This is a genomic window from Myroides sp. LJL119 (assembly GCF_054871605.1).
Genome location: NZ_JBTXLO010000008.1, coordinates 1 through 57,671 on the forward strand (window position 1 = coordinate 1; position 57,671 = coordinate 57,671).

General features: G+C 33.7%; 50 protein-coding genes (1 of these 50 running past the window's edge). 30 read left to right on the forward strand and 20 right to left on the reverse strand.

The features are described 5' to 3' along the window. On the forward strand, window positions 1–784 hold a 784-nt coding region (locus tag ACYSNV_RS09330; protein WP_461762305.1), incomplete at its 5' end, for an IS3 family transposase. 114 nt (window positions 785–898) lie between these two features. Here ACYSNV_RS09330 and ACYSNV_RS09335 read toward each other — a convergent pair. After that, window positions 899–1,474 carry an RsmD family RNA methyltransferase gene (locus ACYSNV_RS09335; protein ID WP_461762306.1) on the reverse strand — a complete coding sequence of 192 codons (576 nt, stop codon included), beginning with the start codon at window positions 1,472–1,474 and terminating at the stop codon, window positions 899–901. Then, window positions 1,471–2,262: a DUF3822 family protein gene (locus ACYSNV_RS09340; RefSeq protein ID WP_461762307.1), complete on the reverse strand. Its 792-nt coding sequence runs from the start codon at window positions 2,260–2,262 to the stop codon at window positions 1,471–1,473. The genes ACYSNV_RS09335 and ACYSNV_RS09340 overlap by 4 nt, the downstream gene beginning before the upstream one ends. Window positions 2,263–2,388: 126 nt before the next feature. Between ACYSNV_RS09340 and ACYSNV_RS09345 the strand changes: the two genes are divergently transcribed. Next, a complete protein-coding gene (locus ACYSNV_RS09345) occupies window positions 2,389–3,822 on the forward strand; it encodes an ATP-dependent DNA helicase (RefSeq protein ID WP_461762308.1) in 1,434 nt (477 codons plus the stop codon). A 49-nt stretch (window positions 3,823–3,871) separates the two neighbouring features. Here ACYSNV_RS09345 and ACYSNV_RS09350 read toward each other — a convergent pair whose 3' ends face one another. Both ACYSNV_RS09350 and ACYSNV_RS09355 read right to left on the reverse strand, forming a co-directional pair. Further along, window positions 3,872–4,243 carry a DUF4260 domain-containing protein gene (locus tag ACYSNV_RS09350; protein WP_461762309.1) on the reverse strand — a complete coding sequence of 124 codons (372 nt, stop codon included), beginning with the start codon at window positions 4,241–4,243 and terminating at the stop codon, window positions 3,872–3,874. Window positions 4,244–4,327: 84 nt separating this feature from the next. Beyond that, window positions 4,328–4,894, reverse strand: coding sequence for a Crp/Fnr family transcriptional regulator (locus ACYSNV_RS09355; RefSeq protein WP_461762310.1), 567 nt, complete (start codon window positions 4,892–4,894; stop codon window positions 4,328–4,330). A gap of 186 nt (window positions 4,895–5,080) precedes the next feature. Between ACYSNV_RS09355 and kdsB the strand changes: the two genes are divergently transcribed. Continuing rightward, on the forward strand, window positions 5,081–5,830 hold the full coding sequence (gene kdsB, locus ACYSNV_RS09360) for a 3-deoxy-manno-octulosonate cytidylyltransferase (protein ID WP_461762311.1): 750 nt from the start codon (window positions 5,081–5,083) through the stop codon (window positions 5,828–5,830). A gap of 52 nt (window positions 5,831–5,882) precedes the next feature. Here the strand turns inward: kdsB and ACYSNV_RS09365 are convergent, their stop codons facing one another. Both ACYSNV_RS09365 and ACYSNV_RS09370 read right to left on the reverse strand, forming a co-directional pair. Further along, window positions 5,883–6,902 carry a hypothetical protein gene (locus ACYSNV_RS09365; protein WP_461762312.1) on the reverse strand — a complete coding sequence of 340 codons (1,020 nt, stop codon included), beginning with the start codon at window positions 6,900–6,902 and terminating at the stop codon, window positions 5,883–5,885. Between the two features lie 314 nt (window positions 6,903–7,216). Further along, on the reverse strand, window positions 7,217–8,290 hold the full coding sequence (locus ACYSNV_RS09370) for a branched-chain amino acid aminotransferase (protein WP_461762313.1): 1,074 nt from the start codon (window positions 8,288–8,290) through the stop codon (window positions 7,217–7,219). A gap of 651 nt (window positions 8,291–8,941) precedes the next feature. On the opposite strand from ACYSNV_RS09370, the gene mnmC2 reads away from it, so the two are divergent. From mnmC2 to ACYSNV_RS09385, 3 genes are all read left to right on the forward strand, one after another. Further along, complete coding sequence (gene mnmC2 / locus ACYSNV_RS09375) at window positions 8,942–9,607, forward strand: tRNA (5-methylaminomethyl-2-thiouridine)(34)-methyltransferase MnmC2 (RefSeq protein ID WP_461762314.1); 666 nt, start codon at window positions 8,942–8,944, stop codon at window positions 9,605–9,607. A 149-nt stretch (window positions 9,608–9,756) separates the two neighbouring features. Next, window positions 9,757–9,957, forward strand: a complete 201-nt coding sequence (locus tag ACYSNV_RS09380; protein ID WP_461762315.1) for a hypothetical protein — start codon at window positions 9,757–9,759, stop codon at window positions 9,955–9,957. A gap of 260 nt (window positions 9,958–10,217) precedes the next feature. After that, on the forward strand, window positions 10,218–10,631 hold the full coding sequence (locus ACYSNV_RS09385) for a DUF4377 domain-containing protein (RefSeq protein WP_461762316.1): 414 nt from the start codon (window positions 10,218–10,220) through the stop codon (window positions 10,629–10,631). Window positions 10,632–10,716: 85 nt separating this feature from the next. Here ACYSNV_RS09385 and ACYSNV_RS09390 read toward each other — a convergent pair whose 3' ends face one another. Next, on the reverse strand, window positions 10,717–11,277 hold the full coding sequence (locus ACYSNV_RS09390; RefSeq protein ID WP_461762317.1) for an AraC family transcriptional regulator: 561 nt from the start codon (window positions 11,275–11,277) through the stop codon (window positions 10,717–10,719). A 73-nt stretch (window positions 11,278–11,350) separates the two neighbouring features. Continuing rightward, window positions 11,351–14,173, reverse strand: coding sequence for an FAD-binding and (Fe-S)-binding domain-containing protein (locus ACYSNV_RS09395; protein ID WP_461762318.1), 2,823 nt, complete (start codon window positions 14,171–14,173; stop codon window positions 11,351–11,353). 207 nt (window positions 14,174–14,380) lie between these two features. Here ACYSNV_RS09395 and ACYSNV_RS09400 point away from each other — a divergent pair, with 207 nt between their 5' ends. From ACYSNV_RS09400 to guaB, 4 genes are all read left to right on the forward strand, one after another. Beyond that, complete coding sequence (locus tag ACYSNV_RS09400; RefSeq protein ID WP_461762319.1) at window positions 14,381–15,403, forward strand: quinone-dependent dihydroorotate dehydrogenase; 1,023 nt, start codon at window positions 14,381–14,383, stop codon at window positions 15,401–15,403. 3 nt (window positions 15,404–15,406) lie between these two features. Further along, window positions 15,407–16,045, forward strand: a complete 639-nt coding sequence (locus ACYSNV_RS09405; protein ID WP_461762320.1) for a LysE family translocator — start codon at window positions 15,407–15,409, stop codon at window positions 16,043–16,045. 160 nt (window positions 16,046–16,205) lie between these two features. Further along, window positions 16,206–17,072 carry a hydroxymethylglutaryl-CoA lyase gene (locus ACYSNV_RS09410; protein WP_461762321.1) on the forward strand — a complete coding sequence of 289 codons (867 nt, stop codon included), beginning with the start codon at window positions 16,206–16,208 and terminating at the stop codon, window positions 17,070–17,072. A gap of 57 nt (window positions 17,073–17,129) precedes the next feature. Then, complete coding sequence (gene guaB, locus ACYSNV_RS09415; protein ID WP_461762322.1) at window positions 17,130–18,602, forward strand: IMP dehydrogenase; 1,473 nt, start codon at window positions 17,130–17,132, stop codon at window positions 18,600–18,602. Window positions 18,603–18,732: 130 nt separating this feature from the next. Here the strand turns inward: guaB and nhaC are convergent, their stop codons facing one another. The 8 genes from nhaC to ACYSNV_RS09455 form a co-directional block, all read right to left on the reverse strand. Next, window positions 18,733–20,190 (reverse strand): Na+/H+ antiporter NhaC, encoded by a 1,458-nt coding sequence (nhaC, locus tag ACYSNV_RS09420; protein WP_461762323.1) that lies wholly within the window; start codon window positions 20,188–20,190, stop codon window positions 18,733–18,735. Between the two features lie 133 nt (window positions 20,191–20,323). Continuing rightward, window positions 20,324–20,776 (reverse strand): hypothetical protein, encoded by a 453-nt coding sequence (locus ACYSNV_RS09425; protein ID WP_461762324.1) that lies wholly within the window; start codon window positions 20,774–20,776, stop codon window positions 20,324–20,326. Window positions 20,777–20,962: 186 nt separating this feature from the next. Beyond that, entirely contained in the window at window positions 20,963–21,424 is a 462-nt protein-coding gene (locus ACYSNV_RS09430; protein ID WP_461762325.1) for a hypothetical protein, read from the reverse strand. 26 nt (window positions 21,425–21,450) lie between these two features. Next, complete coding sequence (locus ACYSNV_RS09435; protein WP_461762326.1) at window positions 21,451–22,269, reverse strand: 5'-nucleotidase, lipoprotein e(P4) family; 819 nt, start codon at window positions 22,267–22,269, stop codon at window positions 21,451–21,453. A 139-nt stretch (window positions 22,270–22,408) separates the two neighbouring features. Beyond that, window positions 22,409–23,344, reverse strand: coding sequence for a cysteine synthase A (cysK, locus tag ACYSNV_RS09440; RefSeq protein ID WP_461762327.1), 936 nt, complete (start codon window positions 23,342–23,344; stop codon window positions 22,409–22,411). Between the two features lie 36 nt (window positions 23,345–23,380). After that, window positions 23,381–24,208 carry a serine O-acetyltransferase gene (locus ACYSNV_RS09445; RefSeq protein ID WP_461762412.1) on the reverse strand — a complete coding sequence of 276 codons (828 nt, stop codon included), beginning with the start codon at window positions 24,206–24,208 and terminating at the stop codon, window positions 23,381–23,383. Between the two features lie 572 nt (window positions 24,209–24,780). After that, window positions 24,781–26,592 carry a chloride channel protein gene (locus tag ACYSNV_RS09450; protein ID WP_461762328.1) on the reverse strand — a complete coding sequence of 604 codons (1,812 nt, stop codon included), beginning with the start codon at window positions 26,590–26,592 and terminating at the stop codon, window positions 24,781–24,783. Between the two features lie 35 nt (window positions 26,593–26,627). After that, complete coding sequence (locus ACYSNV_RS09455) at window positions 26,628–27,218, reverse strand: acyl carrier protein phosphodiesterase (protein WP_461762329.1); 591 nt, start codon at window positions 27,216–27,218, stop codon at window positions 26,628–26,630. Window positions 27,219–27,321: 103 nt separating this feature from the next. Here ACYSNV_RS09455 and glmM point away from each other — a divergent pair, with 103 nt between their 5' ends. Beyond that, window positions 27,322–28,710 (forward strand): phosphoglucosamine mutase, encoded by a 1,389-nt coding sequence (gene glmM, locus ACYSNV_RS09460; RefSeq protein WP_461762330.1) that lies wholly within the window; start codon window positions 27,322–27,324, stop codon window positions 28,708–28,710. A 78-nt stretch (window positions 28,711–28,788) separates the two neighbouring features. Here glmM and ACYSNV_RS09465 read toward each other — a convergent pair whose 3' ends face one another. Then, window positions 28,789–29,685: a lysophospholipid acyltransferase family protein gene (locus ACYSNV_RS09465; protein ID WP_461762331.1), complete on the reverse strand. Its 897-nt coding sequence runs from the start codon at window positions 29,683–29,685 to the stop codon at window positions 28,789–28,791. A gap of 104 nt (window positions 29,686–29,789) precedes the next feature. Here ACYSNV_RS09465 and ACYSNV_RS09470 point away from each other — a divergent pair, with 104 nt between their 5' ends. The 3 genes from ACYSNV_RS09470 (at window position 29,790) to ACYSNV_RS09480 (ending at window position 31,946) form a co-directional block, all read left to right on the forward strand. After that, the gene (locus ACYSNV_RS09470) at window positions 29,790–30,437 is read left to right on the forward strand and encodes a rhomboid family intramembrane serine protease (RefSeq protein WP_461762332.1); all 648 of its coding nucleotides are present in this window, start codon (window positions 29,790–29,792) and stop codon (window positions 30,435–30,437) included. A gap of 86 nt (window positions 30,438–30,523) precedes the next feature. After that, a complete protein-coding gene (locus ACYSNV_RS09475; protein ID WP_461762333.1) occupies window positions 30,524–31,138 on the forward strand; it encodes a DUF7691 family protein in 615 nt (204 codons plus the stop codon). A 112-nt stretch (window positions 31,139–31,250) separates the two neighbouring features. After that, on the forward strand, window positions 31,251–31,946 hold the full coding sequence (locus ACYSNV_RS09480) for an SIMPL domain-containing protein (protein WP_461762334.1): 696 nt from the start codon (window positions 31,251–31,253) through the stop codon (window positions 31,944–31,946). An 85-nt stretch (window positions 31,947–32,031) separates the two neighbouring features. Here ACYSNV_RS09480 and ACYSNV_RS09485 read toward each other — a convergent pair whose 3' ends face one another. Both ACYSNV_RS09485 and ACYSNV_RS09490 read right to left on the reverse strand, forming a co-directional pair. Beyond that, window positions 32,032–33,723, reverse strand: coding sequence for an acyl-CoA synthetase (locus ACYSNV_RS09485; protein ID WP_461762335.1), 1,692 nt, complete (start codon window positions 33,721–33,723; stop codon window positions 32,032–32,034). A 318-nt stretch (window positions 33,724–34,041) separates the two neighbouring features. Then, window positions 34,042–35,010 (reverse strand): aminodeoxychorismate synthase component I, encoded by a 969-nt coding sequence (locus ACYSNV_RS09490; protein WP_461762336.1) that lies wholly within the window; start codon window positions 35,008–35,010, stop codon window positions 34,042–34,044. Between the two features lie 42 nt (window positions 35,011–35,052). Here ACYSNV_RS09490 and ACYSNV_RS09495 point away from each other — a divergent pair, with 42 nt between their 5' ends. The 8 genes from ACYSNV_RS09495 (at window position 35,053) to ACYSNV_RS09530 (ending at window position 45,920) form a co-directional block, all read left to right on the forward strand. Then, on the forward strand, window positions 35,053–35,637 hold the full coding sequence (locus ACYSNV_RS09495; RefSeq protein ID WP_461762337.1) for an anthranilate synthase component II: 585 nt from the start codon (window positions 35,053–35,055) through the stop codon (window positions 35,635–35,637). Between the two features lie 207 nt (window positions 35,638–35,844). After that, a complete protein-coding gene (gene mdtD / locus ACYSNV_RS09500) occupies window positions 35,845–37,290 on the forward strand; it encodes a multidrug transporter subunit MdtD (protein WP_461762338.1) in 1,446 nt (481 codons plus the stop codon). A gap of 1,022 nt (window positions 37,291–38,312) precedes the next feature. Then, window positions 38,313–38,966, forward strand: a complete 654-nt coding sequence (locus ACYSNV_RS09505; RefSeq protein ID WP_461762339.1) for a succinate dehydrogenase cytochrome b subunit — start codon at window positions 38,313–38,315, stop codon at window positions 38,964–38,966. A gap of 8 nt (window positions 38,967–38,974) precedes the next feature. Then, window positions 38,975–40,894 (forward strand): fumarate reductase/succinate dehydrogenase flavoprotein subunit, encoded by a 1,920-nt coding sequence (locus tag ACYSNV_RS09510; RefSeq protein ID WP_461762340.1) that lies wholly within the window; start codon window positions 38,975–38,977, stop codon window positions 40,892–40,894. Window positions 40,895–40,904: 10 nt separating this feature from the next. Then, the gene (locus ACYSNV_RS09515; RefSeq protein ID WP_461762341.1) at window positions 40,905–41,660 is read left to right on the forward strand and encodes a succinate dehydrogenase/fumarate reductase iron-sulfur subunit; all 756 of its coding nucleotides are present in this window, start codon (window positions 40,905–40,907) and stop codon (window positions 41,658–41,660) included. Window positions 41,661–41,662: 2 nt separating this feature from the next. Further along, window positions 41,663–42,850, forward strand: a complete 1,188-nt coding sequence (locus ACYSNV_RS09520) for a porin (protein WP_461762342.1) — start codon at window positions 41,663–41,665, stop codon at window positions 42,848–42,850. An 18-nt stretch (window positions 42,851–42,868) separates the two neighbouring features. Beyond that, entirely contained in the window at window positions 42,869–44,299 is a 1,431-nt protein-coding gene (locus ACYSNV_RS09525; RefSeq protein WP_461762343.1) for an anion permease, read from the forward strand. Between the two features lie 610 nt (window positions 44,300–44,909). Continuing rightward, entirely contained in the window at window positions 44,910–45,920 is a 1,011-nt protein-coding gene (locus tag ACYSNV_RS09530) for a linear amide C-N hydrolase (RefSeq protein ID WP_461762413.1), read from the forward strand. Window positions 45,921–46,704: 784 nt separating this feature from the next. Here ACYSNV_RS09530 and ACYSNV_RS09535 read toward each other — a convergent pair. Then, complete coding sequence (locus ACYSNV_RS09535; protein WP_461762344.1) at window positions 46,705–48,186, reverse strand: catalase; 1,482 nt, start codon at window positions 48,184–48,186, stop codon at window positions 46,705–46,707. A 399-nt stretch (window positions 48,187–48,585) separates the two neighbouring features. On the opposite strand from ACYSNV_RS09535, the gene ACYSNV_RS09540 reads away from it, so the two are divergent. The 8 genes from ACYSNV_RS09540 to ACYSNV_RS09575 form a co-directional block, all read left to right on the forward strand. Next, the gene (locus ACYSNV_RS09540; RefSeq protein ID WP_461762345.1) at window positions 48,586–49,662 is read left to right on the forward strand and encodes a tyrosine-protein phosphatase; all 1,077 of its coding nucleotides are present in this window, start codon (window positions 48,586–48,588) and stop codon (window positions 49,660–49,662) included. Window positions 49,663–49,680: 18 nt separating this feature from the next. Continuing rightward, window positions 49,681–50,307 (forward strand): hypothetical protein, encoded by a 627-nt coding sequence (locus tag ACYSNV_RS09545; protein ID WP_461762346.1) that lies wholly within the window; start codon window positions 49,681–49,683, stop codon window positions 50,305–50,307. Then, on the forward strand, window positions 50,292–50,990 hold the full coding sequence (locus ACYSNV_RS09550; RefSeq protein WP_461762347.1) for a DUF4328 domain-containing protein: 699 nt from the start codon (window positions 50,292–50,294) through the stop codon (window positions 50,988–50,990). Before ACYSNV_RS09545 ends, ACYSNV_RS09550 begins: the two co-directional genes overlap by 16 nt. A gap of 136 nt (window positions 50,991–51,126) precedes the next feature. Further along, the gene (locus tag ACYSNV_RS09555) at window positions 51,127–51,453 is read left to right on the forward strand and encodes a DMT family transporter (protein WP_461762348.1); all 327 of its coding nucleotides are present in this window, start codon (window positions 51,127–51,129) and stop codon (window positions 51,451–51,453) included. Window positions 51,454–51,666: 213 nt separating this feature from the next. Continuing rightward, entirely contained in the window at window positions 51,667–52,515 is an 849-nt protein-coding gene (pdxY, locus tag ACYSNV_RS09560) for a pyridoxal kinase (RefSeq protein WP_461762349.1), read from the forward strand. A 446-nt stretch (window positions 52,516–52,961) separates the two neighbouring features. Next, complete coding sequence (locus ACYSNV_RS09565) at window positions 52,962–55,463, forward strand: hypothetical protein (protein WP_461762350.1); 2,502 nt, start codon at window positions 52,962–52,964, stop codon at window positions 55,461–55,463. Between the two features lie 211 nt (window positions 55,464–55,674). Beyond that, window positions 55,675–56,880, forward strand: a complete 1,206-nt coding sequence (locus ACYSNV_RS09570) for a gliding motility-associated C-terminal domain-containing protein (RefSeq protein WP_461762351.1) — start codon at window positions 55,675–55,677, stop codon at window positions 56,878–56,880. A 12-nt stretch (window positions 56,881–56,892) separates the two neighbouring features. Further along, window positions 56,893–57,671 carry the 5' portion of a PorP/SprF family type IX secretion system membrane protein gene (locus ACYSNV_RS09575; protein WP_461762352.1) on the forward strand. The gene runs 157 nt beyond the window's last position, so the window shows 779 of its 936 coding nt (coding positions 1–779); the start codon lies at window positions 56,893–56,895; its stop codon lies beyond the right edge, outside the window.

Below are 57,671 nucleotides of genomic sequence, written 5' to 3' on the forward strand. Positions count from 1 at the left end.
TTATCACACTAAGAGTATAAATTTTCTGGATAAACATGCTGAATTAGGTAAACATGTAACTCGTATATTCAAGAAAAACAGAGGGTTATATGGATATAGAAGAGTTACTCTGCTTCTTAGAAAAGAACTCAAGACAGCTGTAAACTTTAAAACAGTCGCAAAACTAATGAAACAATTAGGCCATAAAAGCGTAATTAGAGTTAAGAAATACAAGTCCTTTAAAGGAGATGTAGGTAAAGCAGCAGAGAATATACTAAAGCGTGATTTTAAAGCAACTAGGCCTCATCAAAAATGGGCTACAGATGTTACAGAGTTTAATTTTAAGGGCAGTAAATTATACCTATCTCCAATAATAGACTTATTTAATGGAGAGATAATTAGTTATAATTTATCCACTTCTCCAAACTATAAGCAAACTCTAGATATGCTCAGTAAAGCCTTCAAAAGAAGAAGAAAAGACAAGGCTACTAACATGGAAACTATACTTCATTCGGATCAAGGATGGCAATATAGATTACAGAGGTACCAAGATAAATTAAAGAAGAATAATACTAAACAAAGTATGTCTAGAAAAGGAAACTGCCTAGATAATGCTATAATCGAAAATTTCTTTGGAGTATTGAAATCAGAACTATTTTATCTAAAGAAATACAACTCCATACTGGAGTTGACACAGGAAATAAAACAGTACATTAAATATTATAATAACGAGCGAATACGAATTAATTTAAATGGAATGAGCCCGGTAGAATACCGAGCTCATTATATTAAAAAGATTGCATAACTTCGTCCAACTTTTTGGGGTCAGTCCATCACCTATGGTAAGCTTTTTTTTGTTTTATCTCCTAGACTAAGACTTAACTTAGAAGGAGTATATTGTAAAGGTTTTTGTTGTAATTTAATCCTCTATTTCTTGTGAATCCTCTATTTCTTCTTGGTCAAATTCAAAAAAACTGAAAACAGATCCTCCATAATTTTTTGAAAAACTAAAATGTTCTAAATGATCTAGTTTTGTGAATTTGGAGTGCTCCACTATAAGCATTCCATCGGACTGTAGCAAAGGTACACTTAATATGTCTTTGACAATCTTCTCAAATTGGTCCTGCGTAAAGTCATAAGGAGGGTCAGCAAAGACAATATCATAGCTTTGTTTGTGTTTTTGAATAAATTTAAAAACATCGGATTTAAAAGCCTCTATGTTTAAATCAAATTCTTTTGCCGTTTTTTTGATAAAATTAACGCAACCAAAATCTGCATCCACACTAACTATGTCTTGACTTCCTCTTGAGGCAAATTCGTAGCTAATGTTACCTGTACCTGCAAATAAGTCTAAGACGGTTAACTGACTTAGATTAAAATGGTGATTTAAGATGCTAAATAAGGCTTCTTTACTCATATCTGTAGTTGGTCTTACAGGCAGATTTCGTGGAGGTAATATTCTACGTCCTTTAAGTTTTCCGGAAATAATTCTCATGAATGGAACAGTATGTAATGTTGTTTAGGTACTTGATGATGTAAAGGTAGATCTGCGCTTATAAAGGCGTGATCACTAATAATGTTGGTGTTTTTAATAAACTCATAACAAAGCTTGTAAATACTATCGTTATAGTCTATTCTACCCATTAAATTTAATTGAACGTTTTGTGGATCTATTGCTAATTGCTCCAAGGTAAATAAAATATAATAAATAAAGTCTGTGGCATTGCTATAAATAAAGGAATTAAAAAAAAGTAACCCACCTTTTTGAGCTATTATTAATTCAAAACGATCTTTATTTAAAAATGAAAATGCGCAAATTTGCTCTGTATCTTGTGTTTTACAAACTAAAATATCAACTAGTTCGGTATTGATGTTTTTATAGGTAAAACTACCGAATTTATCCAAAAAGAAATTGTTTAAATTCGTATAAGGCAAATAAACATTGTGAATGTTTAAGGATTCGATGTAATCGTGATCAAAAAAATCACTTGCAAAAACTTTGGTGTTATATTGTAAATATGCACTAAGATTATCTTGGTCAAATAACTCTTGGGGCACAAAAGTGTTTAATGGGTTATCGTGATAAATTACAATCTCATTGAACTCCCAGCTCAATTGGGAATACTTTTCAAATATGCTTTGTAGTTGATCTTCAATGCTTTTTTGATTGGTGATAGCCTCCGATCCAAAATAGGTTACCTCGTGGGTCAAAATATTTTTGGTCACAAAGGAAAATTTAGAGGAAGAAACCTGCATTAAAAGTTTATAATTGCTACTTGTCATTTTAAAGTAAAAAGGATTTTTGTAATTCTTTGGCTGAACGGCAAATTTAAACAATTAAAGTTACAAAATTAGTTTGTACTTAAAAAGCTTGGTATCTTTACCCAAGGAAAAATAAAAAGGAAACATATGATAAGTGCTACAGAATTTTACATGGGAATAAAACGAAGTTTTCCTTTTGAACTCACCGTAAAACAAGATATTTTTCTACAAAAAATAGCCGAGTTTATCACTGGTGATAAATCCGATCAGTTATTTGTTTTAAAAGGGTACGCTGGTACTGGAAAAACAACGCTTATTTCCAATTTAGTAAACAATTTACAATACGCTAGATTTACCTCGGTATTATTAGCCCCCACTGGTAGGGCGGCTAAAGTAATTAGTAGTTATGCCGGTAAACAAGCCTATACCATTCATAAGAATATCTACTATCCAAAACCTAAGAGTACCTCGGGTAAAATGCAGTTCACCATGCGGGTTAATCGACATAAAAACACGGTATTTATCGTGGATGAGGCTTCTATGATTGGAGATATAAGCGCATCGGACAGTAATATGTATCCACATGGCTCTTTGCTGGATGATTTGATATACTATGTTTACTCTGGGGTTAATTGCAAACTTATTTTAATAGGAGACTCAGCACAGTTACCACCGGTTAATATGCAAAGTAGTCCAGCCTTGGATTGTGATTTACTTTCTTTACATTATCAGATGGATGTACACTCCATTGAGTTGGATCAGGTAATGCGTCAAGAAGAGAATTCAGGAATCTTGTTTAATGCCACCCAATTAAGAGAGGTTTTAAATACCTATTTTTATGATTCATTTAGTTTTGTTACACAAGGGTTTAAAGATATTGTTCGTCTAGAAGATGGTTATGATATCCAGGATGCTATTTTTGATTCCTACTCAAATTATGGAGCTCAGGAAACTGCTTTTATTGTTAGATCTAACAAAAGAGCCAATGCCTATAATCAACAAATTAGGGCTCGTATCTTGGATAAAGAAAGTGAACTTAGCACGGGGGATTTATTAATGGTGGTTAAAAATAATTATTTCTGGTTAAAAGATTCCACCATTACGGACTTTATTGCCAATGGAGACATCATGGAGGTCTTACAGATTTACAAGACCGTTGAGCTCTATGGTTTTCGCTTTGCACAGGTAAAGGTACATATGATTGATTATCCAAGTATGCCAAGTTTTGAGACCATTGTTTGTTTAGATACCCTTTTTAGTGAGTCTCCGGCTTTAACCTTTGAACAAAACAACAAGCTTTACCAGGAGGTTATGATGGATTATCAGGATGAAACTAGTAAATTTAAAATGCTTCAAAAAGTTAAAGCTAATCCTTATTTTAACGCTCTACAAGTCAAGTTTTCCTATGCTATTACCTGTCATAAGAGTCAAGGTGGACAGTGGGAGACCGTTTTTATCGAACAGCCCTACCTGGCCCAAGGAATTGACCAGGATTATATCCGCTGGCTATACACAGCTATGACAAGGGCTAAGAGCAAACTTTATCTAATTGGTTTTAAAGATGAGTTTTTTACCAGTTAAAGGTATAAAAAGCCAGACTAAATACATAAACTTGGGTTTTATACCTTGATTATTTTTGTTGTTTTTTATTGGAGTTATGAATTGGTCCAAGATGGGTGTTTTTAAAACTATTGGTATACTTTAAGCCATAGCCAAAGATGCGGTCCATGTTGGAGTGGGCAAGAAAAATAATTCCCCAAAATAAAAGTGGTTTGATTAAAAAAATACTACCTACAAGTAAAAGGATAATACCTAAAAGCTGGTGGTGAAAAAAATTATACAAATAACCGCCAAACTTGGAATTAAATAGATAACCTAACATGGATAGATCTGGTAATAATAAACAGCACCAAAAACTCCACCAAGCAAAACCTTGTTGTTTAAACAAGTATAGACAAAGAATAAATAAACCAAGACTCTCTAGTTTTAAGATGTTTTTCATTTTTAAAAATTAAGGTTAAAATTAATTTTGTAAAAATCAGCAATACCTTTTGTATAAATCTTGATTTAAATCAAGGTTTTGTTTCTAGTCTTGGTTTGCCCGGATTCGACTCAAGGTCTCTGGTGTCATAGCTAGGATAGAGGCTATATAATGTAAGGGAACTTGATTAAATAAGGATTTATATTCTTTAAAATAAGCTTGGTATCGCTGACTTGCACTTAAGGCTAAATGAGAAAAAACACGATTTTCCATGGTTGCAAAACACTTAGTAATAAATTCAGATTCAAATTCCTGCCAAATCGGGAGCTCTTGTTTTAATAAGTGATAATTTTTCTTTGTGATACACAACAATACAACTTCATTAAATGCCTGTATGTTATAAAAGCAAGGTTGGTTGAAAAAAAAACTTTTAAAGTCAGTTACAAAGCTATTGGCCGTACATAGCCATTGGGTAATCTGCCTGGATTGATAATCTGCGAAAACTCTTAAAATACCTTGTTGCACAATACCAAGGGTGTTACAATACTTATTGGATTGGGAGAAAAAGTCATTTTTTTTTATTTTTTGTAACTCAAAGTATTTTGCTATTACTTCCAGTTGTTCTTTAGATGCATTTGGAAAGTATGGATATAAGATTTTTTGGATTTCCATTGTAACTATTTGTTTAAAGTAAGTAAATATACGCAATTTGATTGGCTGGATTGTCTTTGTAAATAACCCCCCATTAAAAGGGTGTTTACAAAAAGGTCAATAAAATCAACTCGTTGATTTAATAGCTAAATACTAGGTAAATTCACAAGGAGATTACTATCTTTGATAATCTAATTTAAAACACAAATGAAGATTATTGCAGTTATACCGGCTCGTTATGCCTCAACTCGTTTTCCAGGGAAATTAATGAAGGATTTAGCTGGTAAAACTATTATTAGAACAACCTATGAAGCAACGGTAAAAACCGGACTTTTTGATGATGTTTTTGTGGTTACGGATTCCGAAGTTATTTTAAATGAAATTCAAAACAATAACGGTAAGGCTGTAATGAGTAAAAAACAACATGAGAGTGGAAGTGATCGCATTGCAGAGGCTGTAGCTGATATACAAGCCGATGTGATTATTAATGTACAAGGGGATGAACCTTTTGTTAATAAAGATAATCTAATTAAGTTAATTGATATTTTTAAAAACGATCCCCAACAAAAAGTCGATTTGGCCTCTTTGATGACTCCTATAGACCAGTGGTCAGATATTGAGAACCCGAATAATGTGAAAGTAGTGGTGGATAATAACCAAACTGCTTTGTATTTTTCACGAGCCGTAATTCCATACCCAAGAGAGAAAAATGTTGGTGTGGTGTATTATCAACATATCGGAATTTATGCCTTTAGAAAATCTGCTTTATTGGAATTTACAACTTTGCCAGTAGGGGTTTTAGAGGCAAGTGAAAAACTAGAACAATTACGTTATTTAGAAAATGGCAAGCGCATTAAAATGGCGCTGACCAAACACATCGGAATAGGTATTGATACCTTGGAAGATTTACAAAAAGCCCAGAGAATGGTTTTAGAGAATCCGCAACTTCTAGAATAAAAAAAATATATCCTAGCCAGACAAGCACAAGCACTGGGGTCTTGTTTTTAAACTAAGAATTAGAATCTACAGGGGTTTGATTTGACAAAGTTTCAGACTCAAGTGGAATTTTAATACTGGTTTTCCAAGATCCTGGAAGCGGGCTTTGTAAAACTGACTCCTGTAAAAAAATTAGGATATCTTTATTTGCCTCTAGGTTGGTATTGGCCTTTTTTACTAAAGATTTGTAATCAACTAACTTGGTAGGTAGATGCGTGTAATATCCCTTTAAATCATTTTGTAAATAATGCCCTTTATTTATTAAACCACTGAAAAATATATCATCGGGATTTAAAAATATCTCATCTTGAATAACAAGGCCAACGGTGTAAGAAATTTTATCGTTTTGAATCTTGTTGACAATTAAAAAAGGACTTTTATCTACTTGGATTCTATTGGATGAGGTAAATTCCATTAAAGAGGAAATGGATTTGTTTAAATCTTTATCCAAAGAAAAATAAGTTGACTCTTGTGTTGGCAAACCAATATATCTTAATTCAGGTTGTTCAACAATGCCTATGGAGTCCCAGCGGTGCTCTTGGTATTGCTTAATAAAGTAAACCATTAAAGCATTGGTGTTTTTCTCCAGTTCGTGGGTGGCAATTTTTGTGGGGGAGCCACTAAAAAAAGTAAGTAGTTTTGTTTTAAGATCTAAAGAGCTAGAGAATTCAAAATCCACTAAAGTGGCTAAAGAATCCGCTGTGGACTTAAATGCCCATTTTATATTTGAAATTTTATCGTCCTTTAAAATATCTTGACTTAGACTATCATAAGGATATTGGTATTCGGGTTGAATCTCATAGGAGCCTAATTTGTTGATATCTAAAATATAGTTCCCTTGGTCTAATTTTTTGGTAGAAATCCAATTAGACCATGTGTTAAGATCGGCAATGTACTGATATACTATGTTCTTTGGAGCCTGTAATACGAATTGCCTTTGTACTGTAAAGTTTGGGTTTTGCGTAAGTACAAAAACAACTAAAGATACCGCGCTTAGTAGAATTAATAGTAAAAAATACTGCAGAATTTTCATACAAATACCAAATGTGATTAATTTAAGATTTTAAAAGATTTTTTACAATAAATAAACTACCAATAAAGGCTAAAAAAGCAAGTAAAATCCAAAGTCTATTTTTATAGTAAATTCGGTGGAGTTTTAAATCCTTTCTATATACGATAATCAGTATGATGGTAAAGATTACAACGAAAAAAATCGCAAACTTTATTTGACCTGGTGAAAACATATTTTATAATTTTAGCAAAAGTAAGTAAAACCTTTAATATGGGGTAAAAAAAACGGCAGAAAAGCTCTGCCGTTTATTAGTTTATGTAAAAAACAATCTTTAATTAAATTGTTTCGGTCCAACCGAAAGTATCTTCGATGTGTTTTTGTTGGATTCCCTGTAGAATTGTTTTTAATTTTACTGCATAAGAATCTTGGTCTGCGATCTCTGGTAAAGCATAATATTTATCTTGAAATGCAAAACCTTCGATTTGTCCAATGGTAACGGCAGTTCCAGCTCCAAAAATTTCTTTTAATTCTCCTTTTGCATGTGCGTCTAGTAAATCTTGAACAACAATAGAGCTAACCTCTACGTTGATTCCTTGACTTTTAGCAATATCTATTAAACTTTTTCGAGTAACGCCATCTAAAATTCTCTCTGAAGTAGGTGCTGTGTAAATAGTGTCACCTATACGGAAGAAAACATTCATTGTTCCAGCTTCTTCTAATTTAGTGTGCGTTGCATCATCCGTCCAAATTACCTGTTGGTACCCAGCTTCTTGTGCTAATTTAGTAGGGTAGAATTGACCTGCATAATTTCCAGCACATTTAGTAGAACCAACTCCTCCGTTTGCTGCTCTTGAGTAATGTTCTGCGATTTGAACCTTTACCTTACCTGAGTAATACGTGCGAACAGGAGATAATATGATACAAAACATAAACTCAGAGGATGGTCCCGCTACAACCCCAGGGTGTGTACCAACCATAAAAGGGCGAATATACAAAGCATTTCCTTCTCCTTTTTGAACCCATTGTTGATCTAATTGCAATAAGGCTTTTAATCCATCGACAAATCTAGTCTCGTCAATCTGTGGCATAGCTAAACGCTCTGCTGATTTATTGAAGCGTTTCCAGTTTTCTCTTGGACGGAATAACCAAACTTTATCTTGTTGATCTTTATAGGCTTTCATTCCTTCAAAGATAGCTTGTCCGTAATGGAAAACGTTAATAGAAGGCTCAAAAGACATTGGTCCATAAGGTTTGATTTCCACCTGTCCCCATTTACCATCTTTATAATGACAAACAAGCATATGGTCTGTGAAGGTATTTCCGAAACTAACATTAGCGAAATCAACGCTAGCTATTTTTGATGTTTCAGCTCTTTGGATAGAGAAATCTGCGGCAGTTTCTTTACTCATTTTATATAATGTTTTTAATTTTCAAATTTTAGTAATGCAATGTATTGCTTTAATCAGAATATTGCAAATTTATCAAAAAAAGCACTTAAACAAGACAAGGGGTTATACTTTGTTTAATTACCCGTGTGTTTTGTTGTTTATTTGTAGTTATATACACCTTTTTATTACATTGCCATTTCTGTGATACACAATTAATAAGACCCTAAATACCCCTAGGGTAACAAAGGTTTTATTTAAAGGCTAAAATTAATTATTTTTTCTTAGTAAAGCCCGCTCAAAAACTAAAAATCTAGCCATAAAGGTGTTAATGTATTTATAATGCGAAAAAAAAATCTAACAGAGTAAAAAAAATAAAAATGAAAACAGAAAAAAAGTAATTTTATAAATAATATAAAATACCAAATTTTGTAAAAACACCATGCAGGCTATTATCATTTTTACTGTTTGTTTTTCTCAAAGATTAAATCCCATGCAGCTACTTTATTTAAAGGCTAGAAAATAAAATTAATAAATAACCATAATCCAAAAGATTGCTTTTAAAAAAAGGATTACTTTTTTATTATAACAGGGTTAATTTGTATTTTTGGGATTTACTTTATTTCAGGGAAAAATTAATTTATTTACTAGCCAAAATACTAGGCGAAAATATATATGGAAAGAAAAGTGATTATCACCCAAGATGGCTCCAGTAGTATTGAAATTCAGGGATGGGGGGAGTCTTACCACTCGGTATACGGTGCGGTCCAAGAGGCCAATCATGTTTATATACAAAACGGACTGGATCATCTATTAGATAAAACAGATATAACTTTATTGGAAATGGGATTTGGAACTGGTTTAAATGCCTTTTTAACCTATTTGGATTCCAAGCAAAAAAAACAAAACATTACCTATCATGCCATAGAGGCCTTTCCTTTGAATAAACAGGAATTGGAAGCCTTGAATTATAAAGAACTAAGTGACAAAGAATCCGATCATTTGATTTTTGATAAGATGCATGATTCAAAATGGTCCGAGTTAATAACTATAGATAGTCATTTTAAGCTTTTAAAAATGCACAATACCTTTGAACAACAGGTTTTAGAAGATCAAGTTTATGATTTGATTTACTTTGATGTGTTTGGTTATCCATACCAACCAGAATTATGGAGTGTTGAAATTTTTAAAAAGATGTACGACTCTTTAAAGCCAGGAGGAATCTTAACCACTTATGCTTGCCGAGGGGTAATAAAAAGAAATATGATGCAAGTGGGCTTCCTTGTTAAAAAGTTTGCAGGGCCTCCGGGAAAAAGGGAAATGATTGTTGCTTTTAAATAGTTGCTGTTATAAAGGGAGGTTTGTAAAAAAAAAACTCATTTTTTTTTTAAAGTTAATGTTTTTTCTACCAAATAAGTTAAAAGAGTAATTACTTGATATAGTTGTTAAAATTTCATACATTTGAGAATATCATAAATAAAAAATAAGTCATGAGAACCTCAGAAATGTTCCACTTAACAAAAACAGTATTACAAAAGGTTAGTTTTAATCCGCCATTATTTTATAAAGAGCTCCAAAAAGCAATCAATCAACTTTTGCCTTATGATTTACAGAATTTATGCTCTTGGGTTAACTCTTTTGTTAAAAACAAACCAGAATTAAAACCCACTTTAGCGCTACTTCCTAAATAAAAAGTAAATTACAAAAGGGTGTTTCATATTTTTATATAATCTTCTTTTTACCTTTTTTACACTATAAACAATCGCTAAACTCTTGATATATACCCAAGCTATTTTGTTTATCATATAGAGAAAAAAGTATTACAATTAAGTATACTAAGATGTTTTTAAAAATAATTTTAAAAAAAAATAGCTGTATATTTGAAATCTAAACCTTAGTGGTTATTCTACTGAGAGTTTTTAGTCTAAGTAAAACATTTTAAAAAATCTATATGTATAAAAGTTATCCTGCTTCATTGGTTTTTATAGTTAGTATGCTGGTTTTAATTAGCTGTAACTCTAATAAAGAAAAGCAAGAGTCTGCCTTGGTATTAACCGCTGAAGAGGTTTTGGTTAATCAACAAGAAGATCAGCCTCAGGCGCAAGAACTTGAAGATATATTTACTTTGTTTGTAGCTAGTGAATTAGTCGATTGTGTTGGGGTTAGTCCCATGAAGTGTATGCAGGTAAGACAGAGTTTAGATGAGCCATGGGAATTAATGTATAGTTCCATAGAAGGCTTTGATTATGAGCCTGGATATGAATATCAATTGGAGGTTCGTTCGGAGAATATTGCCAACCCCCCGGCTGATGCCTCTAGTATTCGCTTTATATTAGTGAGTGAGATTTCTAAGATTAAAAAGTAAATAACTATTTTACTGTATATAATCAAAATAGCCCAATTCTTTACAATAGCAATTGGGCTATTTTAATGATTAATTAAAGTGTCTGCTAGATTTTATCAATTGGTATGCGTTGATTTTTTTGAATATTTTTAAATTCAGTAGGGGTAAGACCAGTTACTTTTTTGAATTGTTTGCTTAAATGAGCTAAACTTGAATAGTTTAGTAAATAGGCTATTTCCTTTAAATTTAATTCTTGAAATAATAATAATTCCTTTACTCTTTCAATCTTTAAGTGAATAAAAAACTGCTCTATTGTATGTTGTTCTACACTAGAGAATACCCCACTTAAATACGCGTAATCTTGATTTAAATGCTTGTTAAGGTAATGCGATAGATTTTCATTTAAAAAAGCATTTTCTTTGTTAACTAAATCAATAAGCAATGACTTTATCTGTGTTGCTAATTGTTCTTTGGAGTTTTGTATTAAAGAAAACCCTGTTTTTTGTAAATGGATTTGTAATTCTTGCAATTCCTGGGTAGTTAAATCTTTTTGGACTGTAACTTGGCCAAGTTGTATTTCTATAGGTTTTATGCCCATTTGCTCAAATATTTGAGAAACTGCTTTTTTACATCGATCGCAAACCATATTTTTGATATGTATTGTCATATTTTAATGTGGCTATTATTGTTATCAAAGGTAGTAAAATAATATAAAAATAATTTTAGAGACTTTTTAATAACTAAGTTACTTGTTGAATTAAATAAAAGATGGACTTGAAATTTTGTTGGGTGTGAAAACTCAATCCGATTTCACAGGTGCGACTCGTTGAATAACACCCGTTTGTATTAGGAGTTATTTGAGATTTTAAATCCTTGGTGCCATGTTTGTTTAATTCGGGGATAAAAAAGCCTTTATCACCGCTAAAGCCACAACAGTTTGATTCCAATAGGTTTACTTTTTCACTACAGGCCTTTGCCAAATCATATAACTTGGTGGTTAAGGAGTCTTTTTTTAAAGAACAAACCGCAAAAATATCAACGCTTTTTACTTTTTTCTTAATTGGTAAATTAGGTAAAACTAACTCAACAATGCAGCTCACCGGATCGTAAATTTTTAAATTCCCTATCGATTCTTGTTCGCAAAAATGAGAGTAGCAAGGACTCATATCAAATAAAACAGGATATTGCCCGTTATTGGAATATTTCTTTAGACTCTCTTGCAGGGTTTGGGTAAATTCTTTAGCCCTTTTTTTATAACCTTTACTAGAGAAAGGCATAGAACAACACAGAGAGCTTAAATTCTCGGGTAAGATTATTTGATAACCAGCCTTGTTTAACAAGGAAATAGTTGTTTGTATTAAATCTTTGTCCTGAGGTGGTTCAAACTTGGATTTTCCCATCGCTCGATTGATACAACTTGGAAAGTAAACAATTTTATTTTCACTTTTAAAGTCTTTATAAGTGCTCTGGAAATCCTTTTTCGTTGGTCCTGGCATATAGGGGTTCCATAAGGGTAGTTTGTTGTTGGATATCTTCCTTAATCTAAGGGCACTTTTATACATAAGCTTATCGCCCATAACTCTATTAATGGTGGATAAAGCACCAAGGCTTATTCTAGCCACTTGTATTAAAGTGGCCAATGGGAAGGGTTTGTTTTCAGTGGCCTTGTTTTTACCTTTTTTAATTTTTCTAGCCCTCAGGGTTTTAACAAACATCCCTGTGTCAATACCAACGGGACAAGCCAAAGAACACAGACCATCGGTGGCGCAGGTTTGGTCCACAAAGTAGTTGCTTTTTTTTAAAAGTTCTTGCAATACTTTGGGATCTTGTTTATTTGTTTTTAAACGCTGAATTTCTCTACTAACCACAATTCTACCTCTAGGAGAAAGTGTAAAATTATGAGAAACACATTGCGATTCACAAAACCCACATTCAATGCACTTATCAATAATGGGGTGGGTTGGTTGGGTTGGTTTTAAATTCTCTAGATGAACATGAGCATTGCTATTTAAAATAACTCCTGGATTTAAAAGGTTTTTTGGATCAAATATAAATTTGATTTCTTGCATGGTTTCATAGGCCTGTTTACCCCATTCTTTTTCTACAAAAGGAGCCATATTTCTACCCGTTCCATGTTCTGCCTTTAAGGATCCATCGAATTGATTAACAACAATATCTACAATTCCGTCCATGAGTTTTGCGTATCTGGCAATTTGTTTGTCGGATTGAAAATCCTGGGAAAAAACAAGATGTAAATTTCCCTCCAAGGCATGGCCAAAGAGTACTGCATCTTTATATTCTAGCTTTGCAAAGAGTTTTTTTAAAGCAGTGGTTGCCGCGGCTAAATCTTTTACATCAAAGCCAACATCTTCAATAATACATGTGGTACCTGTTTTTCGAAGTGCTCCAACACTTGGTAAAAGTCCGTTTCTTGCCTTCCAGTTAAAAGCATAAATATCCGGATCACTTGTAAATTGAAAAGGTCTTAAAGTGGGTATATCTTTGATGGATTGTTTTATTAGATTTTCTTTGTTTTCTAAATCCTCCGGGGTTGTTCCCCGTGCCTCTATTAATAAAACACATGTTGACTCACCTAGGGTTTTAAAGTAACTAGGAGCCAAGGGTTCATTTTCTATAGATCTAATACTATTTCTGTCCATTAGCTCAACAGCCGATACCGGGGATTGTTTTAGTAAGGGAACCGCTAAACAGGCCTGGTGTATATCTTGGAATAAAACAAGGCTACATGATTTATATTTAAAGTTTTCAACCGTGTGATAAGTAATATCACTGATAAACGCTAGGGTACCTTCCGAACCAATTATCAGGTGTTTAATAATATCAAAGGGATCGGTAAAGTCTATCAATGCATTTAAACTATACCCTGTTGTGTTTTTTATTTTGTATTTCCTTGCAATGCGCTGATGCAATACGGTATTGGATTTAACTTGGCTGGCAAGGCTATTAATTTGCTTGATAAAGTGAGCATGAGATTGTAAAAAACTTTGTTTACTTAAATCATCGCCCGTATCCAAGATGGTTCCATCGCATAGTATAATGCGAATATCAGCAAGTGTGTTATAAGAGTTCTCAGAGGTACCACAGCACATACCACTGGCATTATTGGCTGCAATTCCACCAATCATCGCGGCGTTTATAGACCCAGGATCAGGGCCGATTTTTCTGTCGTATTTTCGCAATATAGCATTGGCCTTTGCCCCGGTTATACCGGGTTGAAATTTTGCCTTATAACCTTGGTCAAAAACAGTGAAATTATTCCAGCCCTTTGTAGCGATTAGTAAAATCGAGTCGCTTTGGGCTTGACCAGATAAACTCGTGCCAGCAGCCCTGAAACTCACCGGCAGATTTTTTGAGTTAGCTATATACAAGGCGCTAATGATTTGGGCCTCATTCTCTATAAAAACTACTACTTTTGGAATAAGGCGATAAAAGCTAGCATCGGCGCTATAAGCCAAACACTGCAAAGGGTCACTTATAATATTAGCCTTTGGTAAGGTTAAACTAAGCTCTTGGATATACTCTTGATACAATAAGGTATTCATATGGTCAATTTTACTTTACAATTTAAGGAAGTATTTTAGTAAATGCCAAGGATTTAGAGGCTAATTTTCTGTAACTTAAAATTATTTTTTAGTGTCTTGATTAACTAAAAAAGCAGATAATAAAAAATCCGCAATTACCATTATTTTGGCATACGGAAAAGTATTACCTTTGCCCAAATTAAAACACAACATCACAATAATAGCACAATGTACAAAAGCTTAATTCGCCCTATTCTTTTTAAATTTGATCCAGAGAGTGTTCATCATTTTACCTTCCGTAGTTTGAAGTTTTTAAATAAAATACCAGGTGTTTCTGGTTTAATTAGAGCCAATTGTCAACTAAACGATCCAAGGTTAGAAACAGAGGTTTTTGGATTAAAGTTTAAAAATCCTGTAGGACTGGCAGCTGGGTTGGATAAAGACGCAAAGCTTTATGGTGAATTAGAGAACTTTGGTTTTGGCTTTATAGAAATAGGTACTCTAACTCCAAGAGCACAAGAGGGTAATCCCAAAAAAAGATTATTTCGTTTAAAGCAAGACGCTGGATTGATTAACCGTATGGGTTTTAACAACCAAGGAGTTAAACAGGCCGTTGAGCACTTAAAGAAAAACAAAGGAACTTTAATTGGTGGAAACATAGGCAAGAATAAAACAACTCCTAATGATCAAGCCATTGAAGATTATAAAGCATGTTTTGAAGCTCTTTTTAATTACGTGGATTATTTTGTGGTAAATGTAAGTAGTCCTAATACTCCGAATCTACGTGAATTACAAGACAAAGAACCTTTAAAGGCTTTGCTTAATACTTTACAAAACGATAATAATAAAAAGAGTAAACCAAAGCCAATTTTGTTGAAAATTGCCCCGGATTTAACCGATGACCAATTATTAGATATTATAGAAATTGTTCAGGAAACAAAAATCGCGGGTGTTATCGCAACCAATACCACAATAAGTAGAGATTCTTTGATTAGTCCCCAACAAAACCAAGTTGGTGGGTTAAGTGGGAAACCGTTAACCCATAGAAGTACCCAGGTAATTCGATTCTTGTCTGAGAAAAGTAATAAAAGTTTCCCAATTATTGGAGTAGGGGGGATACACTCAGCTCAGGATGCTTTAGATAAATTAGAAGCAGGGGCTAGTTTAATACAACTTTATACTGGTTTTATTTACCAAGGACCAGAGTTAATCAAACAAATCAACAAAAGCATTTTAGCTCAAAGAAAATAGATAATGCCTTATGAAGTGTTATATGGGTTTTTCTTTACAAGTGTATTGTTAACTCTTAGCCCAGGGCCAGATGTGTTATATGTTATATCGCAAAGCGTTACCCATGGAACAAGATCTGGTTTGGCTATTATTTTTGGACTCCTTACTGGTTTAGTAGTGCATTTGAGTCTCTTTGCTTTTGGGGTTTCAAGTTTGATCATAAATTCTGAATTAGCCTTTGGAGGTATAAAAATTTTTGGAGGGAGTTATTTACTCTGGCTTGCTTATCAGATTTTCAAGCAACCTGTTGAAATAAGTCCCATTGCTATATCAAATAGCTCCAAAGAGAAAGCTAGTTTTTTAGGATTTATGCAAAAAGGATTTTGGATGAATGTTTTAAATCCTAAGGTTATGATGTTTTTTTTGGCATTGTTCCCTAGTTTTTTATCCATTAATAGTTCTTGGTCAATAAAAGATCAAGTGCTAGTTTTAGGAGTGATATTTATCCTACAAGCCTTTGTGATATTCTTTGTGATTTGTAATGTGGCAGGTTATTTTTCAAAGTTTATCCTACAAAGTGTTTTATTTAATAAAATAATTAAATGGCTACAAGTTGTAATTTTTAGTTTACTAGGAGTTTTTTTGTGGTATAGTCTTTTTTAAATAAAGACAGAAAAAATCGACTTTTTACTATTTGAAAGGTCGATTTTTTTTATTGAATTGATTCTCAGGGCTCAAATCACCTGCTTTAGAAAAAAAAATAGTCTCAAATAGTGTTTCTTTGTTTTTGATTATTGTCAGTATTTCCTTTATATTTGAAATTATGCAAGTAGATGTAAAAATTATAGAATGTCCTCGCGATGCAATGCAAGGCATTAAGATGTTCATACCGACACAAAAGAAAATACAGTATATTCAGTCTTTGCTAAGAGTTGGATTTGATACAATTGATTTTGGTAGTTTTGTATCTCCTAAGGCCATTGCACAAATGAAAGATACCCCAGAGGTTCTTCAAGGGCTGGATCTGAGTCAAACCAAAAGCAAACTACTTGCAATTATTGCCAATACAAGAGGAGCCCAACAAGCCGCTATGTATGAGCAGATACAATATTTAGGATTTCCGTTTTCTATCTCTGAGAATTTTCAAATGCGAAATACCCATAAAACTATTGCCGAATCTTTAGTAACCCTTCAAGAGATTTTGGATATTGCTAGTAAACACAACAAACAAGTGGTGGCTTATCTTTCTATGGGCTTTGGTAACCCTTACGGAGATCCTTGGAGTGTGGAAATAGTAGGTAAGTGGACCCAGGTGCTGTGCCAGATGGGAGTAAACATCATTTCGCTTTCCGATACCGTGGGCTCATCAACTCCACAGGTTATAGATTATTTATTCTCTAGTTTAATTCCAGCTTACCCTAATGTAGAATTCGGAGCTCATCTTCACACCACAAAAGATTCGTGGTTTGAGAAAGTAGACGCAGCATTTAAATCCGGATGTAGACGTTTTGACGGGGCTATAATGGGCTTTGGAGGATGTCCAATGGCTAAGGATGACCTAACAGGTAATATGCCAACGGAGAAGCTGTTGAGTTATTTTACTGCAAATAAGGTAACTACCAATTTAAGTGCAATGTCTTTTGAGAGTTCTTATAATGAAGCGTTAAAAATATTTAATTTTTACCACTAGATTTTTTTACTTGAGTAAAAAAAGCTAAATTTGCGTGCAATTCAACTACAATTGCACATGAAAGCACACACAGCTAAAATCATCGGTCAAGGTCTTACCTACGATGACGTTCTATTAGTTCCTAACTATTCAGAAGTACTACCACGCGAGGTAAGTTTAAAAACTCAATTTTCAAGAAATATTACATTAAACGTTCCAGTTGTTTCTGCAGCTATGGATACGGTTACAGAAAGTGATATGGCTATTGCTATGGCTCGTGAGGGTGGAATAGGAGTTATTCACAAAAACATGACCACTTTAGAGCAAGCCAAAGAAGTGAGAAAGGTTAAAAGAGCCGAATCAGGTATGATCATCGATCCGGTAACCTTACCACTAACAGCCACTGTTGGAGATGCTAAACAAGCAATGGCAGAATTTAGTATAGGAGGTATTCCGATTGTGGATGACAATGGAATCTTACAAGGGATTATTACCAATAGAGATATGCGTTTTGAAAAAGATTTTTCAAGACCAATTACCCAAGTTATGACTAAAGAGAACTTAGTTACCGCCAAAGAGGGAACTACTTTAGCTCAAGCAGAGGAAATTCTTCAACAAAACAAGATTGAGAAACTACCGGTGGTTAATCCACAAAATAAACTAGTTGGTTTAATTACCTTTAGAGATATCACTAAACTTACTTTAAAACCAAACGCGAATAAAGATAAATATGGTCGTTTACGTGTTGCTGCTGCTTTAGGGGTAACTAGTGATGCTGTTGAAAGAGCTACTGCTTTAGTAAACGCAGGAGTAGATGCTTTAATTATTGATACAGCTCACGGGCATTCTCAAGGGGTTATCGGAGTTTTAAAACAAGTAAAGGCTGCATTTCCTGATATTGATGTGGTAGTTGGTAATATCGCCACGCCAGAGGCCGCTTTATTTCTTGTTGAAAATGGAGCCGATGCTGTAAAAGTTGGAATAGGTCCGGGCTCAATTTGTACAACTAGAGTTGTAGCGGGTGTTGGTTTTCCACAATTCTCAGCAGTTATGGAAGTTGCAGCGGCCTTAAAAGGTACTGGTGTTCCGGTAATTGCAGATGGAGGGTTACGTTACACTGGTGATATACCTAAAGCCATTGGTGCAGGAGCGGATTGTGTTATGCTTGGTTCTATGCTAGCTGGTACAAAAGAGTCTCCAGGGGAAACAATTATTTTTGAAGGAAGAAAGTTTAAAGCTTATCGTGGTATGGGATCTGTTGCGGCTATGAAGCAAGGTTCAAAAGATAGATACTTCCAAGATGTAGAGGATGATGTGAAAAAATTAGTACCTGAGGGAATCGAAGGACGAGTAGCCTATAAAGGAGAGTTACACGAGAGTATGCTACAGTTTATAGGAGGTTTACGCGCCGGTATGGGCTACTGCGGGGCTAAAGATATTCCAACACTTCAACAAGTGGCAAGATTTGTACAATTAACTGCTTCGGGTATTGGAGAAAGCCATCCTCACAATATTACAATTACAAAGTCAGCGCCGAACTATTCTAGATAGGTTTTGATTTTTTGGTTATAAAAAAAGCGATAATATGGATGTCTTTTAAAGGCATTAATATTATCGCTTTTTTATTTACTGCTTATTAAATACTAGCTTATATTGAATATGTTATTTTGATACTCAAAATCTAGTTTAATTCGCTTTTATTGTTAACCAGGGTTCTAATCTTAATCTTAAGTCCAACTAATAATAAACTCATAATAGGACTTATTAGATTAAAAAAAGCATAAGGTAAGTAGGCTAGGGTTTCTACCCCTAGAACCCCCGCGTGATAAGCTCCACAAGTGGTCCATGGAATAAGCACAGAGGTAACCGTACCACCATCCTCTAAAGTTCGACTTAAATTCTCTGGTGCTAGATTTCTTTTTTGATACTCTTTGGCAAACATTTTACCCGGAATAACAATAGATAAATACTGTTCGGATGCCGTTAAATTCACTACTATACAACTAGCTATAGTACTTGCAAATAAAGAAAAAACACTTTTGGCAATGTGTAAAAGAGCTTGTGTTATTTTCTTTAGTGCCCCGATGGCTTCCATGGCTCCTCCAAAAAACATGGCACATAGAATTAACCAAACCGTATTTAACATGCTTTTCATACCCCCGGCTGCAAATAAACTATTTAGGCTTTCCATGGGTGATATAATTTGTATATCTGTGGTAATGGCATTCATAATTCCTTTATATCCCGATAGGATTGTCAAGGAATCACTTCCTGCTACCATTGCTACTATCTTGCCTTGAAAAATTAGGGCAAAACAAGCTCCAAGTAAAGTGCCAAGTAATAGCGCCATTATGGGCTTAACTTTTAATAAAATACAAGCAACCACCACAACAGGTACTAAAAATAGCCAAGGAGTAATATAAAAGGTAGACTCAATGGCTTGCAGGGTCTGACTCATATCTAAGGTTGATACAGTATTACTAGTGAAACTTATCCCAATAAAAGCCAATAAAGTTACAATATAAGTGGGTACCGTGGTGTACATCATATATCGTATGTGGGTAAAAAGATCTGTACCAGCTAAAGCTGCAGCTAAGTTAGTGGTATCTGATAAAGGGGATAGTTTGTCGCCAAAATAGGCTCCCGATATGATGGCCCCCGCACTTATCGCTGGATTTATTCCCATGGTGTTTCCAATGCCTATTAAGGCTATACCTACTGTCGCTGAGGTAGTCCAAGAGCTCCCTGTGGCTAAAGAAATAATAGAGCAGATTATCACACAACAAGGCAGAAAAATATCGGGATTTAATAACTGTAGGCCATAGTAAATCATTGTGGGAATAACTCCACTTAGTAACCAAGTCCCCGAGAGACTTCCCACTAAAAGTAAAATAAATATGGCCCTAGCGGTGTCTTTTACATTTTTGGTGATTTTATTTATTATCTTTTCATACGAAACCTTGTTATATAACCCAACTAATATAGCTACCAGTCCGGCAAGTAGTAATATGAATTGGTTGCTTCCAGCCAAGGATTCAGCCTTGTAGATAAAGACGTTAAAGCCCAGTAGTGCAATTAAAAAAAGCATCGGGATCAGTGCTTGAAGTAAGGTTATTTTTTTTTGTGGTTTTGTTGGCATGTTTTAAAAAAATGAAAATATAATAACCATAGAAAGTTACATATAATTATTGTGTTTGAGTAACAAGAAAAGTATTAGTTAAAAAATATAGCCGTTTCTCTTTAGAAACGGCTATATTTTAATTACCAATATTTTATTTTTCTGGGTCTCTTGGTGGCCCTATAGTAGCATATTCAATAGAAACGTCGGTTAATTTATCATCTATAATCATTCTTGTGGCTATAGTTATATAATTACCAGAGATTTTAGTAATAATTCTTACTTGAGACAATCCACTAAGAGTTATTTGATCATAACTATAAGTTCCAAAGTAAATTTTTGGTTCTTCTTGATTTGCTGGATATTGGATTAACTCTACGGTATTGTTATCATCTGTGTAGATTTCAAGAATTTCATTTTTGCTAAATTCTTTTAACTCTTTATAAGGTTTTTTGATGAATTTAGTACCTTCTTTATAGCTAATCTCTTTGGCTTCCCATCTACCAAGGAACGAATTAATTTCAGGACTTTGATCTAAATCCGAGCTACAACTTGTTGTTAATATTAAACACAAGAACATGAAGCTTAATGTGGCTAGTTTTTTCATTTTGTTTTAAAAGGTTAATTGGGGAGCAATATAAAAAAAACAAAGCGAAAAATGGCTTAAAAAACCAGGAGAAATTTTATTTTAACATACCTTGGATTGTGGCCTAGATAAAAAAAATCTTCTACCTTAAAAAGATAGAAGATTTCTTTATATCGCAATGGATAAAAAAACTAAAGTAAAGATAGTTTATTTTTCACTAGCTCTAATTTGAGTAACCTCCACAGGTGCTTTGGTGTTAAAGAAAAACATATCGTATACTAAAGTGAATTCGAATTCATTACTTTTTGATATTTTTCTTTTTTCTATACCAGAATTAAAAACAAGGTAATTGTCTTCAAGTTTACCAACAAAAGGACCTTTTACCTCACCTTTTCCTGTGTATTGTTTTAAGATAATTTCGTTGTTTGAAACAATTTCAAAAGTCTCTTTTGTAAAGAACTCCTCACCAAACATATCGGTCATTTGTGAATATTTGTATGTACCTGAATGAATATTCGGAATATTATAGGTCAACATATCTGTTTCCCATAAACCTGGATAAAGTTGCACAGGTGTTTCAGTACGAATAACCTCGTCATCACTACTTGAACAACTCCATATTGTTAAACAAAGTGTTATGGCAAAGGCCATGGCTAAGAATTTTTTCATGATTATTGTATGTATTTATAATTAATTTAAAAACCTTTTACGCTGTTATTGTAGATTTCATCTTTTTGTTTTGGAGTTAAATCTTTTGCATACTCAAACAAAGCAGCCTCCCAATCTCCATATCCCGGATTTGGAAATACGATAAACTTTTTACCAAATAACTCTTGATTTGTTTTAACTTGTTCTAAACGCTCTGCTTGTGTTTTTTTATCAAAAACAGTTGCGAAATCCGATAGATTATCCCCTAGAAGTAAAACAATTTCGTGTGTTTGACTCAATGCTTGTCTACGAGCGTCTTTACTTGACTCTTGGTCTCTAACAATAACGTGCTGTTGGTCAGCAAAAGGGAAATTATACTTTACTAAATTTTCAATTGTAGCTGCCTTATCTTCGGTCTTACGATTGGTAATGTAGTATACTTCAACTCCTTTAGATTCGGCATATTTAAAAAACTCCAAGCTTCCAAGAACTGGTTTAGCATCTGCCTTAGCAGTCCATTTATTCCAAGATTCTTGTGAAAAAGATTTCCCTTGTCTTGCCATTTGTACTGCATAGGGGGAGTTATCTAAGAAAGTTTCATCAATATCAGTTACAATTGCAAGTGGTTTTTCGTGAGCTTGTTGTAGGATATTATCCAGCTGTAGGGTAGCAATATTAAAGGCTTGCGCACATAAAGCCTGGTATTCAGCTGCATTTTGTTGAAAAACCGCCGCATATAGCTTTCCATTTATTTCAATGTTGTTTAACTCTTGATTGCTTGAATTAGCCTGCGTTTTAGGTACCGAAGAGCACGAGGCCAAGGCTGCAAAGGCAAATGTTGCAATAAGCACGGATCTTTTTAGCATAATTGTTTGGGTGTTTGTAATTTGCTGCAAAAGTACGTATTTAAATCTAAAAATTTTGTTAGGGTTTAAATAACAACAAGAATCTACATGTTGAATTTATTGTAGATTCTTGTTTGTATACTTTATAGGCTTTATAGTTCTATTTTATTTCTGCTGCTTTTTCATCAAATAAATCTTCCACCGACCAGTATCTTTCTCCTGTGTCGTAATTAAAAGTTAATACGGTAGATCCTTTAGGTATAAATTCTAGATGTTTGGCAATCGCTGCAAGTGACCCACCGGTGGATATTCCAGCAAGTATTCCTTCTTTACTAGCAATGTCATTTGTGTATTGGTAAGCCTCTTGTTTGCCAATGGTAATAATTCCATCTAAAATATCGGTATTAATTACCTTGGGAATAAAACCAGCACCGATTCCTTGTATAGGGTGCGGGCCTGGTTTACCACCACTTAATACAGGGGAGTTCTCTGGTTCAACTCCATAAACTTTTAAATTAGGAAATTTTTGTTTTAACACCTCTGCTACCCCAGTAATATGACCTCCTGTACCGATTCCGGTGATTAAATAGTCTATTCCTTGTGGAAAATCTTGAATTATTTCCTGGGCTGTGGTTTGACGGTGAATTTGTGGATTAGCAAGGTTATTAAATTGTTGCGGAACCCATGCATTGTCCATCTCCTGGGCTAGTTCACTTGCTTTGGAAACAGAACCAGCGGTTCCAAGCTCTTTGGGTGTTAAGACAAATTTAGCTCCGTAAGCAGCCATTAATTTTCTTCTTTCCATACTCATGGATTCAGGCATAACAAGAATTAACTTATAACCCAACACAGCACAAGCCATAGCTAGACCAACTCCTGTATTACCAGAGGTTGGTTCAATAATGGTGGTTTGTTTATTGATTAAACCTTTTTCTTGGGCATCTAAAAGCATTGCCAAGGCGATTCGGTCCTTTAAACTACCTCCAGGATTTTGCTTCTCTAATTTAATCCAAACCTCTATGTCCTTTGGAAAAAGGTTATTGATCTTAACATGTGGCGTATTACCAATTGCCTGTAGAATATTGTCTAATTTCATAAGCTTAGATTTTAAGTGAAATAAAAAGTAATAAATTTATATTACAAAATTAATTGGTTTATGATCTAGTTCTTGGTCTTTTGAATAACTCTTGCTTTTACTGTAAATAATCGAATGGGGTTCAACGCTTTTTGTAAGCCAAACATTTCCTCCGATAATCGTATCATGCCCAATAACAGTGTCACCTCCTAAAATGGTAGCACCAGAGTATATAATTACGTTGTCTTGTATAAAGGGATGTCTTGTGGTATTTGCCCTGTCCTTTGACACTGAGATTGCCCCTAGGGTTACACCTTGGTATATCTTTACATTATTGCCAATAATGCAAGTTTCTCCTATTACAATGCCAGTTCCGTGATCAATGCAAAAATTACTTCCTATTTTTGCCGATGGATGAATATCGATGCCCGTTTTACTATGGGCATATTCTGTCCATATTCTAGGTAATAGCCCTACTTTTTGTTGTTGTAACTGATGGGCGAACCTGTAGATTGCAATGGCATAAAATCCGGGATAAGCTATATAAACCTCTTGTAGGGTAGTGGCCGCGGGATCGTTTTGTAAGATAGCCTTTGCATCACTTTGTAAAACAAAATAAATATCGGGTAAGGCCTTAAAAAACTCTTGTGCTATTTTATTGGATTTTTCACCATCGTGATTGATATTGAATACAATGGATGTTAATTCATTTTTTAAACACTCAATCCTTATATTTAATGCCTGTTCGGAGAGGTATTTTTTGTCTTCAAGTTGGAAGAGAAAGTGAAAAAGACTATCGGTGTATTTTTCAATTCGTTTTTTATCTAAGAAAGATTCTGAACTTTCATTTTGATGTAAAAGCTCTTTTATAAACTGTGTATGCATAGACATAAAATGACGCATTTATGGGTAAGTTTCCTTAAAAAAAATAAAATTATTTAAATTTGATAATTACTTTTAAGGTTCATTTTTTACTTGATAGGTAAAAGTAATAAAATAAGATCTTAAACGCATTTTTTTAACGAAATATAACAAATACGGTAATTAATATAACCTACAGAGCTGTTGTAATTGTTTGATTTATAATATATTAAATTTTCGGTATCTATTTTGGATAACAATTGTTAAAAAGTAAATAACACAAACAAATTCCGTTGTAAATAGCTTACATTTGTTAGTGAATTACGAAGGCGAAGTGATTCAACAAAGCATTTATGGAATATTGTTATGTTCGAAAAATAGATTTTATTTTAAATTTCTAATGAGTTGGCTACTTACAAGGAAATTTGGTTTTGTTGTTTTGTTGTTCTATTTTTAAGAATCATAAAATAAGTTAATTACATATTATGCTGTGATAAGGTCATCCCTAAAAGGATGACCTTTCATTTTATAAATCTTTGTATATTATATATAACTGTTTGCTGGGTCAAATATTGTACATTATTTCTATTTTTTTTTTAACCTATCCAAAGGGTCTTTAAGTTTTGACGATAAGCATCCATAATGTCATTTTTCTCTACATATCCCGCATATTTATTATCCTGCTCAACTAAAATAAATAGTAAATGATTTTGATCAAAAGTATCTACAAATGTTTTGGCCGAATCGTTGTAGGTTAGTACCGTAGCAGGACTTATTATACTTGAAAGGGGTGTTTTTTCTAAATCGGCAGAATTAAATAGTAAAGTTCTTGATTTAGCTAAAGATATAACTCCAACCACTTTTTGTTCACTATCCACCAATGGAATAAATACTTGACTGGTGGTTGAAAAGATTTCAACTACTTGTTGTATACTGGCTTGATCGCTTAAAACACGGTAATCATTTTTTAGATACGAAATAGGATTAATAGTATTTAAAATATTAGCATCTTTATCGGTGGTAAAAACCATTCCAGTTGGAACAACTTCTTTGAGATCCATCGAATAGTTTTCCAATTTTTTAGAAATAGCATAACTAATTGCCACAACAATAAGCATAGGAGGGAGTAAGGCATAACTACTTGTAACCTCGACAATCAGAAAAATAGCCGTTAAAGGGGAGTGGAAAAGGGCGGTGATAACCCCGGCCATACCAACCACAGCGAAACCTTGAACAGGAACATTAGACAAGCCAATTAAAGTAAGTAGTTTTCCAAAGGCAAATCCCATATAAGAACCCACAAATAACGCTGGTCCGAAATCTCCACCATTTCCCCCACTACCTAAGGTAAGACCAACAGCAAAAGTTTTTATAAAACCAGCAGCTATTACAAAGACTAATAATACCCAGGAGTTCGAGGATAAGTGCTCTAAAATAGTTTTATGTAATATTTGTTGGGGGCTATCGCTAATTAACATGCGCACACTACCATAACCCTCACCAAATAGGGAGGGGAATACAAGAATTAAAAGACCCAAAATGCCTCCTCCAATAATGGCCTTTTTATAAGGGTGATTTACATAGCTATTTAATTTTCTCATGGTAAAACGAAACATTCTAGCATGATAAACACTAAAAAAGCCAATGGCTACACCCAATAATATATATATGGGGATTTGATTGGCATTGAATTCAAATTGTTGTTTAACAAATAAAAGAAGGCCTTCATCTTTGATGGAGTTTGCAACTAAATTGCCCGTTACACTAGCTATCATAATAGGAATAAAGGAAGAGATAGACACCTCTAGGAGAATAATCTCAACAGCATAGAAAATACCTCCAATAGGCGCGTTATACATGGCGGAAATTCCTGCCGCTACTCCACTGGCCAACAATATGATACGGTCTTTGTAGGGTAAAAGGTAATTCTGGGCATAATTTGAACCAAAAGCAGCGCCAGTTATAGCCGTGGGAGATTCCAAACCAAGAGAACCTCCAAAGCCAACGGTTAACGAACTAGTTAGTATTTGAGCATACATTTGTTTTTTAGGAATAATACCAGCTTTTTTAGCAATAGAGATCATAATTTCTGTGGTACCTTTTTCTAAAGTACCATTAAAGAACTTTTTGATAACAAATACCGTTAGAATAATTCCCACAATAGGCAAGAGACTAAAACTAAAAGGAATACTTGATATACCTTGTACATGCGTGGCAAATTTTAAAATACTCTCTGCAAAAGTTTTCAAAATTACTACCGCAACCCCAGAGGATGCCCCAACGATTATACAAGATATATATAAATATTGTCGTTCTGTGGTTATGGATTTTATAAAAAATAAAATACCTTCTAAATACCTAAAAAGTAGTTTAATAAAATTTAAAAAATGGGAGAAAATATTCTTCATAGCTTTAGCAAAACAAATCTAAAGCCTAATTTAAGTTAAAATTTGTTTAAAGACATAAAAAAATCTACTTCTTGTTGTAATTCTTTGAAAAAAGCAAAAAATTGACTCTCTAACTCTTGATGATGTTCTATAAGTTGGTTTGTGGCCTGACTCATTTTTGATATCCCTTTGGTTCTGGTATCCATCTGTTTTAAAATATAACTTAAACCTTGTATGGTTTTGTATTTAACCAGCCAATTCTCTTGAATCATAATAGGTAAAAAGTTTTGTACCTTTTTAGGTAAGAGCTCAAAATTGTTTTGTAATAAATTATAAAAACTCTGGGCATAGCTCTGTAGAGCAACATTGCAAAACTTATCCCAATGAAGAGCCAAAAAATAATCGTAATACATATCCACAATAACACCCGAGTAGTGTCCATAGACAGGAACTATGTGCTTTTTACTTGATCTCCATATAGGATGAGAATCTGTAAAAGTATCAATATGACGGTGTAAAATAATACCTTTTTGTATTTGTGGTGGATAATCCAAGTAGCGCTTTCCAACAACTGAATCGGCAATGAAATTACCAATCTTTAAATGGTCTATTTCTTTTGAAAGATATATATGTGCTAAGAAATTCATTTGTTATTTCCTAAGGTTGATTCAAAATTGTGATTTGTCAAATATAAAGCTTTGTACGTTGGGATTTGTGTTATATTTGTAGTAATACAAAAAAAAAATACATATGACATTAATTAAATCCATTTCTGGTATCCGAGGAACAATAGGAGGCAAAGTGGCAGAGAACTTAACCCCTGTTGATGCAGTAAAGTTTGCTTCTGCATATGGAAGTTTTTTAAAGAATAATTCATCCAAGAAAAAATTGACTGTTGTAATTGGAAGAGATGCACGTATCTCTGGTGAGATGATTCACAATCTGGTTATGTATACTTTAGTGGGTCTTGGAATCGATGTAATAGATCTAGGACTATCAACCACGCCTACAGTTGAAGTAGCTGTTGCTTTAGAGAAAGCCGATGGTGGAATTATATTAACGGCTTCTCATAATCCAAAACAATGGAATGCCTTGAAGCTTTTAAACGAAAAAGGAGAGTTTTTAGATGCTGAACAAGGAGCTAAAATCATTGAAATTGCAGATAAAGATACCTTTGATTTTGCACAAGTAGATGATTTGGGTAAAATCAAAGTAATAGATAATTACATGGATTTGCATATCCAAGAGGTTTTAAAGTTGAAACTTGTAGATGTTCAAGCCATCAAACAAAGAAAGTTTAAAGTTGTTGTAGATGGAGTAAATTCAAGTGGTGGAATTGTGATTCCACGTCTTTTAGAAGCTTTAGGTGTAGAGGTTGTAAAACTTTATTGTGAGCCAAATGGGGAGTTCCCACATAACCCAGAGCCATTAAAAGAGCATTTAGAAGATATTTGTAAGCTGGTTGTAGAGAAAAAGGCAGATTTGGGAATTGTTGTTGACCCTGATGTGGATCGTTTAGCTTTTATTACCGAACAAGGTGAGATGTTTGGAGAGGAGTATACCTTGGTTGCTGTTGCTGACTATGTTTTGGGACAAACCCCTGGAAATACCGTGTCTAATTTATCTTCCTCAAGAGCTTTACGCGATGTAACTTTAAGTAAAAACGCAAAATATAGTGCTGCAGCCGTAGGTGAGGTAAATGTGGTTAGTTTAATGAAACAAACCAATGCTATTATAGGCGGAGAAGGAAACGGAGGTATTATTTATCCAGAGAGTCATTATGGAAGAGACGCTCTGGTTGGGGTTGCTTTATTTTTAACTCATCTAGCCAAGCAAACCAAAAGTGTTAGTGAGTTAAGAGCTTCTTATCCACAATACTTTATGAGTAAAAATAAAATCGAGCTAACCCCGAAGTTAAATGTAGATATGATCTTGGAACAAATAGCGGAGAATTATTCCAATCAAGAAATTTCAACCATTGATGGGGTGAAAATTGATTTTCCAGAAAGTTGGGTACATTTAAGAAAGTCAAACACAGAGCCTATTATTCGTATTTATACCGAGGCGCATACCCAAAAGCAAGCTGACGATTTAGCCACTCGTATGATTGAAGAATTACGTGTTATAGCAGGAATTTAATACAAGAAAGATAAGCTGGTTTACAGCCAAATAAAATGCCCCAAATAATTTTTAAATTATTTGGGGCATTTTTATAAATTATAAATTTTTAGGTTTATTACCTTGATGTTTCCACCTTTTGTGGGTCCAAAAATAGTATTGAGGTGCTTGGCGAATTTGTTTTTCAACTTGATCTAAAAAACGTCTAGATAATTCATAATTAGGAATTTTACTAACATCTTCCGATTCTTGGCTCAGGGGAATAAAAGTACACTGGTAATGTCCTCTTTTTACATATTGCACTTGAAGATATAAAGGTACCATGTCAAATTTTTTACACAATGCTTCTCCTCCGGTAAAGATAGGGACTTCAATACCCATGAACTCTTGCCAGCAATTTGATTTACTGATCATTGGCGATTGGTCGCTAATAAAGGCATAAAAACCTTTATCACCAGCCACTTCGTTGGTTCTAATGGCCCGAATGGTTTGCTTCATTTCAATTAACTTGGTTCCGAATCTTGAACGGATCTTAGCAATCATTTTATCAAAATAAGGATTGTTTATTTTTTTATAAACAGCATAACCTTGATATTTAATTTCCTTAGTGAATATAATAAGCCATTCCCAGTTTGCGTAATGGGCACAGAACAAAGTAATGCTTTTTCCTTGATTTTGAGCATTGGTAACTAATTCTGGATTAGTAAATACGAACCTTTTTTCTAATTCTTCTGCGGAGATGGTCATGGTTTTAATCATCTCCAAAAAGATGTCACATAAATGACGATAGAATTGCTTCTCTATTTGCTTTACCTGACTATCACTAAGCTCAGGCATGGTAATTCGAATATTATTGCGTACTGTTTTTCTTCTGTATCTAATTATATAGTAAGTAAGAACAAAAAACACATCCGAAATAAAATAAAAAATAGTAAAAGGTAGCTTAGAAATAAGCCATAAAAAGGGATATGCAAGAATATATGCTAAAAATTTCATACTAAAAATTGGGTGTTTGCCACAAAGATACTTCAAGGGATTTGTTTTTAATAATATTTAGGATTAATACTTAAAAACAATGTCTATTTTTACATCAAAAAAAAATGGGAGATATTTCTTTTTTAGTCTTACTTATAATGGGACTTACCGCCCTTGTAACTTATAAAGGATTAAATGATACAAGGTTTTTTAATAAATATTGTTTTGATCTACAAGCAGTTAGAAAGGGGCAATATTACCGAATCTTAACCTCTGGTTTTCTGCATGTAGATTGGATGCATTTTATTTTCAATATGCTTACCTTTTATTTCTTTGCCGAGGTGGTGTTATACCAAGTGGGTAATCTTTATTTTGTATTGATTTACTTGGCAAGTATAATTTTAGGAAACCTTATAACCTATCAAATCTATTACAATAAGTCTTCTTATTATGCTGTGGGAGCCTCCGGTGGGGTTATGGGGGTTTTATACTCTTCCATTATTATGTTTCCTGATATGACATTAGGTTTGTTTTTTATAATACCTATACCTAGTTATTTATTTGCTATTTTGTATATGGGATACTCGGTTTATGGTATGAAATCAAATAGGGATCTTATCGGACATTCGGCTCATATTGGTGGAGCCCTTGCAGGTTTAATACTAACCCTTGTACATTTTCCATTTCTTTTTGGGAATCGTGTTTGGTTAATTGCACTACTTGTTTTACCTATTTTAGTATTGGTTTACTTTTATAAAAAAGGTAAAATATAACAAGAGGGTGTTGGTTTTTCTTGTTAAAACTTTTTGATTTTATAGGTTATTATGCGACAAAAAGTAGTAACTTTAAAATAAAAGATATGCAGTACTACATTTTTAGTTATGCTGTAAAGTCAGCGGCTATACAAAAAGTTTTTAATTCTAAGGACCAATCTGTGTTTGACAAAGTGGTTAATAGTGATGTTTTTCAGAAACTATCTATTTATAGTGACAAAGCAAACACAACAACTTACCTGCAGGCTTTAAAGGATATTATATGGGGGAATAGTTATGATTCAGCAAGTAATTTGGCTTACGGATATGCACTTATTGGTATTTTAGACACCTACGCCATAGAGCTTCCTTTTACGCGACCAATTCCACTGGGCTTACAGACGGATTATATTAATCAAGTTTTACGTGAACATATTGATATGGTTGATTTTGAAATGGAAAAGATTCTTCTTCAAGCATCACATCGATTTGAAATTCCTAAAATGACCGATTTTCCAATTATTTCTTGTTTAGATGCCTCTAGTTTAAAAATCTTAGATTTATTATTTCAAGACATATCTATTAGTCCACAGGTAATTAAAGAGCTACAAGATAGTATTGATGATCAAAAAGGGGATGCCTATCAAGATATTATGGGCCTAAAGCAAAATATAGCCTTTTGTGTTGAAAAAGACTTAGAAATGGTATTGGTTTGTTATTAGTTTTATGATTAAAGGCATATCTGTTTTGGATAATCAGTGATACATTTCACAAAAGTTTAATAGTATCTAAGGTGGAAAATAATATCTTTGAATAAATTAAAAGAAAAAAATTATGAAAAAGATTTCTTTGTTATACCTAGGTCTTATTCTAGGAATGAGCATGCCAGTTTTGGCTCAAAACACACCAAGTTTAGATGTACCTCAAATCAGTGTTACTGGTAATGGTAAATTAAGTGTAGTTCCAGATAAAGTGGAAATTACCTTGGGAATCACTAATCAAGACCCAAAGGCTGAAGTTGCAAAAAAAGCAAACGATCAGGCCATAGCTAAGGTTTTAGCATATTTAAAGACATTGAATTTAAATCACAAGGATATTCAAACAAAAGCGGTAAGTTTATACAAGACAACGGATTATGAAACTAAACAAGAGTCTTTTACTGCCAATCAAAGTATAGTTGTTACTTTAAATGATATCTCCTTGTATGAAAAATTGATGTTAGGGGTAATGGAAAATGGAGTAAACAATATATCTGGTGTAACCTTTATGAGCTCAAAGGCCGACGAGCTACAAAAACAAACACGAGTTTTAGCGGTACAAGATGCAAAAGAAAAAGCAAGTGATTATGCAAATGCTTTAGGTCAAAAAGTAGGTAAAGCTATTTATATTAATGATGGTTCTGTTTCTGGTTCCCCAATGCCTAGAGCTTATATGTTAAAGAGTAGCTCTGTTAGTGAATATGATCAAACCATAGCTATTGGAGAATTGGAGATTACCTCTAATGTTTCTATTAGTTTTGAATTAAAGTAATATTTAAATTATTTTATAAATAAAAGCAAAGCGCTTGAGGGAGTCATATCTTTTCTCAAGCGCTTTTTTATTTAAGTATGTTAAATTATCTTTCGTAATTAAACTCCATTGGAACTTCTTGCTTTTTCGCAATTCTTTGGGCTTGTAAAGCTCGTAGTTCAACTCTTTTTATTTTTCCACTAATCGTTTTTGGAAGTTCACTGACAAACTCTATTTTTCTTGGCATTTTATACGGTGCTAATAAAGATCTAGAAAAGTCAAATATTTCTTTGGCTAGTTCAGGGGTTGGTTGTGTTTTATCTGCCAAGATAATAAAAGCTTTTACCTCAAAACCTTTTACAGGATGAGGACTTGCTACCACAGCTGATTCAACCACACTTGGGTGTTCTAATAAAACACTTTCAACTTCAAAGGGGCCAATTCTATAATCCGATGCTTTTATCACATCGTCATCTCGGCCAATAAACCAAATATACCCATCTGCGTCTTTGTAGGCTTTATCTCCAGTGAAATAGACGTTGTTTCTAAAAACTTGTGCTTGTTTTTCTTTGTCATACATATACTCTTTAAAAATCCCGTTTAATTTTTTTGTATTTGTACGCACACAAATGTTTCCTTCTTCATCAATTGGTAACTCGTTCCCATTGTCATCGGCTATAATAATATCATATAAGAAGGTTGGTTTTCCCATAGATCCGTATTTAACTTGAGCATCTGGGTAGTTTGCAACCATACAAGTACTCTCGGTTTGTCCAAAACCATCGCGTACTAAAATCCCTGTGCCTTGTTTCCATTCTTCAATTATTTCTGGATTTAGAGGCTCTCCAGCTGCTACGCACTGCTTTAAACTAAAATTATATTTTTTTAAATCCTCTTGTATAAAAAAGCGTAAGACAGTAGGGGGTGCACAAAGCGTTGTAATTTTATGCTTTTCAATTAAATCTAGGGTGGTTTTCGCATCAAAACGCTTTGTAGTATGAAATGCAAAGATTGTTGCTCCCACATTCCAAGGCGCAAATAAGCTACTCCAACCAAATTTAGCCCATCCGGGTTGCGAGATATTATAATGTATATCCTCTTTGGTAACTCCAATCCAGGCTGAGGTAGCCAAGTGACCTAAGGGTTGACTTAAATGAGTATGACAAACAATCTTAGGCATGCCTGTAGTACCAGAGGTGAAGAACATAAATAAAACATCATCTGGTTTGGTCTTAGCTGCCTGTGCATGTACAGGTTCTTTGTCTATTTCAGATAAACTATACCATCCATCACGCTGTGCATCTACGATAATTTTTACTGGTATTTTTATACCAGACTCCTTCTCGGCTTGATCTATTTTATCGGCGTTATCTTGGTCGGCTAAAATTACTTTAGGCTTAATTTTCTCAAAGCGATAAACCAAGTCCTGAACTCCTAAGATACTGGCTGCAGGAGATAGTTTAAAGCCTGCTTTAATTGCCGCTAGATGCGTAACCCAGTTAATTCGTTGAAGCATCATTTGGGTTAAAATAACATCTTGTTTTTGTATGCCTTTGGAACGAAGAAAATTAATAAGCTTATTATACCTTTGGTATAAAGTTAAAAAAGAGTAGTTGTGTGTAACTTCTCCATCTGTCCATAATAAAGCAGTCTTATCAGGAGTTTCCTTTACATGAATATCTTCGAAAACTTCTGTTACCCAGTTAAAATATTCTGGCTTTTCGATTTGAAGATCCGCAAGGGCATCATAATCTTTATCGGCAAGTAATTGGCCGATTTTCAAATACAAATCTTTCATTTTTTAGTTTTTGGTTGTAGAAATATACATAAAACTAAACACAGATAAAAAATTAAACCCCCATAAAATATATTATTTAACATTTAGGGAGCTTGTTTTAGTCTAAATTAAAATGTGAATAATGTATTTTTAATCTGTTTAAATGAAAGAAAAATTACAAATACTCAAAAACAAGTAGGTTTTAGTTATTTATTATTTTTCTATTTTTCTATTTTCTAAAAATAATGTAAAAGTTTATTAAAGGGTTTTTCATGGATTTATAAGGATTAGATTTTGAATGTTATTTATTTAAATCAATCCTTAGTTCTACCTATTTTACTATATTGGGATATAAATTTTTTGTTGTATTTCTTGATATTCTTTCTGTGCAATACTCAAAGCGGTTATTCCTCCACCACTTTTATAGAAAAACTGTTGTTGTTCTTGTTCAATAAAGCGAATCATTACACCGCTATCCAGGGTGTTTCCATCAAAAATTCCGCATATTCCGGTATAATAATTCCTGTTATATGCCTCGCTTTTCTCTATAATTTCTAAGGTTTTTATTTTTGGAGATCCAGTGATGGACCCCCCCGGGAGCAAGTCCTGGAAGATATCCCCAATATTTTGGTTCCATGTATTGGGTAAATCCGCGCTTATTTGTGAGCTCATCTGTAAAATAGGACCTTTTGATGTCTGTATTTTATCTAGGTAGGCAAATCGATCCACTTTGGTTTGTGTACCAACTATATTTAAATCGTTTCGGATTAAATCTACAATAGTATAATGTTCGGCCATTTCTTTGGGGTCATTTAATAAGATTTGACTTGCATTATCAATTCTTGCATCTATGGTTCCTTTCATGGGGAAACTAAAGATTCGATTATTTTTTATTTGTATAAATATTTCCGGGGAAAAACAGGTGAAGTTGTCTTTTAAATAAACTTTGTATTTGGCTTTTGCTTGGTAGAAAACATCTACTAGTTGACAATTAAGTTGTATTGGAGTGCAGATCGTTAAGTTAGTTAGATACGAGTTACCTAATTGAATTTCTTGCATTACCTTGTTGAATTTATGCTGGTAATTTTCAAAGGAAATCATCTCAGGTTTTATTTGAGCTACTTTCGAACTTGTATATTTTTGAGAATTAGTCTTTCCTTGGAAATCATATAATATCCAATTTGGATCAATATCCTCAAGGGGTAGTACAATATTGTTTTGTCCATTAAAATCTAGGATAAAAACAAATGGAATTCTTGCCTTCCCTAGGCGATTCATTGTTTGGATAGTTGTATCTTTGATGCGCATTTCAGATTGTGAATTTACCTGTCAAAGATACAAAAATTGTTTATGAGCCCGTCCAAGCATATTGTTATAATAGATAACTATGATTCTTTTACCTTTAATTTATATCAAATTTTTAAAGAACACCCCAAATGTCAAATAGAGGTGATTGCTCATGATAAAGTGGTGGTAGAAGAGTTAGATAAGTTTGATAAAATTGTTTTATCTCCAGGTCCTGATATACCTAGTGCCTATCCAGTTTTGGCCCAGATATTGGATCGCTATAAAGGTATAAAACCCATTTTAGGTGTTTGTTTAGGACATCAGGCCATCGCAGAATATTTTGGCGCTAAACTATATAATTTATCCAAGGTATGTCATGGCCAAAAAAAAGCTATTGATATTTGCGATGATAACGAGCTTTTATTTAGCGGTTTGGTACAACCAGTAAAAGTGGGACTTTACCATTCTTGGGCGGTGAGCTTAGAAGATTTTCCAGAACAGCTACAAATCACCGCGACTAGTGAATCTGGTGTTATAATGGCTATTTCTCACCGGGGGTATAACATAAAAGGTATTCAATTTCATCCCGAGTCTTATATGAGTCAGCAAGGGGTGAGAATTCTACACAATTGGATTAATCAAAACTAGTTGTACAAGTTTGGATGTAAACCATTGGAGGTAAAGGCACTTTTTTTAAAAAAAGCCTAAAAAATAATATCGTGGACTCAGCTAATATTCTTAACTTAGGGAGATTGTGTGTTTTATATATAAGTGCACATATTTAAAAAAAGAATTTTAATTAAAACAAGTAATAAAAGTTTTTAGGAAAAATCTCTTAAAAACCTAATAAAACGCATGGAAGTAGAAGTAGTAAAAGATCCCAAAATAAAAAAATATCTACCCTGGTTAGGTGCACTAGCAATTTTTATGCAGGCCTTGGATGGAACCATATTAAATACCGGTTTGCCATCTATAGCAAAAAGTTTAGGAGAATCCCCTTTACAAATGCAAAGTGTGATTGTTTGTTACACCCTTACAGTGGCTTTACTTATTCCTTTAAGTGGATGGTTGGCTGATCGTTATGGAACCAAGCGTATTTTTATTACCGCCGTGGTTTTATTTACCCTAGGATCCTTACTGTGTAGTTTCTCAGATACCTTAAATCAATTAATACTCTCGCGAATTATCCAAGCCATAGGAGGCTCGATGATGGTACCGGTGGCCAGACTTACTTTAATTTACGCCTATCCAAAAGACCAATTACTCGGGGTTATTAATTTTATTACTATTCCGGCATTAATAGGTCCAATGCTTGGACCTACCGCTGGTGGATTCTTGGTGGAAAAATTGTCCTGGCATTGGATATTTTTAATCAACGTGCCAGTTGGAATATTGGCTATAATTGTTGCCAATCGTATTATTCCTAATTTTACCAATAAGGTAAACCGTTTTGATCTATGGGGATGGATTTTGTTTAGCGGGGGACTAACTAGTTTAACCCTTGTGATTGAAAGATGGAATTCCCCGGGTATGTCTATGTATATTATTTTGGCATTATTAATGGGATCCTTACTCTGTGTTTATGGGTATGTTAGACATGCAAAAACAAGTAGTTATCCATTGATAAAATTAAGTTTGTTTAAAATACAAACTCTTTCCATTGGGTTAGTTGGAAACTTGGTAACGCGTTTTGGAATAGGAGGAATGCCTCTTATGATACCTCTTCTTTTGCAAATAGGATTTGGCTATTCTCCCTTTTACGCAGGTCTTATGATGATACCCCAGGCCCTTGCAAATTTAGTTTCACGAAACTTTGTAGTGCCTATTGTTAAGCGATACGGGTATCGTACTACTTTAATTACAAACACAATCTTAGTTGGTTGTTTAATAAGTATGTTTTTCTTTGTTACACAACAAACGCCCTATTGGGTGATCATTATTTTAATGATTTTCAATGGAGCTTTTAATGCCATTCAATTCACCTCGATGAATACCATATCATTGGCTGATTTGGACAAGGAAACTTCCAGTGAGGGTAATAGTTTATTGTCCGTGACCCAACAATTGGCCATTAGTCTTGGGATTTCACTAGCGGCTATGTTCTTGATGTTATTTGAAAAAACATCTCTACCTGGAATAACACAAGGAGGCACAGGGGTGTTTCGTTATACCTTTTTAGTGATGGGATTACTGACTGTTGTATCTAGTACAATTTTCTTGAAATTGGATAAATCTGCTGGAGAAAGTATGTCGGGGAAAAGATTATACAAGGCCCAAGAGCAGGAAGATCAGGCTATGTAAAAAATATGTTTTAATAAAAGTAGGTGATAAGTAAAGTTAGTAAATACTTTTTTTTGGTTATCTACCTAAATCTATGTAAATCCCTTTTTTTGGTTATCTACCTAAATCTATGTAAATCCCTTTTTGTTAAAGGGGGGTATAAGCCTTCCATATTTCTTTTTAAAAAAGAAAAAAAAAGACTAGATACTTTATTCTAACATTGGGTTTTAATCTAATTGTTTCCCTTGGTTTTAGGGAGTTTTAGCTTTGCGTTTTTTGTTAATAGCTTTGCTTGTTAAAGCTACATTAATTGTTTTTTTCTCTGGAGTTATACACCAAGTATTCACCTTATTTTAAATTTTCTAAAGCATTTTGACTTAAAAAGGCCTTATTCCTTCTTTGCTTGTTTTACGCTTTTTACTGGGGTTAGCTAAATTTGGTTAACCAGTGGATTTATTAGGTGATTACTAACAGCTATTATGGGCTGATTTTTATTTGTTTTACGCCTTTGTATAATAAAGCGAAAGTTTTTACAATCGTTTTTACCATACCTTGGCTTAAATAATATGTTTTAAATCTGGGTGAATCCTTGTGAAAAAACGCTCTGCGGTATATCCCTATTATTAAATAAGTGCCTTGTAATAAACCCGTCTTATTGTGAGAAAGTGAAAATCCCTTTTTCATTATCTATTTTATTTTTTCTATGGTTACAAGTTCCAAGTAATGGGTAAAACAGCAGGCTTTAACCACAGAGTCAAACCAGTTGTTTTCATGAAAATAGGCATATATAAAATAAATTTTCATTATTTAGAATAGTTATATATTGAGTTTATGTTTTTTAAATCGGTGTTTTTCTGTGTAAATGTTATTAAAAATTGATAAATTTAAATTGTCTTTTTGTTAAAACAGGGTATTTGTTTTGGTTTTTCATACCTTTTAGGTATTGGACCTAGGTAAAAAGTCTGTTTAAAAATAGTAAGACCGTAATTCAAAGTTTAGATAAGTCTATAAAAATTGTATTTATACTTAAAACCATTATAACAATGAACACACTTACCCGTAAGCTGATTATGGCTGCAACTGGACTTTTTCTAGTTTTTTTCCTATTGATACATTTCCTGGGAAACTTACAGTTATTCGAACCTGCAGAACAAGCCCAAAAGGGTTTTAATGCTTATTCCGCATTTTTAACAGGGAACCCTTTTATTAAGGTAGTTTCTTATCTTTTGTATTTGTCGATTATTTTTCATGCTCTATACGCGTTGATTATCACATTAAAAAACAACAAGAGTGCAGGACATTATAAAAAGGATCAAAGACAAAAATCCAGTAAGTGGGCCAGCAGAAATATGGGACTTTTAGGAACAATTGTACTTATTTTTCTTGTGATCCATTTTCAAAATTTTTGGTATAAGTACAAATTTGGATCGATAGGCTTAGATCCATATGGACATAAAGATTTGTATAGCGTTGTTGTAACAGCTTTCAATCAAGGATGGTTAGTTATTTTATACGTGGTGGCCATGATAGGATTAGCCTACCATTTAATACATGGTATAAATAGCGGAATTAGAACCTTAGGATTGTTTAATCCCAAGTTTGTAAGATGGGTAAATGCTTTTGCTTATATCTATTCAACTGTTATATGTTTTGGCTTCGCAATGATGCCTATTTATATTTATTTCACTCATAAATAATTTACAAAATGAAGTTAGATGCAAAAATTCCACAAGGACCACTAGAACAAAAATGGTCGAATTATAAAAAAACTGCTCGTTTGGTAAATCCTGCTAACCGCAAAAAACTAGATGTAATTGTGGTTGGAACCGGATTAGCTGGTAGCTCACTGGCGGCCTCTTTGGGTGAGATGGGTTATAATGTGAAGTCATTTTGTTTTCAAGATTCTGCTCGTCGGGCACACTCTGTGGCAGCACAAGGAGGTGTGAATGCTGCGAAAAATTATAAAAATGATGGAGATAGTGTATATCGTATGTTTGTTGATACTTTAAAAGGTGGTGACTTCCGATCACGAGAAGCCAATGTATATAGACTAGCGGAGTGTTCGGTTAATCTGATTGATCAGGCTGTTGCTCAAGGAGTCCCTTTTGGTAGAGAGTACGGCGGGTATTTAAATAACAGGTCCTTTGGAGGGGTACAAGTAAGTAGAACTTTTTATGCAAGAGGACAAACTGGACAACAATTGTTATTGGGAAGTTATCAAGCCTTGATGCGTCAAGTAAATAAGAAAACCGTACAAATGTATTGCTCCCATGAAATGCTAGATATTGTGGTTGTAAATGGAAAGGCCAAAGGTGTGGTGGTTCGAAATTTAGAATCCGGGGAAATAGAGAAGCACGCCGCCGATGCGGTGGTTTTAGCCACCGGGGGTTTTGGTAAGATTTACTATCTATCTACTCTTGCTATGGGATGTAATGGTTCTGCTATTTGGAGAGCCCATAAAAAAGGAGCTTTTTTTGCTAGTCCAAGTTGGACACAAATACATCCAACTTCTTTACCTCAATCTGGGGATTATCAGTCAAAACTTACCCTTATGAGTGAATCTTTAAGAAATGATGGACGAATTTGGGTTCCATTAAATCAAGGAGATACGCGTTTGGCCAATGATATACCAGAGAATGAAAGAGATTATTACCTAGAGCGTAGATACCCATCTTTTGGAAATTTAGCACCTCGTGATATTTCTTCTCGTGCAGCCAAAGAACGTATCGATGCTGGTCATGGGGTAGGAGCCTTGAAAAATGCCGTTTATTTGGATTTTTCAAAGGCTATAAAAGAGCAAGGGATACAGAAAATTAAAGAAAAATATGGCAATCTTTTTACCATGTATCAAAAAATAACAGGTATAGATGCCTATAAAGAGCCGATGATGATTTCCCCGGCTGCTCACTTTTCTATGGGTGGGTTATGGGTTGATTACGAATTGCAAACTACCATTGCAGGTTTGTTTGCCCTTGGAGAGGCAAATTTTGCTGATCATGGGGCTAATCGTTTAGGGGCTAATTCCCTTTTACAGGCCTGTGTGGATGGTTATTTTATTGCTCCTTATACTATTAGTAATTATCTAGCGGGAGAACTCAAAGAGCCTAAGGTTACGGTGGATCACCCTGAATTTGAACTAGCGGCCAAACAAGCTCAAGAGAAGTTAGATGGTTTACTTGGAATTAAGGGAAGTAAAACGGTAGATTATTTTCATAAAAAATTAGGTAAGATATTGTATGACTATTGTGGCTTGGCTCGCACAAAGCAAGGATTGGAGTCAGCAATTCAGCAAATAAAGGATTTAAGTGACGAGTTTTATAAAGATGTTAATGTACCGGGTAATAGTACTGGAATTAATAGTGAACTTGAAAAGGCTGGACGAGTAGCTGATTATTTGGAAATAGGTGTTTTAATGTGTTATGATGCTTTAACCCGAGAGGAGTCGTGCGGGGCTCATTTTAGGGAAGAATACCAAACACCAGATGGTGAGGCTATGCGAAATGATAAAGATTTTCAGTTTATATCTGCTTGGCAATGGCCTGGTGGGGCTAGTGAGCAGCCAATTTTAAACAAAGAAGATCTAATTTTTGAATATGTACAACCAACTATCCGTAGTTATAAATAACAATAAAATTATGAAACTGCATTTAAAGATTTGGAGACAAGACAATCGCAATGCCAAAGGTAAATTGGTTGATTATACTTTAGATAATGTAAATACTCATATGTCTTTTTTAGAGATGCTTGATACATTAAATGATCAGTTAATTACCCAAAATGAAATACCTGTAGAATTTGATCACGACTGTAGGGAGGGCATATGTGGACAATGTGGGGTGATGATAAATGGACAGGCCCATGGTCCTTTAAAAAACACCACCACTTGTCAGTTGCATATGCGCGAGTTTAAGGATGGGGAAACCATTTTAATTGAACCTTTTGGTGCGGCAGGATTTCCTGTGAAAAAAGATCTAAAGGTAGACCGCTCTGCTTTTGATCGAATTATTTCCTCGGGAGGATATGTCTCGGTAAACACCGGTCAAGCTCCAGAGGCCAATACCATACCTGTTTCTCATGAGCATGCAGAGGCGGCCTTTGACTCGGCAGCCTGTATTGGATGTGGTGCATGTGTGGCTACTTGTAAAAATGGTAGTGCCGCTTTGTTTACCTCTGCCAAGATTACCCAGATGGCTATTTTACCACAAGGTAAGCAAGAAAGAAAAACAAGGGTTTTGAATATGATTGCACAAATGGATATTGAAGATTTTGGGCATTGTTCTAACACCCAAGCATGTGAGGTAAAATGTCCGCAGGGTATTTCCGTTTTAAATATTGCACAGATGAATTACGAGTACAATCGGGCAAACTTTTTTAAATTTAAAAAGAAATAAGTATGACTAGTTTACTTAACAAGAGTTTACGTTTTTTTCTTATTTTAATACTAGGGTTTTTTTATACTTTGGGTTTGGCTCAACAACCGACCATAGAAAATGATACAATTCAAATCTTTGAAGAAACAATTGTATTTAACGCCCCTGATCAAACATACCCCAAGTTTAAAGTTGGGGGAGTTTTTCAGGCACGTTTTTTAGATAATTTTAAAAAAGGTGTAGATATCGATGGTTTGCAGCACACCCAAGGTGAATTTACCAGCAATAGCTTTGATATCAAACGCATGCGTGTGTCTATGAATGCCAGGATATCGGAAAACTTAGAGGTAGTTGCTTTGGTAAATTTAGCCGACTTTAAAAGTGATCCCAAAACTAAGGTTTTAGAAAATGCCTATGCCAAGTATACGGTGAATCGTTATTTGCAAATTACCGTAGGACAATTCAGACCGCTGTTTGGTATGGAAGACACGTATTCGGTAGACATAGTTAAATCCATAGATTATTCGAATTCCTATTATTTGTTTGGTGCAAACGGCTGGCAAAGCTTTCAAATCGGAGCTGCGATTTCAGGAAGTGTAGATTTGGGTAAAATACCTATGAGTTATGGGGTTTCAGTTACCAATGGAAACGGTAAAAATACCACGGATAATGATAATGGAAAACATTACTCTACAAGACTCCTTTTTAATTTAGATAAAGATTTGAAATTCCATGTTGGGGTTAGTGCTGGATTGGGTGAAACACATAAAGAACAAATATACGCTGTGGCAGCAGAGGCCCAAATAGTTGTTCCCTTGCATGAGCGTTGGAGTTTAGAGATTCAATCCGAGGCAAAACAAGGCTTAAACCAAAATCTATACTTTTCAATAGATCCCCAAACCAGAGTAGGTGTTTTAGATGATTATGTTATGAAAGGATTTTATGTTTTACCAAATTTCAGATATGAAATTGGTAGAAAGCATTTTCAGGCTGTGGAATTTGCCATGCGTTATGAATATTTGGATGCTAACTCGAAGTTAGATTCTAATCCTAGACAATCCTGGGTACCTATGTTAAGCTTAGAGTTTTTAAAGGATTATGGAGCCCGTATTCAAATCGGAATGCAAATAGATAATTACAAACATAACATAAAGAATACCAAAACCTATAATTCGAATTTAGCCTTTATCCAGTTTCAGTGTAGATTATAATATTAAACACCAATTGTTATGAAAGAAATTAATGTAAAAAACATGATAATAACCGTAATAATAGGGGTGTTATTATGGTTTTGTCCTAAGCCAGAGGGGGTTAGTGCGGATGCTTGGCATTTGTTTGCACTTTTTGTTAGTACCATTATAGGTATTATTTTAAAGGCAGCTCCTATGGGAACCATGTGTATGTTGGCTGTTGCTTTAACAGCAGGGTTTCAGCTCTTAGCTCCTGGAAATCCTGGTAAATCAATAACATTGAGTTTAAGGGGGTTTGGAGATAAGGTAATTTGGCTAATTGGAATCTCTTTTTTCATAGCCAGGGGATTCATAAAAACGGGATTAGGTAATCGGATTGCTTATCTATTTATTCGTGGTTTTGGTAAAAGTACTTTAGGCTTAGCCTATGGACTTGGATTAGCAGACCTAGTTTTAGCTCCCGCAATACCAAGTAATACAGCAAGAGGAGGGGGAATTATATACCCTATTATGAAATCCATGGCACTTACCTTTGGATCGGATCCGTCAAAACCCGATACCCATCGTAAACTTGGTTCGTATTTAACATTGAATTCCTATTATATGAATTTAATAACATCATCGATGTTTTTAACAGGAACTGCTAGTAATCCAATGTGTCAAAAATTTGCTGCTGATCTTGGGGTAAATATAAGTTGGATGCGCTGGGCTGCCGCTGGATTTATTCCTGGAATTATTGCCTTTATAATCACTCCGATTGTTTTGTATAAGATATTTCCACCTGAGTTAAAAAAAACACAGGATGCGCCAAGAGTAGCTGCGCAAAAATTAAAAGAAATGGGTAAATTATCGGTTCAAGAAATATTAATGTTAGTTACCTTTTTTATCCTTTTATTTCTTTGGATTACTGGAGATTTATTTCAAATCGATGCCACTACCACAGCCTTTATTGGTCTAACTATTTTACTATTGAGTTCGGTTTTAACATGGGATGATGTAAAATCAGAAAAAAGTGCTTGGGATACCATTGTTTGGTTCGCCGTTTTAGTAATGATGGCCAGTAGTTTGAATGAGCTAGGCTTTATTGGATGGTTTAGTAATTTGGTGCAAGCAAAAATGGGTGGCTTGCATTGGCATTATGCCTTCCCGATAATAGTAGGAGTATATTTCTTTAGTCATTATTTCTTTGCTAGTGCAACGGCGCACGTTGCCGCAATGTATGCAGCTTTATTAGGAGTGGGAATTTCTTTAGGCGTTCCTCCTTTATTATTGGCCTTAATGCTTGGATTTATGGGGTCTATTTATGGAACCCTTACCCATTATGGACATGGACCTGCTCCAGTTTATTTTGGTAGCGGGTATGTGGAACTTAAAACTTGGTGGACCTATGGTTTGATTATCGGGGTTTTATTATTGTTTATTTATTTGGTTGTAGGTACCTCTTGGATGAGTATCATAGGTGATTTTTAAACATAACTATATTAACTAATTAGCCCAATGTTCTATTTAAAAAAAAGCAATACTGGGCTAATATTGTTTTTTAGCTGGTTAAAAAAATGAAGCTGGTAAAAAATCTATCCTATTTTAATAAGTGATAAAGTTAGAGCTGTAAAGAAATTACATCCTTTTTTTGCAAATGCAGCACTACAAGAAATAATAATTTTCATATTACACCTTGTTTTTGGAAGACTATCTATAGCTATTGTTTATTGATTATCTTGTGGTTTTAGCTCTGGTTATCATTGCGTTAGTTTTTATAAACAAAAAAAGGAATTTTAAATCTACTAGAATTTTTAATATTTATAAAACGGCATGTTTTTTTAGGTATTTATAAAATTTCAGATAACAAACAAAATAGAATGAGATATAAAAAAATAAATAATTGTTTTATAAACAATGAGTCATTTGGTTGTTTTTATTGTATGACCTTTTTGAAATTGATGAATTTTCAATATTAAAAATTAGTAGAATAAGTTAAAAATATCATATCTTTATAACTAGTTAACCTCTAAAAGTAAATATTATGAGAAAGGGATTTAAAACCTTAGCTCTTGTAGTCTTAACAGGTGTTTTTGGCACGATGAGTTATGATGCAATGGCCTGTACAAGGGTAGTATATAAGGGACCAAATAACACAATAATCACTGCCAGATCAATGGACTGGAAGGATGAAATAGCAGCCAATATGTGGGTGTTTCCCCGTGGAATGCAAAGAAACGGAGAAGTTGGTTTGGCCTCGGCTACTTGGACGGCAAAGTATGGAAGTGTGGTAATATCCGCTTTTGATATAGCAACTGCTGATGGAATGAATGAAAAAGGATTAGTTTCAAATATTCTATGGTTAGAGGAATCGATTTATCCGCAATACAATCCAAATGGGAGTAAGGATCAAAGAGGAATTTCCCTAGCAATATGGGCCCAATATGTTTTAGATAATTATGCAACAGTTAGCGAAGCGGTAACCGATCTACAAAACAATCCTGTTATTGTGGTTACCGATAACACCCCGGGAAGAGATTCTTTAGCAACTGTACATTTATCAATCTCAGATGCCAATGGTGATAGTGCAATATTGGAGTATATTGATGGGAAATTAGTAATTTATCATAATCCAGAGTATACGGTTTTGACCAACTCACCAACTTATGAAAAACAATTAGCTGTTAATGATTATTGGGCAGCTTTACCAGGAAATAAAGTCCTTCCAGGTACTGGTAGGTCAGAGGATAGATTTGCAAGAGCTTCCTATTACGCGACAGCTGTTGAACAAAGTGATGATATTAAGATTGCCTTAGGGGCTGCCTTTAGTATTATTCGAAATACATCTGTACCATACGGAGTACATATTGAAGGAATGCCAAATCTTTCTTCTACAAAATGGAGAAGTGTAGCTGATCAAAAAAACCTGGTATATTATTACGAAGATCCATTGTCATTGACACCTATTTGGCTTGATTTTTCAAAATTAGATTTTAAACAAGGAGCACCGGTTAAAAAAGTGAATTTAACTAATAGTCCAGATTATATGGGTAATGTGCATAATAAATTACAGACAACAAAACCGTTTAAATTCTTAGGAATTGGATCCTAGTTAGCAATGATAATAACAGGTGTTTTTTTATAAAACAAAAACAATTTATAAAAAACCGCTTTCAGGTATTTTACGGATTATTAATAATGATCCGATTAAGATCCTTATTAAAAAACAAACAGGTAAACTATATTAAGCGGTGGCTTTTTAGAATTTACCTGTTTTTTTTGTAGTTTCCTGATTTTAAATTACCAGCTTTTAGGTATTATTTCAAATAGACCATTTTCGCAAATCCATCGTGGATTTTAATATATTTTGGAAAAGAAGTTTATTTAAATAAAATCGTTTAAGACTCAAGACAAGCTGCGCTAAAACTTATTTGGTAAGAAAAACCTTTTAAGCACTAACTTATCTATAAACCAAATACGCTCTTAAACAGGCACAAGTCTATCGATATTTTAAACAAGGATGATAAGATACCGATATAGTTTAAAGTGAATAGAGTATGTAATTTTTTGCGAAATAGCGTCTTTTTTACATATTTACCAGTATGAATCCAAGTAAAACTAATACTATTTTTAAGGTAAATAGGGATAATTATCACCAACAAGGGTAAATAACAAAAGGCTGTTAGTATTTGTAAAAACAAAGGATAAAAAAAGATTTAAAAAAATGGGAAAAGCCTCCAGTATTTAAGCCAAAAACAACTAACGCTTATAAAGAGATTTTAAAAGTCCTTTATAAGCGTTAGTTTTTGTCTTGGGAAAACCTTTTTTAGAAAAAGCCAATACTATGAGGCTTTTTGAAATTTCCCAACAACTTTATTTAGATAATAACACAAAAATTATTTATTTGTAAACTTACTAGTGTCAAAGTTTAATCCTTTTGCGATGCGCATTCCCAAATCTAAGTCTGCTCTAAACCAATGGCATAACTGGCGGGCAATGATTTCATCGCGTTTCTCTGATCCAATTCCACTCATCGCCTCCACAATGTTATTAACGGTGTTTGTTTTGTCTTGTTCGCTCATTAATCGATAAAGATTACCAGGTTGAGTAAAGTGATCATTCTCTCCCTCTGCATTTCTATCAAAGCGGTCTGCTACCACATTATGACCTAAAAACATTGCAGGTTCTTTGTATTGAGGATCTGCTGTAATCTGATCAAAGCTATTTGGATAGTAATTCGGTGCTGAACCTGCGTTTCCATCCACACGCATTGCACCATCTCTTTGGTAGTTGTTTACTTCAAAAGGGCAACGATTTACAGGAATTTGTTCGTAATTTACCCCTAGTCGATAACGTTGTGCATCTGGATAAGATAAAATACGTCCTTGTAACATTTTATCTGGTGAAAAACCAATTCCATCCACTATATGTGCAGGTGCAAAGGCAGATTGCTCCACATCTTGAAAATAATTTTTAGGATTTTTATTAAGTTCTAATACCCCCACATCTATTAATGGATAATCTTTATGAGGCCACACTTTGGTAACATCAAATGGATTTACTTTGGCATTTTGAGCCTGGTCCAAGGTCATTACTTGAATTTTTAAATTCCATTTTGGAAAGTTTCCGTTTTCAATGTTTTCGTATAAATCCCTTTGCGCAAAATCCATATCATCGGTTCTCATCTTTGCGGCCTGTGGACCAGTTAAGTTTTTAATACCCTGAGCGGTTTTAAAATGAAACTTAACATACACAATTTCATTGTCTTTATTAATCATGGAAAAGGTATGACTACCATAACCATTCATATGGCGATATCCATAAGGTGTACCACGATCGGACATTAGAATCATTACCTGGTGAAGACTCTCGGGATTTAATGACCAAAAATCCCATACCATCGTAGCGTCTTTTAAATTAGTGGCAGGATGTCTTTTTTGAGTGTGGATAAAATCTGGGAATTTTTTAGCGTCTTTAATGAAAAACACTGGTGTATTGTTACCAACTAAATCCCAGTTACCATCCTCTGTATAGAATTTTAGAGCAAAACCTCTTGGATCTCTTTCCGAGTCGGCTGAACCTTTCTCACCTCCAACGGTTGAGAAACGTAAAAAAACATCTGTTTGTTTTCCTATTTCACTAAAAAGCTTTGCTTTGGTGTATTTTGTTATATCATTAGTTACTGTAAAAGTACCATATGCACCTGAACCCTTCGCGTGCACGATTCGCTCTGGAATTCTTTCGCGATTAAAATGGGCTAGTTTTTCATGTAAAATGTAATCCTCCAATAAAACAGGTCCTCTTGGTCCAGCTGTTAAAGAATCTTCATGGTCCATGTAAGGTCTTCCTGAGGCAGTAGTTAATTTTTTGTTGCTCATGTTATGTTGGTTTTAATAATTTATTATTTCTTAATTTTCTTATGACAAACATAATTCTTTAAATCGCTGAATCCTTGTGGATTCAATACTTTAGAAAAATACTACTATAAGAGAAAACTATCAAAATGCTTGTTCGCTATAATTAAAAGCCACGTATAGAAAACACAATTAAAGCTACGAAAAAATATAGAATTTTGCCATCTTTATTATTCTTCAAATCAAGAAAATTACTTTTTTTAATGCCTTAGAGTCGTCCCAGTGGTATGGGGCAGGATTTTTTAAAAGCAATACATTTTAGATATTTTTTTCTAAAGGGGGTTTGCTGCATTATACATTATGGTCCATTGGTTAGCTCACAATAGGAAATTTATGTGTAATTTTGAGATAAATGGCGTTTATATGAATAGAATCTTATATTTGGTTTTATTGCTTTGTATATTACAGAGCTGTTCCTACAAGCATACTTATCAGCCTATTGTTTTTTCGGACTTAACTAAAGCTCCTCAAGTTATTCAACAAAATAACAAGTATTACGCCGAGTTTGAAAACCAAGATGTGCTTTTAGGCAAGCAAAACCTTGTTATAACAAATAACAATGAATATTTTTTACTCAAAAAGGGACAACGTGATATATATCCAATTGTCACAAACGGAGATTCAATCTGGATATCTAATCGATTAATAGACTTAAAAAAAGTATCTAATTTTCGAGATCTAGGCGGCTTGGTTAATCAAGATCAAAGACGTATTATATGGGGGAAATTCTATAGAAGTGGACAGGTCAATGATTTGAAGAAATCAAAGTTTAGCGAGTTTAAAAAATTAGGAATTACCACTGTGGTTGATTTGCGTACCGATAAGGAAATTGCAAGAAAGCCCGATAATTTGCCGAAGGATGTAACTTATCTTAATTATCAAGCATATCAGGACTCGGAAGATATGTTCTCTAAGACACGAAAAGATGTGCTAAAAGGAAAAATATCTCCGGCCACGGCAGATAGTTTGGTTGTAGAGTTCTACGGTTTATATGCTACGGAAAATCCCCAAGAGATACGAAAAATAATAACTACAATTTTAGATAATCCCGACTCTACTTTATTTCATTGTTCTGCTGGAAAAGATCGAACAGGTATGATTGCCGCAATTTTATTAAGTATATTAAAAGTAGATAAACAAATAATTATGCAGGATTATCTTTTGTCAAATAATTATAGAGAAAAACAAGTTGCTTCTAGAATGAAGTTGGCCAAATTTGGTAAATTATTTTTCCCCAACTTAAACTATCAAGTAGTAGAAACTTTTTCATGGATTAAACCTATTTTTCTAGAATCTATGTTTGAAAGTATAACAAAAAAGTATGGATCAATGGACAGTTATATTGAAAATGAGTTACAAATAAGCCCTAAACAAAGGCAAGCTTATTTAGATATTTATACACAAGATGATGCCCAGCAAATCAAAGAATTAGATTTTTAAACTAACACTATATTAGCCATGAAACAGTTTTTATTTATATTAATATTGATAATATCTTCTACACCAAGAGTCGTAAATGCACAAAATACAGACGATTTTGCCGAAAAAATAGCTCAATTAATGTTTTTAGTGTCTAGCGTTGAGCCCGATCAAGATAAAGTGGAGCAGCTCTTGGGTAGTATGACAAGTTCGAAGGATAATCCCATGCAAATTGCCGATATGGATTATAGTATTTACCCTGGTTTTCAAGGTGATAAACTTTACTATACAAAGTATAGTAGCAAACAAGACGATAGGTTTTCGGTAGAGCTTTTAAAAAAAGGAGATCAAAAAGTGTACTCTATTGATTTTATATTAAACAGTAGTTATTCATTACAAGGGGATAAGGTTTCTTACAAAGACCCTTCTTATGCTTTAAACTGTGACTTAAGTCAAATGCAGCAGTTATGCACCAAGGCCATGAAGTATTCCAAAGCAGAGGCAAATTTACCAGACACCACTGTACTTAGTTGTGTGTATGTAAACCCTGTTAGTAAAAAAAGCTTGATGTATTGGGTAGTATTAACCAATCCTATAGGTGATAAGACCGGCAATACTATCAAGGAAATAAAAATACAAGATACAAGACTATGGCAAAGAAACTAGATAAACAACTAAATGGTAAGAGTACTATTTTAATGATTGTAATGTCCCTAATTTCTTTAGTATTTCTTTTGCAATTATGTGCGGCTTTAAACTATGCTTGGATGAATCATCTTGTGATAAAGGGGATTTTTAATGCACTTTCTTATTCCACTAAGGATTTAAGTACTTTAAAGCAAGTTGGAAGTGTTTTAACAGAGTTAAATGTGTATGTTTATTTAAGTTTTGCTATTTGTTTCCTATGTTGGTTTTACGTGAATTTTAAACAAGTTAAAAAACAAGATAAAGCTATTGTTGAGCCAGCGTTTTGGAGTGTGCTAATGTGGTTTGTACCTTTGTTAAATTTAATGGTTCCTTTGGCGTTGGTAAAAAGAATGTTCGAGGGCTGTTACCGATTTTTAACTAGTGGTGATGTAGAATATAAAAAATATTCATTTTGGAAGTTAGATATTTGGTGGATGTGTTTACTTAGTTATTTGTCCGTAGAAATATTACAATACTTTACCATGGATGCCATAACTATATTGGGGTTATCCTGGCTTTTAATTATCAAATATAGTTTTGCTTTTATCTTAGGCTGCTTTTGGTTTGATTGGATAAGACATTATATAGGCTTGAGTAAAAAAATACAAATTCTGTTAAAGCAAAATAGTAAAGAAAATCAGGATATTAAGCCAGAAAACTAAAAGTTTTAAAAAACATCCTTGATACTGATATTAAATTCTCAAGGTCTATTTTTTGAATCGTAGAAAAAATATTTTTATTATCAGCGATTCAATTTTTTTCTTGATATTTGCCCCCAAAATAAAAATAAGGGGTAAAATGAATTGGATTCTATTAATTTTAGGAGGCTTGTTTGAAGTAGGGTTTACATTTAGTTTAGGTAAAGCCAAGCAAGCCCAAGGTAATGAAGCTATATTGTGGTATGTTGCTTTTTTTATCGCTTTGGTGTGTAGTATGGGGTTTTTAATTAAAGCAACCCAGACACTTCCTCTAGGTACAGCCTATGCGGTGTGGACTGGAATAGGAGCTGTAGGAACGGTTATAGTAGGGATTTTATTTTTCAAAGATCCAGCTTCCTTTTGGAGGTTGTTTTTCATATTTACTTTAATAGGGTCTATAGTAGGATTGAAGTTTGTTTCAAATTAATTTTTTAGATATACAATCCATATGTCCGTCCTTAAAGAAAAACTTTTTTAAGGACATATGGATTTAGATGCCAGATTTTTGCTAGTAGATTATAAATAATCGATGTTAAGATCGCTTAATTAGGGATTTATTAAATACCTTTGTTTGTTATAAATAATAGGGACTCCCATAGCTTTGGGATTTTTTTTACTAATAAATACGAAGATATATAAAATGCAAGAGTCTGAACCTAGCATTATTTCCATTCAAAGTTTAGTTTCAAGTGGATATGTAGGAAATAGTATAGCCGCTTTGGCTATTGAATTACATGGTATTGAGGTGGTCAAAATACCAACGGTGTTACTTTCTACCCATGCAGAGGATAATGTATATTATGGACAGGTTATCTCCGGTGAGCTTTTCCGTTTATTAATCAAAGGAATAAAGGAGATTGGTCTATGTCAAAAAAGTGATTATTTTATCACTGGTTATATAAACCATATAGAACTAATAGATCTTAGTGCGCAATTTATTGTAGACTGGAAGGCTGTTAACCCCAAAGGAGTTTACGTGTATGATCCTGTGTTTGGTGATACACGAGCCAATGGACTTTATATAGATAAGCAAGTTGCTTTACACTCTTTAGATAAGTTACTTGAATTGGCTCAGATTATAACACCTAATCATTTTGAGTTAGAGTTTATTTTACAAGAATCTATATCTAGTATTAACCAATTAGATCAGGCGCTTTCAAAGCGTAAAGACTTATTGGAAAAAACAATAATTCTTACAGGTGCTATTCTTCAAGATACCCAGAAAGGCAACTTGGAAGTAATAATTATAGATAAAGGTATTATTACTCGATTAACCACGCAGTTGATAGATATAGCAGCTGTTGGTACAGGAGATTTATTTACCTCTGTATTAACCAGTCAGTTGTATTTAGGCAAGTCAGTTGTACAAGCAAGTAAATTAGCTATGGAGTATGTAACTGCTGTATTACAAAATATTCATCATCAGGGAAGCAAGCAACTCAATGCAAAGGCAATAATAAAATCGCTTCCTGTTTTAGAGCTTAAATAACAGTACTAAAATTATTATATAATCCGCTTACTTTAAAAAAGTAAGCGGATTTTTTATTATGTATAAACTTACAATAAACTCAAATGCATGGGTATTCTTGTTTATTTAATTGTTAAAACATGTATCAAAATTGGCTTGCATATGATTTTTAGGGTATGGGCTAGGTATTGTTTTTACTAAAGATTACAGATTCTTTGTTTTTTGTAATAGATATTTGTTTATTGATAAATAGAGTTTTAAGTGTTTGTTTGTTAGTTAGTTACAGAATAATGGCTAGGGGTATGGGTTTTAACTTTATCAGGTATAGGTTAGGTATGTATTTTAAGTAAGACACTGGTTTATAGGTTATTTGAAAAGAATTTATAATCAATTTTACAAAAGCGAAAGCATGTAAGGCTTTTACGATTAATTACCGAGTTTGCATTTTAAATAAACCGATATTCACAATGAAAAAACAAATTATTACCTTGATCTGCTGTATGGGTTATTTCGGATCTTGGGCGCAAGTAGCAATAGGCACTGATGTTATAAACGAGTCTGCCGAGTTAAGTATTGAATCTAAAGACAAAGGACTTTTAATACCGCGTATAGCTTTAGAATCTATTAAAGATTTAACTACAATAAAGGCTGGAAATCTTGAGAGTTTATTAATATATAATATTACTACAAATACCCAATTAAGTCCTGGGTTTTACTATTGGAATGTAAATCAATGGACAAGGCTGACAAGCAGTAGTGACCTTCCTGATATTATTAAACAGGAACTGGAAAAGAGTTTTGATAAAGATCAAGTTAAGAAATGGTTGGAACAATTTGTATTAACAGCTCCTGGCAATGTAATTTATGACAAGGAAGATCTTTATTTTATAGATTCCAATAACGATGAGAAGTTAGTTGATTTATCCGATAAGTTTAAGGAGAGTCAAAGTTTAACTGTCTTGTCTTTCGATCCAATAACTGGTATTTTGCTCTACAAAGATGAGAAAGGAGTTTTCACTAGTGTAAACTTGAAAAATGTAGTTGAATCTTTTCAAGGGGTCGCGAGTTTACAGGTAGATTATACCCTTGGACAAATCAAATTTATTGATGCGCAGCAAAACCAGACCATAATAGATTTCTCTAAGTTACTTTCAGAGCATCAGAAGATTACTTTGTTAAAAAACTTGGGAAAGGGGAGATATCAATACATAAATGAGAATGATCAAGTTTCTGAAATCAATATTATTGGAGATATACTAGATGTACTAAATAACTCTGTAAATTCAGATCTACATCTTATCTTGGATCAAATTGTTGGTGAAAAACAAACCCTTACCTCTTTAATATATGATCCCCAGGCACACTGTCTAATCTATTATGATGAACAAAAAAATAAAACTACAATTCCTTTAAAAGATCTAGTGGAATCTAATCAAAAGCTGTTTTCAATAGATGTAAGTAATTCATCTAATATTTCAATTTCAAAAACAACTTTGGATAATCAAGATGTTTTCTCATTTCATGTTCCTATAGCAACACCCAATAAACTTGGTGTGGTAAGCCCAGGAGTAGGCCTTTTAATTGATTCACAGGGAGTATTAAATGTTGACTCGCAGCATATAATAGAACGTAAAGATTTAAAAGGTAGTAATTCGATTTTAGTAACCAAAGGACAAGGAGCTGTTTTACAAGATGTTGTTATTGATCTTCTACCCTCTAATATAGATATAGCTTCTTTGAGTGGGAAATTATCTACAAACCAGATTCAACCTGGGCTTGAAGGTGATCTGTTAACAGTGGGTGATACAGGAGGAGCAACTTGGTCTTCTTTGAAAAATATGACTACTAATTCTCTGCATTTAGATAATACTATATTAAGTTCTAATATTAATAACGTCGGATCCAGCCTAGACTTAAAACAAGCTGTTTCCACTGATATGATAAAGGATTTGTCTATAAACCGTTTTAAAATTAACAGTGATGTAGCTGGGCCCGGTTTAATTAAAAATCAACAAACTGGTGCCTTAGAGGTAGACTATAAATTAGTTCCTTCTTTGCTAAATGGCGGTAATATTAGTTCTGAAACTATTTCTGTTTTAGGAGAAAGAGGAGCAATACTAAAAGATCTACAAATTAATTTAATTCATGGATTGCCTAATCAAGTTTTAACAACAAATTCTTTCGGCAACGGTGTAATATGGCAAGATGTAGAGAAAATATCGTTAGATGTTGAAAACCAACTTTACTTGGTTAATAATACGATTATATCGAGTGTTAATAATAAAGATGCACCTTTAAATCTAACCCATAAGATTACGACAGCAATGCTTCAGAATAACTCAGTGACAGCTGATAAAATAGCTCCAAGTGTATTTGGCGATGGGCTGATACGTGATGATCAAACTGGTGTTATTAGTGTTGACTTTTTACAAAAACAGCCTTTAACTATATCCTCAGAAACTTTAGAAATTTCTAATCAATCCCAAGAGTATAATATTGAGATTAAACCAGGAAAAGCCAATCAAGTTTTAGTAACAAAAGCTGATGAAACTGGAGTGGAATGGGTCAACTCTAACACCCTAATTTGTCAGGATACCTTTGTAGATAGTCATTTACAACCGGCAAGTAGTCTAATGCAAAATACCTTAAGTAGTAATCCAGAGTCTATATCTAACGCGTTTTTTGTATTTGGAGTTCAGCTGGACTTAGATTCTAGTAATTCAATAAATGAAATAAATATTTATAACCAGTACCAAGTGCGGTACAATCAACCTGTAGCAAAAAGTAAAAAAGATAGTGCTTTGCCGGTATTCTCTATAGATCGAATTAATTTCTTCATCACTCATGTGGATCATGAATTAGTAGAAATCCTATCGTTTTCAGAACAAGGGGTGCTGAAATACAAGAGTAAGTTAAAAGATTTAAATATTAAATCTACTCCTATAGAAGTAACCTTTACCATTCGTTAGCTATTATTTTTTTGGTTATATAAAGGTATATAAGTCTTAAATAAATTCAGTTTTTCAAAATAAACTGAATTTATAATTCACTTAATTTAATTGCATCTACGTTATGGTTCATACCTCTTTTTATAAATATTTATCTCTTGGGTTTATTTGTTTTTCTTATCTAAGCTTATACTCTCAAGATAATCAGGCCAACCAACTCCTTATAAACGGAATGGTGAATATTGCACCCAAGGCCGTATTTAGTAGTAAATCTGCTTTTGTAATTACAGAGTCCGGAAGAGTCTTAAATGGTGGTAAAACATTTTTTTATAACAATTATCACAATCAAGGAATTTTTACTAGCTATGGTAAACAAGCTCAGAGTTATTTTACAAGAACAGATAATATACTCAGTGAAATCTCGGGTAATGCTGTATCCGAATTTTTAAACATTACATGGGATAATAACACACCAGATAAAGCTTTTGATTTAAAAAGCAATATTGAAGTCTATGGGAGGATGGTATTTAAAGATGGGATTGTTTATGTAGACAATAGTAAAGAACATGGTAGTTCTTTATCAAAAGGCATGATTACCGTGTTTAACTTAAGCTCTGCTCATGGGGCATCGGATAAAAGTTATGTGAATGGAAAAATGGAAAAAATAGGTAATAAAAGCTATCAATTTCCCGTAGGAAACAAGGGTATTTATAGACCACTTACCATAGCGGGATCAGATTGTGTAGATGATGGATTTGTTGTAGAGTACTTTTATCAAGACAAAGAATTCTTTAAAGATAAGCAAAAGACCGTTTCTGTTATTCAAAAAATAAATACTAGCGAATTTTGGCAAGTAGAAAAATCCCAAAATACAAAAAGTCCAATTATTTTGAGTTTAAGTATTGATTCAAGGACTATTGATGATTTATCTTTTGAACAAGACTATCAAGATATACATATTATTGTGTGGAATGAGAGGTTGGGGATTTGGCAAGATGAAGGAGGGGTGATAGATAAAGGTAGAAAAACGGTTACTGCACCTGTAAATCTGCGTCCAACAACTTCGTTTTTTACCTTAGGTAGAGTCATAAAAGACAAACATTTACCGGCGGATGTATTAGTTTACAATTTTGTATCTGCTAATGATGATGGTAAAAATGACTACCTCTATATTCAAAATTTACATAAGTATCCAGGAAACTCAGTAGAGATTTACAATAGATGGGGAACCAAGGTTTTCTCAACCACCAATTATGATACTTACTCAGATGGAACAAATAATGTTTTTAAAGGCTATGCTAAATCAGGACTAGTTGTCAAACAGGGAAATAAGCTGCCTTCAGGAACTTACTATTACATTATCCGATATCCTTTTCAAGATAAAAATGGGCAAAGAATCATTAGTAAAAGTGGAAGCCTGCATTTAGAATCAGATTAAAAAATATTAAAAATGAAGGTACAAGAAAAAAATATAAATGGTTTTTGGTGGAAGTGTATTGTTTTACTTTTAAGTATTCCTAGTCTAGCCCAGCAGCAAAGTGAATTTTCTACTTATATGTATAATATAAGTAGCTATAATCCAGCTTATGTCAATAATGCAAATGCGACTACTTTACTGGGTACTTATCGCAATCAATGGGTTGGTTTACAAGGAGCACCCAAAACTTTCAATCTAAGTGGCAATTCCCTTTTAAGCCAGACAAACCTAGGAATTGGAATTCATTTTAAAAATGAATCTATAGGCGCGATTCACAGTAATAACTTTGCCTTGGACCTATCCTATAGAGTGGCTATAAAGCAAAGTTTAAATTTAGCTGTAGGGCTAAAAGCTAGTTTTGAGAACCAGAAGGTAAATTATGCAATGATGGATTTTTGGGATTCCACCGATCCTTTTGCATCCCTAACAAAAGTGAGAAGTCAAAACCCAAATATTGGAATTGGATTATTTTTTTGGTGGGATAAAGGATATATAGGTGTTGCAATGCCATATTTGATTCATCACAGGGTGTTTTCAGACCAACTTACCTCGATTACTCCATTACATAACCAAAGTTACTTTAACGCAGGTTATATAGTGGATATTTCAGATGATATTGTTGTAAAACCAGCAGTGTTGTTTCGGTTTATTAAAGGCGCCCCTATTCAAGGGAATCTTTCAGCAATTTTTTATTACAAGACTAAGGTGAATATTGGGCTTAATTTTCAACCTAGCGCTTCATGGAGTTTTCT

Excerpts from the sequence above, each read along its gene's own strand:
- ACYSNV_RS09495 (WP_461762337.1), top strand. The coding sequence starts at position 35,053 with ATGAGCCCGTCCAAGCATATTGTTATAATAGATAACTATGATTCTTTT.
- ACYSNV_RS09435 (WP_461762326.1), bottom strand. The coding sequence starts at position 22,269 with ATGCTAAAAAGATCCGTGCTTATTGCAACATTTGCCTTTGCAGCCTTG.
- ACYSNV_RS09485 (WP_461762335.1), bottom strand. The coding sequence starts at position 33,723 with ATGAAAGATTTGTATTTGAAAATCGGCCAATTACTTGCCGATAAAGAT.
- ACYSNV_RS09345 (WP_461762308.1), top strand. The coding sequence starts at position 2,389 with ATGATAAGTGCTACAGAATTTTACATGGGAATAAAACGAAGTTTTCCT.
- ACYSNV_RS09470 (WP_461762332.1), top strand. The coding sequence starts at position 29,790 with ATGGGAGATATTTCTTTTTTAGTCTTACTTATAATGGGACTTACCGCC.
- ACYSNV_RS09475 (WP_461762333.1), top strand. The coding sequence starts at position 30,524 with ATGCAGTACTACATTTTTAGTTATGCTGTAAAGTCAGCGGCTATACAA.
- ACYSNV_RS09370 (WP_461762313.1), bottom strand. The coding sequence starts at position 8,290 with ATGAGTAAAGAAACTGCCGCAGATTTCTCTATCCAAAGAGCTGAAACA.
- ACYSNV_RS09465 (WP_461762331.1), bottom strand. The coding sequence starts at position 29,685 with ATGAAATTTTTAGCATATATTCTTGCATATCCCTTTTTATGGCTTATT.
- ACYSNV_RS09545 (WP_461762346.1), top strand. The coding sequence starts at position 49,681 with ATGAAACAGTTTTTATTTATATTAATATTGATAATATCTTCTACACCA.
- ACYSNV_RS09380 (WP_461762315.1), top strand. The coding sequence starts at position 9,757 with ATGAGAACCTCAGAAATGTTCCACTTAACAAAAACAGTATTACAAAAG.
- ACYSNV_RS09450 (WP_461762328.1), bottom strand. The coding sequence starts at position 26,592 with ATGAAGAATATTTTCTCCCATTTTTTAAATTTTATTAAACTACTTTTT.
- ACYSNV_RS09445 (WP_461762412.1), bottom strand. The coding sequence starts at position 24,208 with ATGCATACACAGTTTATAAAAGAGCTTTTACATCAAAATGAAAGTTCA.
- ACYSNV_RS09505 (WP_461762339.1), top strand. The coding sequence starts at position 38,313 with ATGAACACACTTACCCGTAAGCTGATTATGGCTGCAACTGGACTTTTT.
- ACYSNV_RS09515 (WP_461762341.1), top strand. The coding sequence starts at position 40,905 with ATGAAACTGCATTTAAAGATTTGGAGACAAGACAATCGCAATGCCAAA.
- ACYSNV_RS09425 (WP_461762324.1), bottom strand. The coding sequence starts at position 20,776 with ATGAAAAAACTAGCCACATTAAGCTTCATGTTCTTGTGTTTAATATTA.
- ACYSNV_RS09350 (WP_461762309.1), bottom strand. The coding sequence starts at position 4,243 with ATGAAAAACATCTTAAAACTAGAGAGTCTTGGTTTATTTATTCTTTGT.
- ACYSNV_RS09385 (WP_461762316.1), top strand. The coding sequence starts at position 10,218 with ATGTATAAAAGTTATCCTGCTTCATTGGTTTTTATAGTTAGTATGCTG.
- ACYSNV_RS09340 (WP_461762307.1), bottom strand. The coding sequence starts at position 2,262 with ATGACAAGTAGCAATTATAAACTTTTAATGCAGGTTTCTTCCTCTAAA.
- guaB (WP_461762322.1), top strand. The coding sequence starts at position 17,130 with ATGAAAGCACACACAGCTAAAATCATCGGTCAAGGTCTTACCTACGAT.
- ACYSNV_RS09335 (WP_461762306.1), bottom strand. The coding sequence starts at position 1,474 with ATGAGAATTATTTCCGGAAAACTTAAAGGACGTAGAATATTACCTCCA.
- ACYSNV_RS09555 (WP_461762348.1), top strand. The coding sequence starts at position 51,127 with ATGAATTGGATTCTATTAATTTTAGGAGGCTTGTTTGAAGTAGGGTTT.
- ACYSNV_RS09510 (WP_461762340.1), top strand. The coding sequence starts at position 38,975 with ATGAAGTTAGATGCAAAAATTCCACAAGGACCACTAGAACAAAAATGG.
- ACYSNV_RS09400 (WP_461762319.1), top strand. The coding sequence starts at position 14,381 with ATGTACAAAAGCTTAATTCGCCCTATTCTTTTTAAATTTGATCCAGAG.
- nhaC (WP_461762323.1), bottom strand. The coding sequence starts at position 20,190 with ATGCCAACAAAACCACAAAAAAAAATAACCTTACTTCAAGCACTGATC.
- ACYSNV_RS09365 (WP_461762312.1), bottom strand. The coding sequence starts at position 6,902 with ATGAAAATTCTGCAGTATTTTTTACTATTAATTCTACTAAGCGCGGTA.
- ACYSNV_RS09410 (WP_461762321.1), top strand. The coding sequence starts at position 16,206 with ATGCAAGTAGATGTAAAAATTATAGAATGTCCTCGCGATGCAATGCAA.
- ACYSNV_RS09540 (WP_461762345.1), top strand. The coding sequence starts at position 48,586 with ATGAATAGAATCTTATATTTGGTTTTATTGCTTTGTATATTACAGAGC.
- ACYSNV_RS09430 (WP_461762325.1), bottom strand. The coding sequence starts at position 21,424 with ATGAAAAAATTCTTAGCCATGGCCTTTGCCATAACACTTTGTTTAACA.
- ACYSNV_RS09480 (WP_461762334.1), top strand. The coding sequence starts at position 31,251 with ATGAAAAAGATTTCTTTGTTATACCTAGGTCTTATTCTAGGAATGAGC.
- glmM (WP_461762330.1), top strand. The coding sequence starts at position 27,322 with ATGACATTAATTAAATCCATTTCTGGTATCCGAGGAACAATAGGAGGC.
- kdsB (WP_461762311.1), top strand. The coding sequence starts at position 5,081 with ATGAAGATTATTGCAGTTATACCGGCTCGTTATGCCTCAACTCGTTTT.
- ACYSNV_RS09355 (WP_461762310.1), bottom strand. The coding sequence starts at position 4,894 with ATGGAAATCCAAAAAATCTTATATCCATACTTTCCAAATGCATCTAAA.
- ACYSNV_RS09405 (WP_461762320.1), top strand. The coding sequence starts at position 15,407 with ATGCCTTATGAAGTGTTATATGGGTTTTTCTTTACAAGTGTATTGTTA.
- mdtD (WP_461762338.1), top strand. The coding sequence starts at position 35,845 with ATGGAAGTAGAAGTAGTAAAAGATCCCAAAATAAAAAAATATCTACCC.
- pdxY (WP_461762349.1), top strand. The coding sequence starts at position 51,667 with ATGCAAGAGTCTGAACCTAGCATTATTTCCATTCAAAGTTTAGTTTCA.
- ACYSNV_RS09390 (WP_461762317.1), bottom strand. The coding sequence starts at position 11,277 with ATGACAATACATATCAAAAATATGGTTTGCGATCGATGTAAAAAAGCA.
- ACYSNV_RS09530 (WP_461762413.1), top strand. The coding sequence starts at position 44,910 with ATGAGTTATGATGCAATGGCCTGTACAAGGGTAGTATATAAGGGACCA.
- cysK (WP_461762327.1), bottom strand. The coding sequence starts at position 23,344 with ATGAAATTAGACAATATTCTACAGGCAATTGGTAATACGCCACATGTT.
- ACYSNV_RS09520 (WP_461762342.1), top strand. The coding sequence starts at position 41,663 with ATGACTAGTTTACTTAACAAGAGTTTACGTTTTTTTCTTATTTTAATA.
- ACYSNV_RS09570 (WP_461762351.1), top strand. The coding sequence starts at position 55,675 with ATGGTGAATATTGCACCCAAGGCCGTATTTAGTAGTAAATCTGCTTTT.
- ACYSNV_RS09535 (WP_461762344.1), bottom strand. The coding sequence starts at position 48,186 with ATGAGCAACAAAAAATTAACTACTGCCTCAGGAAGACCTTACATGGAC.
- ACYSNV_RS09550 (WP_461762347.1), top strand. The coding sequence starts at position 50,292 with ATGGCAAAGAAACTAGATAAACAACTAAATGGTAAGAGTACTATTTTA.
- ACYSNV_RS09395 (WP_461762318.1), bottom strand. The coding sequence starts at position 14,173 with ATGAATACCTTATTGTATCAAGAGTATATCCAAGAGCTTAGTTTAACC.
- ACYSNV_RS09525 (WP_461762343.1), top strand. The coding sequence starts at position 42,869 with ATGAAAGAAATTAATGTAAAAAACATGATAATAACCGTAATAATAGGG.
- ACYSNV_RS09490 (WP_461762336.1), bottom strand. The coding sequence starts at position 35,010 with ATGCGCATCAAAGATACAACTATCCAAACAATGAATCGCCTAGGGAAG.
- mnmC2 (WP_461762314.1), top strand. The coding sequence starts at position 8,942 with ATGGAAAGAAAAGTGATTATCACCCAAGATGGCTCCAGTAGTATTGAA.
- ACYSNV_RS09565 (WP_461762350.1), top strand. The coding sequence starts at position 52,962 with ATGAAAAAACAAATTATTACCTTGATCTGCTGTATGGGTTATTTCGGA.
- ACYSNV_RS09455 (WP_461762329.1), bottom strand. The coding sequence starts at position 27,218 with ATGAATTTCTTAGCACATATATATCTTTCAAAAGAAATAGACCATTTA.